Annotated in this window: 45 protein-coding genes (2 of these 45 running past the window's edge); 30 read left to right on the top strand and 15 right to left on the bottom strand. The window is 39.1% G+C overall.

Annotated elements, in window-relative coordinates; genetic code table 11:
• From fahA to IPI99_08125, 3 genes are all read left to right on the top strand, one after another.
• Window positions 1-342: the final stretch of a fumarylacetoacetase gene (fahA, locus tag IPI99_08135; protein ID MBK7340482.1), read on the top strand. The gene continues 915 nt to the left of window position 1, outside the view; only the last 342 of its 1,257 coding nucleotides appear in the window; its start codon lies beyond the left edge, outside the window; its stop codon occupies window positions 340-342.
• A gap of 111 nt (window positions 343-453) precedes the next feature.
• The gene (locus IPI99_08130; protein ID MBK7340481.1) at window positions 454-1,359 is read left to right on the top strand and encodes a nucleotidyltransferase; all 906 of its coding nucleotides are present in this window, start codon (window positions 454-456) and stop codon (window positions 1,357-1,359) included.
• Between the two features lie 10 nt (window positions 1,360-1,369).
• On the top strand, window positions 1,370-2,731 hold the full coding sequence (locus IPI99_08125) for a T9SS type A sorting domain-containing protein (protein ID MBK7340480.1): 1,362 nt from the start codon (window positions 1,370-1,372) through the stop codon (window positions 2,729-2,731).
• Window positions 2,732-2,814: 83 nt separating this feature from the next.
• On the opposite strand, the gene IPI99_08120 is transcribed toward IPI99_08125, so the two are convergent.
• Entirely contained in the window at window positions 2,815-3,396 is a 582-nt protein-coding gene (locus IPI99_08120) for a phosphatase PAP2 family protein (GenBank protein MBK7340479.1), read from the bottom strand.
• A 134-nt stretch (window positions 3,397-3,530) separates the two neighbouring features.
• Between IPI99_08120 and glmM the strand changes: the two genes are divergently transcribed.
• Both glmM and IPI99_08110 read left to right on the top strand, forming a co-directional pair.
• Window positions 3,531-4,904 carry a phosphoglucosamine mutase gene (glmM, locus tag IPI99_08115; protein ID MBK7340478.1) on the top strand — a complete coding sequence of 458 codons (1,374 nt, stop codon included), beginning with the start codon at window positions 3,531-3,533 and terminating at the stop codon, window positions 4,902-4,904.
• Window positions 4,901-6,046: a cysteine desulfurase gene (locus tag IPI99_08110; GenBank protein MBK7340477.1), complete on the top strand. Its 1,146-nt coding sequence runs from the start codon at window positions 4,901-4,903 to the stop codon at window positions 6,044-6,046. The genes glmM and IPI99_08110 overlap by 4 nt, the downstream gene beginning before the upstream one ends.
• A gap of 57 nt (window positions 6,047-6,103) precedes the next feature.
• On the opposite strand, the gene IPI99_08105 is transcribed toward IPI99_08110, so the two are convergent.
• Window positions 6,104-6,727, bottom strand: a complete 624-nt coding sequence (locus tag IPI99_08105; protein ID MBK7340476.1) for an aquaporin — start codon at window positions 6,725-6,727, stop codon at window positions 6,104-6,106.
• 62 nt (window positions 6,728-6,789) lie between these two features.
• Between IPI99_08105 and ribD the strand changes: the two genes are divergently transcribed.
• The 12 genes from ribD (at window position 6,790) to IPI99_08045 (ending at window position 22,506) form a co-directional block, all read left to right on the top strand.
• Window positions 6,790-7,788 (top strand): bifunctional diaminohydroxyphosphoribosylaminopyrimidine deaminase/5-amino-6-(5-phosphoribosylamino)uracil reductase RibD, encoded by a 999-nt coding sequence (gene ribD, locus IPI99_08100; protein MBK7340475.1) that lies wholly within the window; start codon window positions 6,790-6,792, stop codon window positions 7,786-7,788.
• Window positions 7,789-7,894: 106 nt separating this feature from the next.
• A complete protein-coding gene (locus IPI99_08095) occupies window positions 7,895-8,449 on the top strand; it encodes a DUF255 domain-containing protein (protein MBK7340474.1) in 555 nt (184 codons plus the stop codon).
• Between the two features lie 203 nt (window positions 8,450-8,652).
• On the top strand, window positions 8,653-9,714 hold the full coding sequence (locus IPI99_08090) for an efflux RND transporter periplasmic adaptor subunit (protein MBK7340473.1): 1,062 nt from the start codon (window positions 8,653-8,655) through the stop codon (window positions 9,712-9,714).
• Window positions 9,711-12,779 (top strand): efflux RND transporter permease subunit, encoded by a 3,069-nt coding sequence (locus IPI99_08085; protein ID MBK7340472.1) that lies wholly within the window; start codon window positions 9,711-9,713, stop codon window positions 12,777-12,779. Before IPI99_08090 ends, IPI99_08085 begins: the two co-directional genes overlap by 4 nt.
• Window positions 12,780-12,810: 31 nt before the next feature.
• Complete coding sequence (locus IPI99_08080) at window positions 12,811-14,070, top strand: TolC family protein (GenBank protein ID MBK7340471.1); 1,260 nt, start codon at window positions 12,811-12,813, stop codon at window positions 14,068-14,070.
• Between the two features lie 5 nt (window positions 14,071-14,075).
• Window positions 14,076-15,524: a hypothetical protein gene (locus tag IPI99_08075; protein MBK7340470.1), complete on the top strand. Its 1,449-nt coding sequence runs from the start codon at window positions 14,076-14,078 to the stop codon at window positions 15,522-15,524.
• 28 nt (window positions 15,525-15,552) lie between these two features.
• Complete coding sequence (locus IPI99_08070; GenBank protein MBK7340469.1) at window positions 15,553-16,011, top strand: DUF1569 domain-containing protein; 459 nt, start codon at window positions 15,553-15,555, stop codon at window positions 16,009-16,011.
• A 19-nt stretch (window positions 16,012-16,030) separates the two neighbouring features.
• Window positions 16,031-17,917, top strand: coding sequence for a M1 family metallopeptidase (locus tag IPI99_08065; GenBank protein ID MBK7340468.1), 1,887 nt, complete (start codon window positions 16,031-16,033; stop codon window positions 17,915-17,917).
• A gap of 99 nt (window positions 17,918-18,016) precedes the next feature.
• Window positions 18,017-20,083 carry a S46 family peptidase gene (locus tag IPI99_08060; protein ID MBK7340467.1) on the top strand — a complete coding sequence of 689 codons (2,067 nt, stop codon included), beginning with the start codon at window positions 18,017-18,019 and terminating at the stop codon, window positions 20,081-20,083.
• 39 nt (window positions 20,084-20,122) lie between these two features.
• Window positions 20,123-20,560, top strand: coding sequence for a hypothetical protein (locus tag IPI99_08055; protein ID MBK7340466.1), 438 nt, complete (start codon window positions 20,123-20,125; stop codon window positions 20,558-20,560).
• Window positions 20,561-20,902: 342 nt separating this feature from the next.
• Window positions 20,903-22,018 carry an alanine dehydrogenase gene (gene ald, locus IPI99_08050; protein ID MBK7340465.1) on the top strand — a complete coding sequence of 372 codons (1,116 nt, stop codon included), beginning with the start codon at window positions 20,903-20,905 and terminating at the stop codon, window positions 22,016-22,018.
• Window positions 22,019-22,254: 236 nt separating this feature from the next.
• A complete protein-coding gene (locus tag IPI99_08045) occupies window positions 22,255-22,506 on the top strand; it encodes a DNA-binding protein (GenBank protein MBK7340464.1) in 252 nt (83 codons plus the stop codon).
• 93 nt (window positions 22,507-22,599) lie between these two features.
• Here IPI99_08045 and IPI99_08040 read toward each other — a convergent pair whose 3' ends face one another.
• Entirely contained in the window at window positions 22,600-23,673 is a 1,074-nt protein-coding gene (locus tag IPI99_08040; GenBank protein MBK7340463.1) for a DUF3810 family protein, read from the bottom strand.
• A 155-nt stretch (window positions 23,674-23,828) separates the two neighbouring features.
• Between IPI99_08040 and trxA the strand changes: the two genes are divergently transcribed.
• From trxA to IPI99_08010, 6 genes are read left to right on the top strand one after another with little or no spacing between them, the layout of a single operon-like run.
• The gene (trxA, locus tag IPI99_08035) at window positions 23,829-24,146 is read left to right on the top strand and encodes a thioredoxin (protein ID MBK7340462.1); all 318 of its coding nucleotides are present in this window, start codon (window positions 23,829-23,831) and stop codon (window positions 24,144-24,146) included.
• A 54-nt stretch (window positions 24,147-24,200) separates the two neighbouring features.
• Window positions 24,201-25,130 carry a DUF58 domain-containing protein gene (locus IPI99_08030; protein MBK7340461.1) on the top strand — a complete coding sequence of 310 codons (930 nt, stop codon included), beginning with the start codon at window positions 24,201-24,203 and terminating at the stop codon, window positions 25,128-25,130.
• A 12-nt stretch (window positions 25,131-25,142) separates the two neighbouring features.
• Window positions 25,143-25,889: a polyphosphate kinase gene (locus tag IPI99_08025; GenBank protein ID MBK7340460.1), complete on the top strand. Its 747-nt coding sequence runs from the start codon at window positions 25,143-25,145 to the stop codon at window positions 25,887-25,889.
• Window positions 25,882-26,286, top strand: coding sequence for an RNA-binding S4 domain-containing protein (locus tag IPI99_08020; protein ID MBK7340459.1), 405 nt, complete (start codon window positions 25,882-25,884; stop codon window positions 26,284-26,286). The genes IPI99_08025 and IPI99_08020 overlap by 8 nt, the downstream gene beginning before the upstream one ends.
• A gap of 41 nt (window positions 26,287-26,327) precedes the next feature.
• Window positions 26,328-26,954 carry a sigma-70 family RNA polymerase sigma factor gene (locus IPI99_08015; GenBank protein MBK7340458.1) on the top strand — a complete coding sequence of 209 codons (627 nt, stop codon included), beginning with the start codon at window positions 26,328-26,330 and terminating at the stop codon, window positions 26,952-26,954.
• Between the two features lie 9 nt (window positions 26,955-26,963).
• On the top strand, window positions 26,964-27,194 hold the full coding sequence (locus IPI99_08010; GenBank protein MBK7340457.1) for a hypothetical protein: 231 nt from the start codon (window positions 26,964-26,966) through the stop codon (window positions 27,192-27,194).
• Between the two features lie 31 nt (window positions 27,195-27,225).
• Here IPI99_08010 and IPI99_08005 read toward each other — a convergent pair whose 3' ends face one another.
• The 3 genes from IPI99_08005 to IPI99_07995 form a co-directional block, all read right to left on the bottom strand.
• Window positions 27,226-28,713: a hypothetical protein gene (locus IPI99_08005; GenBank protein ID MBK7340456.1), complete on the bottom strand. Its 1,488-nt coding sequence runs from the start codon at window positions 28,711-28,713 to the stop codon at window positions 27,226-27,228.
• Between the two features lie 479 nt (window positions 28,714-29,192).
• Entirely contained in the window at window positions 29,193-30,758 is a 1,566-nt protein-coding gene (locus tag IPI99_08000; GenBank protein ID MBK7340455.1) for a hypothetical protein, read from the bottom strand.
• Entirely contained in the window at window positions 30,748-31,299 is a 552-nt protein-coding gene (locus tag IPI99_07995) for an RNA polymerase sigma factor (GenBank protein MBK7340454.1), read from the bottom strand. Before IPI99_07995 ends, IPI99_08000 begins: the two co-directional genes overlap by 11 nt.
• Window positions 31,300-31,558: 259 nt before the next feature.
• Here IPI99_07995 and IPI99_07990 point away from each other — a divergent pair, with 259 nt between their 5' ends.
• Together IPI99_07990 and feoB are read left to right on the top strand one after the other, a co-directional pair.
• Window positions 31,559-31,765, top strand: coding sequence for a ferrous iron transport protein A (locus IPI99_07990; GenBank protein ID MBK7340453.1), 207 nt, complete (start codon window positions 31,559-31,561; stop codon window positions 31,763-31,765).
• A 2-nt stretch (window positions 31,766-31,767) separates the two neighbouring features.
• Window positions 31,768-33,855 carry a ferrous iron transport protein B gene (gene feoB, locus IPI99_07985; GenBank protein MBK7340452.1) on the top strand — a complete coding sequence of 696 codons (2,088 nt, stop codon included), beginning with the start codon at window positions 31,768-31,770 and terminating at the stop codon, window positions 33,853-33,855.
• A 459-nt stretch (window positions 33,856-34,314) separates the two neighbouring features.
• Here the strand turns inward: feoB and IPI99_07980 are convergent, their stop codons facing one another.
• Window positions 34,315-35,661 carry a vanadium-dependent haloperoxidase gene (locus IPI99_07980; protein ID MBK7340451.1) on the bottom strand — a complete coding sequence of 449 codons (1,347 nt, stop codon included), beginning with the start codon at window positions 35,659-35,661 and terminating at the stop codon, window positions 34,315-34,317.
• 261 nt (window positions 35,662-35,922) lie between these two features.
• A complete protein-coding gene (locus tag IPI99_07975; protein MBK7340450.1) occupies window positions 35,923-36,366 on the bottom strand; it encodes a DUF1573 domain-containing protein in 444 nt (147 codons plus the stop codon).
• Between the two features lie 298 nt (window positions 36,367-36,664).
• Here IPI99_07975 and IPI99_07970 point away from each other — a divergent pair, with 298 nt between their 5' ends.
• Window positions 36,665-39,619: a PD40 domain-containing protein gene (locus IPI99_07970; GenBank protein MBK7340449.1), complete on the top strand. Its 2,955-nt coding sequence runs from the start codon at window positions 36,665-36,667 to the stop codon at window positions 39,617-39,619.
• Between the two features lie 76 nt (window positions 39,620-39,695).
• Here the strand turns inward: IPI99_07970 and IPI99_07965 are convergent, their stop codons facing one another.
• The 7 genes from IPI99_07965 to IPI99_07935 all read right to left on the bottom strand — a co-directional run bounded on the left by IPI99_07965 (window position 39,696) and on the right by IPI99_07935 (window position 52,503).
• Entirely contained in the window at window positions 39,696-42,182 is a 2,487-nt protein-coding gene (locus IPI99_07965) for a thioredoxin family protein (GenBank protein ID MBK7340448.1), read from the bottom strand.
• Window positions 42,183-42,275: 93 nt separating this feature from the next.
• On the bottom strand, window positions 42,276-42,884 hold the full coding sequence (locus tag IPI99_07960; protein MBK7340447.1) for a NifU family protein: 609 nt from the start codon (window positions 42,882-42,884) through the stop codon (window positions 42,276-42,278).
• A 491-nt stretch (window positions 42,885-43,375) separates the two neighbouring features.
• A protein-coding gene (prfB, locus tag IPI99_07955) for a peptide chain release factor 2 (protein MBK7340446.1) occupies window positions 43,376-44,486 on the bottom strand; the annotation gives its coding sequence in 2 pieces (ribosomal slippage) (window positions 43,376-44,437 and window positions 44,439-44,486; 1,110 coding nt in all).
• Between the two features lie 29 nt (window positions 44,487-44,515).
• On the bottom strand, window positions 44,516-45,421 hold the full coding sequence (locus IPI99_07950; protein MBK7340445.1) for an FKBP-type peptidyl-prolyl cis-trans isomerase: 906 nt from the start codon (window positions 45,419-45,421) through the stop codon (window positions 44,516-44,518).
• 36 nt (window positions 45,422-45,457) lie between these two features.
• Window positions 45,458-46,363 carry an FKBP-type peptidyl-prolyl cis-trans isomerase gene (locus IPI99_07945; GenBank protein MBK7340444.1) on the bottom strand — a complete coding sequence of 302 codons (906 nt, stop codon included), beginning with the start codon at window positions 46,361-46,363 and terminating at the stop codon, window positions 45,458-45,460.
• 194 nt (window positions 46,364-46,557) lie between these two features.
• Window positions 46,558-48,822, bottom strand: a complete 2,265-nt coding sequence (locus IPI99_07940) for a sodium-translocating pyrophosphatase (GenBank protein MBK7340443.1) — start codon at window positions 48,820-48,822, stop codon at window positions 46,558-46,560.
• 99 nt (window positions 48,823-48,921) lie between these two features.
• Window positions 48,922-52,503, bottom strand: a complete 3,582-nt coding sequence (locus IPI99_07935) for a gliding motility-associated C-terminal domain-containing protein (GenBank protein MBK7340442.1) — start codon at window positions 52,501-52,503, stop codon at window positions 48,922-48,924.
• A 2,601-nt stretch (window positions 52,504-55,104) separates the two neighbouring features.
• Here IPI99_07935 and IPI99_07930 point away from each other — a divergent pair.
• The 4 genes from IPI99_07930 to IPI99_07915 form a co-directional block, all read left to right on the top strand.
• The gene (locus IPI99_07930; protein MBK7340441.1) at window positions 55,105-55,743 is read left to right on the top strand and encodes a T9SS type A sorting domain-containing protein; all 639 of its coding nucleotides are present in this window, start codon (window positions 55,105-55,107) and stop codon (window positions 55,741-55,743) included.
• 64 nt (window positions 55,744-55,807) lie between these two features.
• A complete protein-coding gene (locus tag IPI99_07925) occupies window positions 55,808-56,788 on the top strand; it encodes a hypothetical protein (protein ID MBK7340440.1) in 981 nt (326 codons plus the stop codon).
• 43 nt (window positions 56,789-56,831) lie between these two features.
• Window positions 56,832-57,275 carry a T9SS type A sorting domain-containing protein gene (locus IPI99_07920; protein ID MBK7340439.1) on the top strand — a complete coding sequence of 148 codons (444 nt, stop codon included), beginning with the start codon at window positions 56,832-56,834 and terminating at the stop codon, window positions 57,273-57,275.
• A gap of 167 nt (window positions 57,276-57,442) precedes the next feature.
• Window positions 57,443-57,671, top strand: partial view of a T9SS type A sorting domain-containing protein gene (locus IPI99_07915; GenBank protein MBK7340438.1) — the beginning only. The gene runs 1,229 nt beyond the window's last position; the window shows 229 of its 1,458 coding nt (coding positions 1-229); it begins with the start codon at window positions 57,443-57,445; its stop codon lies off the right edge, out of view.

Raw genomic sequence — 57,671 nt, 5'->3', positions numbered from 1 at the left:
CTCGAGGTAAGGCTCAATGGCGACCTGATCTGCACTTCAAACACTCGTTACCTGTATTGGAGCATGGCCCAACAACTGGCTCACCACACCATCAATGGTTGCAACATTCGCGTCGCTGATCTCTGTGCCAGCGGTACAATATCGGGTCCTGACCCGGGATCATACGGCAGTATGTTGGAACTATGCTGGAAAGGCAGCAAACCACTCCGATTGAGTAATGGATCTCTACGCTCATTTCTGGAAGACGGGGACGAACTTGAGATGACTGCTTTTGCACAGGCAGATGCTTACCGAATAGGTTTTGGCTCAGCCAAAGGGATCATCAGTCCGGCACAGCGTTGAGCAACGCTTCTGAAGCCATGCAAGGTACAATTCAAGAAAGCTGATCAGAATTCTCTGAATGGTGATATTTCATTCCAGTCTAAATTTATACTTTTACAAAAAATCATCTTGATGCAGAAGAAGCAGCCCTCATTACTTATTCTTGCAGCCGGTATGGGAAGCCGTTATGGTGGCTTGAAGCAACTTGATGCTTTTGGGCCTAATGGGGAGACCATCATAGATTATAGCATCTATGACGCACTTTTGGCCGGATTCAAAAAGATCACTTTTGTGATCAGGAAGAGTTTCAAAGACGATTTTATCAATCAGATCGGAGCCCGTTGGCAGGCCAAAGCGGACTTGCATTACGTGTTTCAGGAGATGGACATGCTCCCGGAACCTTTCACAGTGCCTGAATCAAGGACCAAACCCTGGGGAACCGGTCATGCCGTCTGGGTAGCAAAAGATGCGATCCAAGAGGCATTCGGAGTGATCAATGCAGATGATTACTATGGCAGAGAAGCTCTCTGCGAATTGTATACTTTTCTGAATGAATCGAAACCTGAGAGTTATGCTGTGGTCGCTTATGCACTCAGGAACACACTCTCAGAAAACGGAGCAGTAAACCGAGGCATTTGCAAAGTAATCAATAATAAACTCATGAGAGTAGATGAGTGTAAGGGTATTGAGACAAGCCCCGACAACGGTATCTACTATCCTGAGCAAGGCCAAATCCATCAATTAGATCCACAGACGCCTGTGTCAATGAATATGTGGGGCTTCCAATCCAATTATTTCGATTTCGCTTATGATTTTTTTAATGAATTTTTGAAAAAGAGAATTCATGAGAAAAACGCAGAATTTTATATACCTGAACTCATACAAGAGTTGATAGACAGCCAAAAGATCTCTGTAGATGTCATCGAATCTCCTTCAACCTGGTTTGGCGTAACATACAAAGAGGACAAAGAACACGTCCAACAATCATTTAACAAAATGATCCTTAATGGATATTATCCATCAATTATACACAATTAAACCTAATTTTATGAAACTCAAAATTCTATGTATTTGCATCCTTTTGACCAATTTATTGAGTGCACAATCCAAAATTCATTGTGGGAATGAGATCATGTACGACAGGTATCATTCAAAATATTCCCCAATCGAGAATGTCTACAAATCCCTCACTTCCGAATTTAAAAATTCGGCATTGCCGAGAGGAGGAGGAGTGTTAAAAATTCCAGTTGTGTTCCACGTATTGTGGCATCTGCAGAAACCTGAAGAGAATTTGTCAGATAAAATTTTAGAAAGACAAATTGAAATATTGAACGATGCTTTCCGTGCAAGAAATAGCGACATCGGTCAGTTGAGATCCATATTTCAAATGACTCCGGAAGATGCTGAAATTGAATTCTACATTGCAACAAAAAATACTGCGGGCCAAGCGCAAAAAGGTATCATTCACAAGCAAGTCACCAGAAAATTTGTAATGGATCTGTTTGGTTCCGGTATCAACATTGACATGAAATCCTCTCTCACAGGAGGAGATAATCCATGGGATGTGACAAAGTATTTGAACATCTGGACTGTTGACATGCCGATTGAATTTTTTGGAATGCAATCCATCGGAATCATCGGATTCGGAACTCCTCCCATGAATTTACCTAATTGGCCTCAAAATTCTCTCGATGGAATTGGAGCAGATGGTATCGTGATGCAATATCAATTCATCAGCGACAATAATCCTGCTGCCGAAAATTTGCCATCTGAATTTGATCCTTTCAAGCAAGGTAAATCTCTGGTACATGAATGTGGTCACTATCTTGGATTAAGACATATTTGGGCAGACAAAGGAGATGAGATAACCGGAGCTCCCGCTTGCGAAAACTCCAATGGTGTATTAGAAGATGACGGAATAGATGATACTCCATATTGTGGTTCCAGTTCAATTGATGACGGATGCGATCCTGAGAAAAATTCATGCGAATTTGAATTTCCCGTAGATTTTCCGGATATGTGGGAAAATTATATGGACTATTCTAATGATGCCTGTCAAGTTCTTTTTACTCCTAAACAAGTTGATTTTATGAGAATGGTCATCATGAATCACCGGAGCGAATTGGTCACCTGGGACGTTGTAGCTACTGAAGATAGCAATCCGGAAAAAATTTCTATTGATCATAACAGAATGGACAGAACCATCCGATTTCAATTTCCTCAACTACTACAATATGAAAGCTTAAAATATTCTCTCCGCGATGCTTGTGGCAATTTAGTTTTCGATGATCAACGACAAATTTCCACAACAGAAGGGATGATTCAACTCCCTCAGATTTTATCCGGGATTTATTTTTTCTCTTTGAGTGACAGCAAACATCAAATCACAAAAAAAATAATAGTCCAATGATCCATTGAAATGGATTTGTATTTCTTGCACAAATCAGGATGTAAATTTTAGGAATTCAATGACGGATATTAATCCAAATGAAATCATGCTATAGGATTGACATGCTTATCCTTTTTTTTGATCCAGATTTGTGCAAGAAAATAAGTGGCAAGTCCTACCATAAATCCGAGGAGCCAACCAACAACCACATCTATCGGATAATGTACCCCTACATAGACTTGAGCAAATCCCACGATCAAAGCCCAGACGTACAACATCCACTTCAGTCGTTTTTGTTTTGAAGCAAAACTGAGTCCAATAAAATTGGCTATCGCCATATGATTTGTAGCATGTGAAGAGGGAAAGCTATATCCTCCACTGCAATTGATCAGTGTAAAATATTCATCCTTGATACTTAGATCTCTGCAAGGACGGACTCTTTTGACTTTATTTTTTAAAACATTAGAACTCAGTTGGTCTGAAAGCGTTACGGTCAAAATAATCATCAGTATCCATCGCCAGGAATCCTTTCCGCTGATCTGAACCAAATAAACAACTAATCCGAGATATAAGGGCAACCAAAACAATTTATCTCGACACAATGGCAGAATACTGTCCAGAAAAGTAGTACGTCCTTCTGTCACTATCCACTCAAAAATTTGCTTATCCAATTGTATCCATTCCATGCATTCTTTATTTATCGGCCCGCCTCTCTTCTGAGATCAGATTAGCCTATGCAAATCTAATGATCTGAGCATCATCAGCCAAGTTCTGATTTTTTTATCATCCCGGAGACTTATTTTTGCACGAAAACGTAGAGATGAGTTTGATTGCTTCAGTTTCAGGTATACGAGGGACTATAGGTGGTGAACCGGGCTATAATCTGACACCTTTAGATGTCGTAAGGTTTTCTGCTGCCTATGCGTCCAGTGTTTTGAGCAAACATCCACAAGCCAAAATAATCGTCGGACGCGATGGTAGAATATCAGGTTCAATAGTTTCCGCATTGGTAGTCAGTACACTTCAAAGTATGGGTATTCATGTCATCGATGCAGGTTGGAGCACTACACCTTCAATAGAAATGGCTGTACCACATTATCATGCTCAAGGTGGAATTATCTTGACAGCAAGCCACAATCCAAAAGAATGGAATGCGCTGAAATTGCTGAATGAAAAAGGCGAATTTATTTCAGCTGAAGAAGGAAACCACATTATACAGGCAGTCCATAAAGCTCAATTTGACTTTGCTCAAATAGATAAATTAGGATCTCTATCAGAAGTTTCTGATACAATAGATATACATATAGATCAAATACTGAAATTGGATTTTATTCCGCTTCAAAAAATTAAAACAAAAAAATACAAAGTTGTGGTGGATTGTATCAATTCTACCGGTGCCATAGCTATCCCAAAACTACTTGAAAAACTCAATTGCGAATTCAGTTTGATCAATGCCGAAATCACAGGTGATTTTGCCCACAATCCGGAACCATTGCCTCAGCATTTGTCCGCACTCATGGAAAGAACAGCACAATCGGGAGATCTCGGCATTGCAATAGATCCTGATGTAGACAGGCTTGCCCTGGTAGATGAAAATGGAAATTATTTTGGAGAAGAATATACCTTGGTTGCTGCTGCCGATTTTATTTTGTCAAAACATAAAGGACACACAGTATCCAATCTATCTTCCAGTTTGGCTTTAAAACACCTCACAGAAAATAAATATGGTTGCACTTATTCTGCATCCCCGGTCGGAGAAGTTCATGTCGTGACTGAAATGAAAAAACACAATGCTGTCATAGGTGGTGAGGGCAATGGAGGCATCATACTTCCAGATTTGCATTATGGCAGAGACAGTCTTGTTGGAATAGTATTGATATTGTCGCTCATGGCAGAAAGAGAAATGACACTTTCTGAACTGAAGAAAACTTATCCGGTATTTGAAATGTGTAAAGACAAAATGGAAATTCCCTCACAAGTTGCATTTGCCGATATTATTTCAAATCTTACGCCACATTATCAAAATGCTGATTTTATCACCAACGATGGATTGAAATTAGTTTTTCCGGATTCCTGGATACATATTCGAAAATCAAACACAGAACCAATCATCAGAATTTACAGCGAAGCAAAAACTTTACATGAGGCAGAATCATTGATTTCCTCACTTAAAAAACAGCTCAAAAATCTATGACAGATCGCAAACGAATTTATTTGGATCATGCAGCAACAACTCCGCTAGATGATCGAATAGCTGCAGATCTACAAAATATTGCCTTTAAATTTTTTGGCAATCCATCCTCCATACATACTGAGGGTGTGTCTGCCAGAGATTTACTGGAGTCAAGTCGTCGTATGATCAGCAATTTATTTCATTGCACTACAAGTCAGATCATTTTTACATCGTGTGGTACAGAAAGCAATAATACCATCTTTCAATCAGCAATTCATGATCTCGGAATCGAACATATTCTGACCACCGATATAGAACATCCTTCTGTCATACAAACCGCGCTTTACTATTCCAATCAGCAAAAAATAAAACTACATATTCTTCCCGTGGATGAATTTGGATTGGTGAGCATGGATATCCTGGAAGAAAAACTAAAAGCCATAAAAGGGAAATGTCTCGTCTCTCTGATGCATGTTCACAACGAAATCGGCTCAACACATCCTCTGAATACCATTTCAGAAATCTGTAAAAATCATCAGGCTTTTTTTCATTCAGATACAGTGCAAGGTATCGGTATATATGATTACCATTTGGATTCACTGGGAGTAGACTTTATAAGCGCCTCAGCACACAAATTCAATGCCCTGAAAGGAGTTGGATTTTTGTTTGCCAGAACTCCGGCAGCCATACATTGTATGATGCATGGAGGAGGCCAGGAAAGGGATAAACGATCGGGAACAGAAAATCTACTCGGGATCTCTGCCATGACACAAGCATTGGAATACAAGTACCAATCCCGCGTAGACGACTTTCAATATATAGATGAACTGCATCAATATATGAGGAAAAAATTAGTGGATCTGGATCTCGGAATTGAAATCAATACGCCTCAAAAAAATTACTGCCCAAAAATTCTCAATTTCCAGATACCTGAATATCGCGGCAGTGATATGCTGTTGATCAATCTAGATATTGCAGGCATTGCGGCATCAGGAGGGAGTGCTTGTTCTTCAGGAGCTGAAAAACCTTCCGGTGTCATTTCCAAATTAAAACCCCTGACAAAAGGACGATCGGTCCGTTTTTCTTTTTCTACAAAAAACACAAAAGAAGAATTGGATTATTGCCTGTATACCTTGGACAAGCTAATTAAAAAGAAATATTAAATAAGAAACTTTTTTATTTGAGTAAGAGATTTAATTTTTAATCGAATTAAATTTCTCTCAACTCTTGCCGTGTATATAAACAAAATATAATGCGGCTAGTACTGCGCCTAGAAGCTCACCTACCAGATATAACCACAAATCTTTGAATCCAATCACTCCGCTAGCCACGCATGATAAAGCTATTGCAGGATTCAATGCGACTACAGCTATGCTCCCCATTGCAATAATAATCGCCGCCTGAGTCAATCCTACGGCTATGCCATAAAAAGAATTTCCGGCAGTATCTTTTGAACCAACAACATTAAACAACACATATACGATAGCGAAACTCCCAAGCATTTCTCCCATCATCATCTGTGGCACTTTCATTCCAACGTCAACCGATTTTGCAACACCAAGAAAAAAAGTAGAAACCATCAGTCCTGCAAGTAAAGCACCTACCAATTGCACTAAAATATATCCCGGTACTTCTGCTACAGATATCTTACCACGGATCAACGCAGCCAGTGTCACGGCAGGATTGTAATGCGCTCCAGAAACATGTCCTCCCGCATAAATCATTCCCATGAGGGCAAGTCCTATGACTATTCCGCTAACTTGTCCGAGATTACTGTTGTAACACAGACATGCTACAAAACAAATAAAAAAACTACCTATTAATTCAGCTATCAGTTTTTTCATGCAAATTCCAAGTTTTAGTGAACAATGTTCTCTATTTTAATCTTACACAAAATAAAAAAAAATTGGCTACATCTTCGCATAAAACATATATAAATTTTTGCATAAGTCTTGCGAAGTATGGCAGAGGTCGTGTTTCTCCAAATCCGGAGGTTGGCTGTGCTATCGTAGCCGACGATCGTATCATAGGCCATTCTTACCACAAACACTTCGGAGGACCCCATGCTGAAATCAATGCTTTGCTTTCAGTCAAAGAAAAAGACAAGACCTTACTTCCAAAATCAACTATTTATATCAGCCTTGAACCCTGCAATCACTGGGGCAAAACTGGTCCTTGTACCCAAGCAATACTGGACTCTGGAATCCCCCATGTTGTGTTTGGGTGCTATGATCCCAATCCGCTTATGTCCGGAAAGTCAGTTGAATTTTTGCAAAGTCAAGGCATTAAAGTCACCGGCCCTGTAAATGAAACGGAGTGTTTACAATCATGCAAACCCTTCGTCGTCAACCAACAAGTTAAAAGACCTTATGTCATTTTGAAATGGGCAGAATCAATGGACGGTTTTGTTAGTGCTAAAGGTCAAAGGACAAAAATCAGTAACATATTTTCTGACATCCTTGTGCACAGATGGCGCTCGGAAGTTGATGCAATAGCCGTTGGAAGGAATACTTTTTTTACTGATCTACCGGAACTGACGACCAGATTGGTCCCAGGAAAAAACCCAAAGCCTATCGTTTTTTCAAATCACCCTGAAGACAGAAACATGCTCAATGACGCTGGAAAATCGAATTTTAGTCTGAGCATTGATTTTTCACAAGGAAAAATCGTGAACATCCTTCAATTGCTCCAAAATATATACGCTGAAGGTCTTGGAATTTTACTTGTAGAAGGCGGGCCTAAAACAATACAGACTTTTATCAACTCCCAATTGTGGGATGAAGCCAGAGTCATTCGATCGCCTCTTTTGCTCCATACCGGAGTCGCGGCCCCGACTCTAAAGGGCAAACTATCCAATAAGATCAAGCTTTCCGGCGATGAAATCAATATTATCAGACCGATATAGTTAAATTTCTTTTAAACCTGTTTGCTTTCTCCTGTCCCGACTTGAAAACATGGATCGATCATCGTTATTTTGCTCTGTAAAACGATTTTTTCATAAAGTGTTTTCCATGACCGTTCAATCTATTCAAAAAAGATTTTCCCGCATATTCCCCCTTGTTCTCGTTTTGGCTTTGACCTCAAAGGCAGAGGCCCAAAGAGAATCTATCAAGTGGATCTCCTGGGAATCTGCTCAGGATTTGGTCAAGAAAGAACCTAAAAAATTGATCGTTGACCTATACACAGATTGGTGTGGTTGGTGTAAAAGGATGGATGCTTCCACTTTTCAAGACCCAAGAATAGTGAGATATGTCAATCAAAATTTTTATGCAATAAAATTTAATGCCGAGCAAACTCAGGATATCATTTTCAAAAATAAATCGTACAAATTTATTCCTAGAGGTACCAGAGGCTATCATGAACTTGCTGTTGAGATAGCCAATGGCCAACTCTCCTATCCTACAGTGGTTTTTATTGATGAAGACCTCAATACCCTGCAACCTATTCCGGGATACTGGGATGCGGATGATTTTGAAATGATCTCTAACTATTTCGGCGGCAATTTTTATAAAACTACTCCTTGGAGTACATTCCAGGAAAAATTCAAATCAAGCAATAAAAAATAGGAATTTTGCATTTTCTTAAATCCAGTTCCAATATTTTTTCCATCAGAATCATTTTTCCTCATCGTACGCTCTATTGCTGATCCCACTTTCAACAGTGGAAAAATGTGTTTCTGATCAACCAAAAACCATTTCATCCCTTTATATTATCCAGATTAAACACGAAAGCCATGTTGCTACCTCGAAATCCCAATTTTACACTGTTCATGACGAGGGGCATAGCACTATGCCTGATTTCCATAGGACTTTTGGCTTCCTGTAAGAATAAAAAAATTGAAGCTCCGATTTCTAAACAATCTAATCCGGTACCGGTGGACATTGTGGTAGCTTCGATCTCTCCATTGCCTACTGCTTCTGAATTCAATGGAACTGTATTGTCACAAGAAAGTGCTGACCTCCACAGTGAGGTGAGTGGCCGAATCATCTATTTAAATTTTCCCGATGGAGCAGCTGTATCGAAAGGCACTCTCTTACTTCGGATAAATAACTCTGAACTGTTGGCGCAGAGGAAACAAGCACAGGTTCAGAAAGAACTATCCGCAAAGACAGTAGAGCGTTTGGGCAAATTACTGGAAATCAAAGGCGTCAATCAGGCAGATTATGATCAGGCGTGGAGTCAGCTCAAAAGTCTTGAATCCAGTCTGGAAGTTTTGGAAGCGCAGATCGCCAAGACAGAGATCAGAGCACCATTTGACGGTGTGTTGGGCCTGCGACAGGTCAGCAATGGAGCTTACATTACTCCGTCTCAGACCATTGGCACGATTCATTCAAAAAACAAAGTAAAAATTGACTTTGTCGTTCCTGAACACATTCTGCCCAAAATCAAAAAAGGGAGTCAGGTACAAGTCTACACCTCCGAAAATGAAAAATCTTTGACAGCAAAAGTAATCGCCATTGATGGACAGATCAACCTCAATACGAGGAATGCAACCGTCAGGGCCGAGCTCAGCCAATTTGGGCTCACTGCAGGAAGCTTTGTCAAAATTGTTCTTCAAGAAAAAAAGCAAGGAATTCTAGTGCCTACTCAAGCAGTGATTCCTGATGCCGTCGCCAGTCAGGTGGTATTGGTTAAAAATGGCAAAGGGATGATGTCAAATATAGAAACGGGTTACAGGACAGCAGATTTTGTAGAAGTTACAAAAGGGATAAACCGGGGTGACAGCATTGTAGTAACGGGTGTTTTGTTTGTTAGGCCAAAATCGCAGCTTACTGTGAGACAAGTAAAAAGTCTGGATGATTTTATGAATTTGAACACCAACAAGGAATGAATTTATCAGAACTCGCACTTAAAAGGCCCGTATTAGCCACGGTGATGAATATCTTGTTGGTCCTGTTTGGAGTGATAGGATTCATGAGACTTGGAGTTAGAGAATATCCGGCAATCGATCCTCCGACTGTTAATGTCAGGACGAATTATGCCGGAGCCAATGCTGAAATAATCAAAAGTCAGATCACTGAACCACTTGAAAAGACAATAAATGGTATCCCGGGGATACGGGCACTCACCTCTACAAGTTCGGTAGGCAACAGCAATATCACCGTAGAATTTGACCTCAGTACAGATCTAGAATCCGCAGCAAACGACGTGCGTGAAAAAGTAAGTCAGGCCATTCGATTTTTACCACAGGATATTGACGCACCACCTGTGGTGGCTAAGTCAGATGCCAACAGCGACTTTATCATCATCATGGCTATCCAAAGCCCAAACAAAAGTTTGGTTGAGCTAAGCGACTATGCTGAGAACGTGCTCCAAAATAAATTTCAAACTATCCCTGAAGTTAGTGCCATCAACATCATAGGGCAGCTCAGACCTTCAATGCGATTGTGGGTCAATCCTGACAAGATGAACGCTTACCAGATTGCATTCAACGATATAACTTCAGTATTACAAAAGGAAAATATTGAGATTCCTTCAGGAAAAATTTATGGAAATCAGACTGAATTGACTATCCGTACTGTAGGCAGGTTACAATCAGAACAGGATTTCAGGGATATGGTGATAAGATCAAATGAAGCCGGAATAGTAAGACTAGGTGATGTAGCACGCGTTGAAATTGCACCCGAAAATCTGGAACGCACCTGGAAGCTCAATGGCGTTACTGCAGTTGGTCTGGCTGTAGTACCTCAACCGGGAGCAAACTATGTAAAAATATCAGAAGAATTCGACAAGCGGCTGCAAGAGATTACAAACGATCAAAAAACCAGTGACCTCATTTTTACTAAACTCATTGACAACACTACCAATATCAAAAAATCACTCAATGAGGTGAAGGAGACTCTGGTTATTTCATTGAGTTTGGTGATATTGGTTATCCTGTTTTTTTTCAGAAATTGGAAAATAGCAATTCGGCCACTTATCGATATTCCGATATCATTGATAGCCACTTTTTCGATCATGTATTTTGCAGGCTTCTCTATCAATATCCTCACCTTGCTGGGTATCGTGTTGGCCACCGGTTTGGTAGTGGACGACGGTATCGTTGTAACCGAAAATATATTTAAAAAACTGGAACAAGGAATGCCTATCAAAAAAGCTGCATTGGAAGGTAGTCGCGAAATCATTTTTGCTATCATTTCAACCTCACTTACGCTTTCTGTGGTTTTTTTGCCGCTCCTTTTTTTAGAAGGATTTGTTGGAAGTCTATTTCGCGAATTTGCAGTTGTGGTTGCTTCGGCAGTATTAATTTCAGCATTTGTATCACTCACTATCACACCGGTCTTGAATGTGTTATTGACTAGAGACAACAGAGGACATGGAAAATTCTATGAGAGAACAGAACCCTTTTTTAGAAAAATGGAGAGTGCTTATAAAAATAGCTTGCAGACTTTTGTAAAATGGAAATTTATATCTATTGCTATTATCCTGGCATGTATTGGATTGATTTTTTGGATCGGTACAAGTATTCAAAGTGAACTAGCTCCTATGGAAGATCGTAGCACGATGCGTCTACAGATGTCAGGACCGGAAGGTGCAAGCTTTGAATACATGAGAAGAGTAGGCAATGAGGTCGAAAATTTCTTGATTGATTCCGTTCCTCACCGTACATTTTCATTTTTATCAATTCCTGGATTTAATAGTACCGGGGTCAACAGCGGTATGGGTCGCATTGGGCTCACGGCTCCACAGGAAAGAGATATGACTCAAAGTGATATTGCAAAAATGGTCTCCAAAAAGTTATCCAGATATAATGCTGCGAGGATTTTTGCAATAGAGGAGCAAACTATTTCTGTTGGTCTGGCAAGCAGAGGTGCATTGCCCATCCAATTTGTACTCCAGAACTTGGATTTTGAAAAATTAAAAAATATTATCCCGGAATTTGTAGAAAGGGCAAGAGCGGACAAAATTTTTCAGAATGTAGATGTGAATTTGAAATTCAATAAACCGGAAACAGAAATTACATTTGACAGGCTCAAAGCGCGCAATCTTGGGCTGACTGTCCAAGATATTTCCGATGTTATCCAAAGTGCGTTCAGTGGCAGAAGACTAGCGTATTATATTTCAAAAGGTAATCAGTATCAGGTCATCAGTCAAGTCGACCTGTCTGATCGACAAAAACCGGAAGATATTCTCAAGTTATACGTGCGCAATCAAAGAGGAGAAAATATACCTCTCTCCGCAGTCATACAAATGCGCAATTCTGCCAGTCCTCCTACATTATTTCAGTTTAACAGATACAATGCTGCTACGATATCTGCAAGTTTAGCTGACGGCAAAACTATAGGTGATGGAGTTAAAGCTATGCGAGAGATTGCGAGCCAGTTGTTAGACGACAGTTTTCAAACATCCCTCAGCGGTCCCTCAAGGGATTTTGAAGAAAGCTCTTCGAATACCCTTGTAGCATTCGTCCTAGCCTTAATGTTGATATACTTAATTCTTGCTGCACAATTTGAAAGTTTCAGAGATCCATTTATCATTATGATCACGGTGCCACTGGCATTGGCCGGTGCATTGCTCAGTTTAAAATTATTTGGACAAACGCTCAATATTTTTTCACAAATAGGTATGATTACCCTGATAGGATTGGTTACCAAAAATGGAATTCTGATTGTGGAATTTGCAAATCAAAAGCGCGAACAAGGAATTCAAAAATTGGAAGCAACCATTACCGCAGCGACCTCCAGGCTGCGACCTATACTCATGACCAGTTTGGCGACATCGCTTGGTGCTTTACCGATTGCCCTAAGCTTGGGAGCAGCTGCTACTAGCCGGGTTCCATTAGGTGTGGTTATCGTAGGTGGAATTTTATTTTCATTGCTTCTGACATTATACGTTATCCCGTCGATGTATCTCCTCATGTCATCACCAAAACACAAGCACACAGATGACTTTTAAATCTATGCTTCTCCCGGCTGTTTCCCTCATAATGAGTTCCTGCTTCATGTATGCTCAAAACCTGAGTTTGAATGATGCAGTAAATAAAGCGATTGAAAATAATTTTCAGGTAAAAATTCTTTCAAACCAAGTAGAGATTGCAGAACTCAGCAATACTTATGGAAATGCAGGTGGTTTACCTTTAATTACTGGAAATGTTAATCAAAATTTTACACTGAATAATATTCAGCAAGAATTGAGCAGTGGAGTGACCATCAATCAAAAAAATGCGACAGGAAATAGTTTTAATTCAAACCTGAATGCAGGTATTTTGGTATTTAATGGATTCAAAGTGCGAGCGAGTAAAGCTAAATTTGAAGAATTGGTCAAGCAAAATAAACTTATTTTGGAAGACGAAATCTTAGAATTAAGGGCAAATGTGAATGCTGCATATTACAAAGTCCTGGAGGCGGAAGAACTTCAAAATCAGTACACTAAAAATTTAAATTTAGCCACCAGAAAAAAAGATTTAATACAAGCAAGAATAAATGCAGGATATGCCAACGAGGCAGATTTACTTCAGGTACAAATTGAATGGAACAACCTGAAAACCATTATTGATCTACAGAATACAAATATTGCCACCGCAAAAAAAGAACTATTGATGGTCATGGCGGAACATCCCTCAAAAGTTTATAATCTTACTGATACTTTAGCTCATCAAAGGTTACCAGCTTATTCAGATCTTGAAGCCAAGCTAAATTCCACAAGTCTTTTGAATATTGCTGAGTCCTCTATCCTCATCCAACGCAAAATACAAAAAGAAATTGAGGCTTCAAAATATCCTGCAATAAGATTAAATGGAAGTTACAATTTCAATAGAATTCAAAATTCGGCAGGATTTAATCTGGTGAACCAAAATTATGGACCTGCTATCGGACTCAGTATGAATATACCGATTTACAACGGAGGAGTTTGGAAAAATCAAAGTAAAATTGCTGCTTTGCAATCCGAAAATCTGGAGTTTCAAAAAAATCTATTGTACATCCAGTTACTTTCACAGCTTGCAACTGAAATGGAAAGACATGATAATTTACTCAAGCAGTGTGATGAACAAAATTTAACGCTGGAAAAAGCATCCAGACTGATTGAAATCATGTTGACGAAGTTTCAGTTAAACCAATCAACAATTCTCGACCTCAATCTTGCACAACAAACGTATGAGAATGCAATGCTCCAATCGATTCAACTCAACTATGCTGCTAAAATGTCAGAAATTAAAATCCGAAGATTAGCAGATTTACCATTGTAAAATATATGCATTCAAATCAACGTTTTCATACCAGAATTCATTTCTATTTAATCTGCTCACTTTTTTTCCTTTCTGAAACGAATGCCAGAATATGGTATGTCGGTCCAACCCGGCCAGAAAAAAACTGGTGGACCATTCAAGCTCAAGTCAATTCAGGTGATACAATATCCATTGATTCAGCCTTGTATGAGGATGTGCCACAAGTCGTATGGAGACAAAATAGATTATTGATCAAATCAACATCAGGTTTTCCTGTTTTAAGGGCTGGAAACAAAATTGCAACAGATCAGAGCAATGGCAAAGGAATTTTTGTGATTGCAGGCAATCATTGCATCATCCAATCATTACATTTCCAAAATTGTAAAGTAGTTGACCATAATGGAGCAGGAATCAGATTAGAAGGTAAAAATATAATGATACGACAATGCATTTTTTCTGACAATGAAATGGGCTTTCTGTGTGGCGCCATTGATTCTTGTTCAGTCCATATGGAGCAATGTTATTTTAAACAAAATGGGAGCGAAATGAATCCAGGCTACCAGCACAATATTTACGTGGGACATATCGATACTTTCAGTTTAAAATATTCAACTACCATTGATGCAAATGCAGAGGGTCATGAATTAAAATCAAGGGCAAAATTCAATTTTGTAGCTTACAATTATATAGGAAATATTGCATCCAATGACAGCAGAAATATTGACTTACCAAATGGAGGCATATCAATTTTTATCGGAAACATTATAGAACAGGGAAATTTTTCTGCCAACAACAATCTGTTCGGTTACGGATTAGAAGGACTCAATAACAAGGCACCCCATCAAGTGTATTTGGTAAACAACACATTGATCAATAAAAAAAATAAGGGCAACTTTATTCAAGTAGCAAATGGTACTGAAAAATTATTCGCAAAAAATAATTTTTTCGGTGGCACAATTACAGGTGGTTTGATCAATGGTAGCATTTCAATGTTGGATACAGCAGCCAACAGAATATTTGCAAATTTGAATGATGCTCAGTTTCGCGATGTGGCTAATGGAGATTACAATCTTACTCAAAACTCTCCTCTCATAGATCAGGGTATAATCATTTTGGATTCAATTGGCTCATACTATTTACGACCAGATCATTCCTTCATTCCAGACACCAATTATACTAGTAGAAGAATGGACACAAAACCTGATATTGGTGCTTACGAAATGTCCTTCCCTTCAAAAATTCTAGACCATCCCTACTTTCAAAAAAAATCAGGAATCTTGCTCGTGGGTAATGAATGGAGTTTTACTCCGGATAAAAGTGGTGAGCTATTGCTGATCTCAGATTTCCAGGGGCATGCTATTCTTAAAAAAATCTTTAAGGATAAAAATTCTGAAATCATCCACTTGGCAGACTTTCCAACTGGACTATACTATTATGTCTCTTCAGCTCAAACAGGTATTATCTTCAAAAACTAATTACATTTGCGGAACAATTTAAAACAACATGCCAATTCCAAATATTTTTTCTTCTGAAGTTACTGAACAATTTATCTCAAGAATTCAAAAAATTCAAGACACTACAAACCCTCAATGGGGAAAAATGAATGCTGCCCAAATGATCGCTCATTGCTGTGTCACTTATGAACTGGTATATGAAAATATTCACCCCAAGCCTGGTTTGTTGATGCAGCTCCTGCTAAAAACAATCGTTAAAAAAACGGTTACAGGAACAGCACCTTACAAAAAAAACCTCAAAACATCACCAGCTTTTCTGAAAACCGGTGAATACAATCTGGCAGCAGAAAAAACAAGATTGATCAATTATCTCCGCCGCATACAAGAGCTTGGAGAATCTTATTTTGATGGCAAAGAATCACATTCTTTTGGCAAACTCAATTCTAATGAGTGGAACAATATGTTTGCTAAACATCTTGACCATCATCTCACACAATTTGGCGTTTAATTTTCAGAAACTCACATCCATGTTTATAAACAGATTTGGCCTCATTTTGAAAATTACTTTCTATTTATTGATCGTAACTTTCCTTTTTTTTGAATGCAAACCCGGCAAAGATTATTCACCACAAGCTTTAGGTCAAAGACCGGATCCTCATAGCTTTAGCAGACCTGATATAACTGCGGCAAAGCACCTTAATCTGAATCTGAAATTGAATTTTGAGAAAAAAATAATTGAAGGCAGAGTTGATTTTACTTTAAGCTTACCACATGGAAACGAGTTTATTTTAGATAATCTCGGTCTACAGATTGATTCAGTATTTGTCAGTGCAGGAGGTCAAAAGAACACTGCAAAATTTGCCAACGGAATTACTGACAGCATCCTTGGACAACCAATGATTATACCTGTTGACAAACAAACAGATTTAGTGACAGTATATTACAAAACTTCACCCGAAGCATTGGCGCTACAGTGGATGGATCCGGAGTTGACTGCCAGTAAAAAACTACCCTTTTTCTTCACTCAGAGCCAATCTATTTTCGCACGCAGCTGGGTCCCTTGCCAAGACGGTCCAGGCATCCGTTTTACTTATGATGCCACTGTAGAAGTACCTGTGGGAATGATGGCTGCCATGAGTGCAAGGAATCCAACTGAGAAACAAAGTTCTGGGATTTACCAATTCAAAATGGATATCCCCATCCCGGCTTATCTCATGGCTCTTGCTGCCGGAGATTTTGCATTCAAACCGATAGGACCAAGGACAGGAGTATATGCGGAACCCGGAGTTTTGGAAAGAGCTCACTATGAATTTGCTGATCTTGAAAAAATGCTGATTACTGCAGAAGAACTATATGGCCACTACCCTTGGGGAAGGTATGATGTGATCGTCCTTCCATCAAGTTTTCCGTTTGGAGGCATGGAAAATCCTATGTTGACTTTTGCTACTCCAACCATTCTGGTAGGAGATCGCTCCCTCACAAGTCTTTTGGCTCATGAGCTTGCGCATTCCTGGTCAGGCAATCTTGTAACCAATTCTACCTGGAATGACTTCTGGCTCAACGAAGGATTTACCACATATTTTGAAAGTCGTATCATGGAACAACTTTACGGCAAAGAATATGCAGATATGTTGAGTTTACTGGGTTATCAAGACCTTCAAAAAACTCTGGTAGATTATGGCACTGACAACCCATTGACCAAACTTAAAGGAAATTATTCCAATCCTGAAGATGGACTTTCCGATATCGCTTACGAAAAAGGCAAAATCTTTTTGAGATATCTCGAAGAGAAATATGGAAGACCGGCGTTTGATACTTTCCTGAAGACTTATTTTCACCAGTTTGAGTTTTCATCTATGACAACCGAAAAATTTAGAGATTTTCTATCCGTTCATCTTTTAAATAATGACAGCAGTGCTATCCATGACGTCGATAGTTGGTTGTACGGAACCGGTATGCCAGCATTTATGCCTTCTTACCAGGTCAATCGGTTCAAAGCGGTAGACATCTTTGCAGACAAATGGAAGTCTGGTCAAAATCCATCCAAAGCGATGACAACAAATTGGTCCACCCACGAATGGTTGCATTTTATCCGACAGTTGCCGGTCACGATGATGTCCGACAGCATCAAACTCATTGACGAGAGCTATTCATTCTCAAAAACTGCAAATGCCGAAATTCGCTTTGCATGGATTCAATTTGGTCTTGAATCCGGATACAGAAAAAATATTATCCCATCTGCAACTGAATTTTTGCTCCACACAGGAAGACGCAAATTCGTACTTCCTATTTATGAGAATATGATCAAAGTAGGATTCAGAAAAGAAGCCGAGGAGCTTTATGCTCAAGCAAAATCAAGCTATCATCCCATAACCAGAAGATCCATCGAAGAAGCTTTTGAAGAAGCGAAGTAACGAAAATCGAAATCCGGCAGCAGGCAAAGCCCTGAATTATCGCATTTGCAAGGGTTTTTGCCATATATTTGCCGCGCAAAACAATACAAATATTATTTCATGCAAAAACAACTTTTAGTCATTATCGTCGGGCTATGTACTTTAGTCCAAGTTCAGGCACAACAAGACCTGTCCAAACCGCAAAGATTTGATTACGGCAAGATGTGGACTTTTGAAAATCCACCAAAAGAATGGTTCAAAGAAGCTTACGGATTTACTCCACCTGATGATTGGTACTCAGATGTACGCAAGTCAGCATTAAGGTTTGCTTCATGGTGTAGTGCCTCATTTGTATCTCCTAACGGATTGATCATGACGAATCACCACTGCTCCCGAGATGTCGCTCCGGCTTTACAAAAAGAGGGCGAAGATTTTGAGAAGAACGGTTTTTATGCTGCCACTCTCGCGGACGAGAGAAAATCAGAAGGACTGTTCGTTGAACAATTGATCATGGTAGACGATATATCCGACAAAGTGCTAAGCCAAATGGACAAAGCAAAAGATGACAATGAAAGGGCTGTTTACAGAGATAGTGCATTGGCCCAGATCTCCCGGGAATATTCAATGAAAGACGGTTGGAAAGGGCTCCGATTGCAAACAGTTACTTACTACAGTGGTGGAAAATTCAGTATGTATGGATACAAAAAATACAACGACATCCGCCTCGTTTTCATCCCTGAAACAGATCTTGGATTCTTCGGTGGAGCACCTGACAACTTCACCTATCCGCGCTATGATCTAGACTGCACTTTTTGGAGAGCTTATGATGAAAATGGAAATCCTTTAAACACATCAGACCATTATTTTAAATTTAACATTGAAGGCGCGAAAGAAGGCGAACCCGTATTTGTAGTGGGAAATCCGGGCAATACAGAGCGTTATCGTACTTATAAACAACTGGAATATGATAGAGACATTCGTTTCCCTGCTCAAATTGCCATGTTGACCAGCAGACACAATATGATGCTTAAAGAATATGAAAAAAATCCAAACGTCGATCTTCTCAACGACATCTTTGGACTTTCCAATAGTATGAAAGCATTTACAGGCATATTGGGTGGGTTAAAAACTCCTGCTTTGATGACCAGAAAAAAGGCTACTGAAGACGAAATTCGCTCTAAAACCAAACTAAAAGGTGAAGACCCTTGGAATGAGCTCGGCAAAATAGTAGATGGCCTTCGAAAATATGGCTCTACCGTTACTTTAGCTTCACCTAGTGATATCAAAGGCGCTGGAGCAAAGTTGATCCATGTTTTGGGTCAATACGAAGCTGCAATGGAAAAACCCAACAATGGACCGAATATTGAAAAACTTAGAAAAGACATTACAAACCTTTCTGCCAAATTGAACGAACCAAAAGAAAAAGAACTTTTTGCCTTGTATTTGCAAGAGCTTAAAGATTTCGAGCATCCGGAATTCAAGTATGTCGATAAAGTGTTAGATGGAAAATCGCCAATGGCCAGAGTGGAAAAAATATTGGACAAGACAGATTTTACCAGCACCAAGGAGTTGAGCAAAATTTTGGAAAAGCCGGCAGACAAATTCAAGAAATACAATGACCCTTTACTTGATGTCTCCAGGCAAATAGTACCAAAATTTAATGAAGCCGTCAATGCATTCCAGTCTACCCTTGCCCGCAGACGTGCTTTGGAAGCAAAGATTGCTAACCATGTTTTCAAAGTAAAAGGCAATAATTTACCACCAGATGCGACTTTTACATTGAGATTGGCAGATGGTCTTGTAAAAGCGTATGATTATAACGGAACTACCGCTCCATACAAAACTTCGTATTACGGACTTTACGACAGAAATACTTCTTTCGACGGAAAATACCCTTTCGCTCTTCCTGCAAGATGGCAAAATCCTCCTGTAGAATTGCTCAAAGCACCGATGAACTTTGTTTCGACAAACGACATCATTGGCGGCAATTCTGGAAGTGCTATCATCAATAAAAATAAAGAAGCCGTCGGTTTGATTTTTGATGGCAATATCGAATCTCTCCCAGGCAACTTCATTTTTGATGAATCGAGCAATCGCTCTGTTTCTGTACACGCAGGTGGTATTTATGCGGCATTGAAGTACATCTATCGCGCTGAGAGACTGGCCGGTGAACTTTCCGGGAAGTAAGCAAATTATTAATATTACATATATCAATCTTAATAGATAATGAAACAAATACAATTCGCCATTTCCTTGCTGAGTCTTGTTGTATTCATAGGTTCAAGCTGTTCGCCAAAAGCAAAAACGATCCACGGGTTGAAAGGAATGATTGCTTCTGGTGATTGTGCAGGCCCCTGTGGTAAAAAAATGCCTTGCGAAGGTGAGGAAAGGACAATTGAAATGACATTGGGTGACAACAATGTTTTGATCAGTTCTTCAGCCATTTTTGTCAGAGATCCGGACAATTACGATTATACGCTGCGCATCGATTTTACAGAAGCAGTGCCCAGTGCCGTTTATTCTGATGCCAGAAACGAAAAATACAAACGTTTGGTTGCTACAGGAATTGTTGAAGGTTTTGATCAGTACGTTCATGAAACCTGCACCAGATCTTATCTTTTCAAGGTCAATGATCCTTCAAAATTTAAGCTTCTGGAGCATTAAAAACTGAAAAGTATTCCCTAAGTATAAGGCCTTGTATCATCTACAAGGCCTTTTTTATTTTATTTTGAATTCTATAACTTAAATTCAACTTAATTAATTGACTGTCTTACAGTTAGATATCACAAGATGCAATATCTGAATTTTATTATAGAGCAGATTGTTAAATGCTTATCAGAACCTAAAAAGACCGCTCGGTTTTTGGCATGGTTCTTGAATAATAGTGGTTGAGTTTTGAGTTTTGGTTATTAAATGAAGATTTGCCCGTATAAAGTATACGGGCTATCTTTTTTTAGGGACATACGCATTGAGTTTAGTTTGTACTTTTGCCCTAAAATAGAATCCATGATTATCGGTGTCCCAAAAGAAATCAAAAGTAGCGAAAATCGAGTTGCCCTCACACCTGCAGGCGCGCTGGAACTCACCAAAAGAAATCACCAAGTGTTTGTACAGAGCACAGCCGGTATAGGTAGTGGTTTTTCTGATGACGCATACCGCTCAGCCGGAGCTACTATTCTCTCCACCATAGAAGAAATATATGCCAAGGCGGAGATGATCATAAAAGTAAAAGAACCAATTGCTTCAGAATATCCCCTGATTAAAGCGAATCAACTCCTCTTCACATATTTTCACTTTGCCTCTTATGAGCCATTGACCAATGCTATGATCAACAGTAAAGCAATTTGTCTTGCTTACGAGACTGTTGAGCTGGCAGATAGAAGCTTGCCTTTGCTCATTCCGATGTCTGAAGTCGCAGGGCGTATGGCAGTGCAGGAAGGAGCAAAATTTCTAGAAAAACCTCAAAAAGGAAAAGGAATTCTTTTGGGTGGTGTTCCGGGAGTACCTCCAGCCAAAGTTTTGGTTTTAGGTGGCGGAATCGTCGGTACCCAATCTGCAAAAATGGCTGCAGGACTAGGGGCGCAAGTTACGCTCCTGGATGTCAGCCTTCCACGACTTCGCTATCTCGCTGATGTCATGCCTCCAAACGTGACCACTATGTTTTCAAACGAACTTACCATTAGGAATCTGGTCCAGACACACGATCTGATCATAGGAGCTGTCCTTATCCCCGGTGCAAAGGCTCCAAGTTTGGTGACCAGAGACATGCTCTCGACTATGCAGCCGGGTACAGTACTAGTGGATGTGGCAATTGATCAGGGAGGATGCATTGAGACAAGCAAACCGACCACACACGACGATCCAATTTACCTCGTCGACGGAGTTGTACATTATTGTGTGGCAAATATGCCCGGAGCCGTACCTTATACATCAACTGTAGCTCTTACCAATGCTACACTTCCTTATGCGATTCAGCTTGCGGACAAAGGATGGCGCCAAGCTTGTTCGGACAATAAAGCACTTCAACTTGGGCTCAACATCGTTCGCGGTGATGTTGTTTACGGTGGCGTGGCGAAAGCTTTCAATCTTCCTTACAAGCCGGTTGAAGATATTTTGTCTTAATGGTGCTTGTAATCGTGTATGATATTAGGATTTGAAACCGAGTTGATCAAAATTTTACTACATCTTGAAGACAGGGATTGAACTTGGAAGACTATATTATTATAATCTTTGGAATCAAGCAAAAAAATGGGAAGCTGTCTGGCTTTAAATTTTCATCCGAAAAAAAATAATTTTTTCTTGCACAGCATTTGATATCGTCCTATATTGATGGGTCATTTTATTACTAACCTATTTAAATGCAAAAGATTATGTATATTTCATTTGACGAGTTGAGAGAAATTAAACACAAATTGCCGCACGGCGGCATTAAGCGAATAGCAGATGAATTAAATTTAGATGAAGAGACTGTAAGAAACTACTTTGGAGCACATCACTTGGCCAATTCCGGCAACCATATACAACCCGGTCCTAACGGGGGAATCGTTCAAATAGACAATGAAGCGATTATAAACCTTGCAAAAAAAATCATCAATGAAAGCGCCAATTAAAAATTGAAATATTTTTCTCTCCAAAGAGAGTCTAAAATATTACCTTACCTAAAATTAATTTAAATAGCTTCCTCTTGGAAGCTATTTTTTTACCTATAAAGGCTCCTTTCGCTTGTCCATATTTATTTTCCAATAGACCATCTGGTGGTAGCTCCGGGACGCTCCCTGGACTTGATTGGTCTTCAGATAAAAATCATAAAACCATGCCCTGAATGTGCTAAATATCTCCGGAAAAGCATCTAGTTTATGTTTAACTCGCTCTTGATCTCTTCGAATTTCCTCCGGCAGACAATCGATTATTTCTCTATAAATATCATCATCATTTTTGGATAGTCCACTCACAAAATACCTCCACAGCGTATATTCCGCATTGTACTCCCATAAGTTATTATCACTGTTCTGCAAGGCTAAGTAGGCTATTAAATTGCATTCTCCCTCGTCTGTCCATCCGAAAACATGTCCGTATTCATGTGCTACAGTAAATGCTTGTTGGACAATATCTATACCCGGATCATAATATCCTTGTCCTGCAAACGGCCAATAAACTCCTGATGCAGCCCAAACCAATAATGTCCCTGCTGGATGAACAGATTTTACAATTCCCACATCGACTCCCTTCAATCCCAACTTGAGCATACATTGATGAACTCTACCACCAAGCTGGATGATTTCATTTTCGGTCAAATGAAGATTGACCAGTTCGTCGTTAGAATTAGCCAATCGCTTGCGGATACTGATCAATCGATCTGTAGTGGCATACAATTCATTTAAGTATTCGTCCCTGCTTACCGGCTTATTCAACTCGAGACGATCCCGCATTGGTTTTTGCAAATAAAGAAAACCCCACGAAAGATAAAACCAGGAGAAATGCAATACTGCTAATGCAGTTATCTCGGCAGCGAATCCTATCCAACCTGTGCCAAGTTTCCACACTCTTCTGAGTCTAAAAAACAGCCATAATATGAGTGTCACGATCCAAACATAGATCATGCCCACTCGATTACCCAAACTGACAATCCACCAAAACTGCCTAAAAGCGGGATAAACAAAATGTGGGTAGAACAGATCAGAAAAACCGGGGCCGAACAGCAACGCTGAAGACAAGCCCATGAGGAAGAGGCCAAAGAATACTACACTGAAATATACGAGTTTTCTTGTTGAGATCACGTCAAAATTTGAATTCAATCCTGCAAAGTAACCATCTCAAAGGTGAAAGTCTCAACAATTTTGTTGATTAAGATATAAGCTTACTTCAGAGCTGGGTTTTTGCTTGAACTAAAAATAGCGATTCGGCGTTACTTAGATTCAAAAAGATTTGAAAAATGGCATTTGAATTTACTGATCAAAATTTTGAGACAGAAGCCCTTCAAGAAGGTAATATCGCAGTAGTAGATTTTTGGGCAGAATGGTGCGGACCATGCAGACTCGTTTCTCCTGTGATCGACGAGCTGTCCAAAGAGTACTCCGGCAATGTAAAAATAGGTAAACTAAATGTGGACCATAATCCACAAGTTACTACCCAGTACGGCGTTCGTGGTATCCCTACAATATTATTTTTGAAAGATGGAAAAGTAGTAGAGAAACACGTAGGTACAGCCACCAAAGCAACTTTGAAAGCGAAGATTGAAGCTTTAATTTAAGACTTTCCATCTTGTGTAGATTTTTTGTCAGCAAGACAGAAATCACTCCAATGAATGAGTTTTTTTGATTCATATCCGGTACAAGCATTCAACCATCTGGAACTATTGGCCGAACAGGTCGTGGAAGGATTTATCATTGGATTGCACAAATCACCATTTCATGGGTTTAGTGTAGAGTTTGCAGAACACAGATTGTACAATCAGGGAGAATCTACTAAAGACATTGATTGGAAAGTATTTGCCAGGAGTGAAAAATTATTTTCTAAGAAATATGAAGAAGAAACCAATCTGAGATGTCAGATAGTAGTAGATATGTCTTCTTCCATGTTTTTTCCTGAAGAACAACTTTCGGGTGGTTTAATATTAAATAAGTTTAAATTTTCAGCCCTCGGAGCTGCCTGTATCATGAATGTGCTGAAGCGACAACGCGATGCTTTCGGTCTGACTCTTTTTGATGACCAGATACGTGTCCATACTCCTGTCAAATCCAATACCACTCATTACAAGTTACTGCTCTCTCACCTTGACAGAGTGATGCAAATATCCGAATCAAATCGCGGCACAAATGCAATTCAAACTCTGCATGAAGTTGCAGAACAGATCCATCGCAGATCATTGATTATTATTTTCAGTGACCTTTTTGAAGATACTTCCAAATTGGATGATCTTTTTTCAGCTGTTAATCACCTCAAACACAATAAACACGAGGTCATATTATTCCATGTGATGGATCACAAATTTGAACTCGAGTTTGAATTTGAAAATCGGCCTTATTTGTTTGTAGATATAGAGACAGGTGAGAAAGTAAGACTCCAGGCTCATCAAATCAGAGAAGCGTACAAAAAACAAATGAGTGAATTCCGACAAAATATTCATGCCCGAAGCATCCAACATCGCATCGAATATATAGAAGCGGATATCAATTTGGGATATGATTACATTTTACAAAGTTTCTTTTTGAAAAGAAAAAAAATGCTACAATAAAATATCATTCAAATGGCAAAGATTAACCTCTCCAAAATTTCTTCGAAAGCCCAAAAAAAAATAGACAAATCAGAGTACAAGGAAAAACTGAAAGAACTCACTAAGGAAATAGGTGAGCTCTCCGAAAAACTATATGCTGAAAAGAGAAACAATATTTTAATCGTCCTTCAAGGTATGGACGCCAGTGGAAAAGATGGTGTAGCTAAAACGGTATTCAAATATTGTCCTCCACTTGTGGTAGATGCACATCCATTTAAAAAACCTAGCGAAGAGGAATTTGCCCACGATTTTCTTTGGAGAGTCCATAAAGTCGTTCCGGCCAAAGGACAGATAAAATTATTCATCAGATCACATTATGAAGATATATTAATCCAAAAAGTACATAAATGGATTGATGACAAAAAGGCAAAAAACAGATTGGAGTCCATCAACCAATTTGAGCATTTGCTCGTACAGGATAACAACACTACTATACTCAAATTTTATCTCCATCTTTCACACGAAAAACAATTGGAAAAACTCGAAGAACGTAAAACGCATCCGGAAAAACAATGGAAGTATAATGCCGCCGATTTCGAGGAGAGTAAATTGTGGGATCAATATATGAAAGCCTATGAAGCAGCCTTCAACGGAAGTAAATATCCTTGGCATATTATTCCATCCGACCAGAGATGGTATCGCAATTATTGCGTGGCCCTCATTGTCCGCGATGCATTAAAAAGCCTAAAACCCAAATATCCTACGCTCAAGAATGTCTGAAAAGATACGTGTGGACAAGTGGCTGTGGGCCGTCAGGATTTACAAGTCCAGAACTGCCTCTACAGACGCTTGCAAAGCAGGAAAGATCAGCATTGGAAATTCAGAAATAAAACCATCTTACTTGGTTCAGTCAGGCCAAGTACTCGAGGTGCGCAAAAACGGATTCAGCTTTCTATTCAAAGTCATCAAACCCATCAGCAAAAGAGTCTCTGCTCCTGAGGCTATACTTGCTTATGAAAATCAGACATCCGAAGATGAATTACAAAAATTCAATAGTTTTTATATCGGTAAAAATAAAGCCGAAATCCGTGACAAAGGAACCGGCAGACCTACTAAGAAAGAACGCCGAGATTTGGAAGAGTACAAACTAGACTTTTTCGATTGGGATGATATCTGAAGCCGAAAAGCGATATATTGCTAGAAATATCATTTCTTTGCATTAAAATCTCAAAATCTTTGAAAAAGGCTCCACCAGCAGACCACCTCCGCTTTGAACAAGAGTTCCTGCCCCATGCAGAAGCACTCAATACTTTTGCCTTTCATTTGACTTATAATGAAGATGATGCTGCTGATTTAGTGCAAGAAACATACATGAAGGCTTTCCGCTTTATCGATAAATTCGAGGAGGGAACTAATGCGAAGGCTTGGTTGTTTAAAATATTGAAGAACGCATACATCAACAACTACCGCAAAAAAAATAAGCGGCCGATGCAAGTTGATTATGAAGAGTCTTCTGCCTATCAGGACGGTGATGATCAGACGCATATCTCAAGCTATGTAGATCTGAGAGAGGAGATTTTCGACAATATGATGGGAGATGAGGTGGAAGCTGCTCTCAATTCCATGCCGGTGGATTTCAAAACAGTGATCCTCTTGTGTGATATTGAAGGATTCAGTTACGAAGAGATTGCAAAAATTATTGACATCCCTGTTGGTACGGTTCGGTCAAGATTGTTTAGAGCCAGAAATATGCTCAAAGAAAAATTGGAGGATTATGCCAAGTCTTTAGGTTATAAAGATTACAGGGGTGACAAAAATCAAAAAAATATGAACGACGACAATTAAAAAATACATATGGACAATTTTACTTCCAATGAACTCAGTCAGAAAATTAACATGTATTTAGATCGAAGTCTAAATGAAGATGATCAAAAAGATCTAATACAAAGAATTGCCCAAAATCCTGAGGGCATGGCTCAGTTTAATCGCGAAAAAAACATCCGCGAAAAATTGAAGGAAAGAGTCCAAAGACACCCTGTTTCTCCGGGACTTATCGCCAGAATTAAAAATTCTCTGGGAAAGTAAAATTTTACCTTACTGATTTTTAGTATATAACTTAATTTCTGACTTGCTCAAATAATCTAAGGCTGTCAGTAATTCCCCATCTGTTTATCAATCTTGCTTGAGAAAGAGATTCTGTGGCATTTTGAATTTGGTTCCAGCTCAAAATGGTGCACTCCTGGCTGAGTTGGACAACCGGAGATCGAGTTTCTCTCAATTTGCTAAGCATCATCCTTTGACACTTATTCTGTTGAGTAATCTTTGCATCGCTAATCGTAAAAAATAAAACAATACCCAACACATACATTCGAATCAGATTAGTATATCTGGAATGATGAATAAATAATGCATGATAAGCCAACATGCTAAGCAAGTAGATAGAAGCAAGGGTGATAGGAAGAAAAGTATCATATCGTATGATATGAGGTCTATAAGGACGAAATCCACCTAGTGGAAGTAACAGTAAATAAAAGATAGAAAATGCCAGTATGAATTTGACGGTAAGTCTTAATTTCAATCTTTGATCTTCTCCAACATTTGGGTGTACAAATAAATAAAACACTATGATTGAAAAAATCAAAACAGGCCAGGCGATTTTCTCAGTCAAAAGGTAGAACAATCCCTGAGGCAACTGCTTATATAAATCCCATAAATGATGTGGATTTGCTGCATTAATCGAATTATGTGTTCCCAATAACAATGAGTATGCCGACAATAAAACGATCGGTAACAACCAGTAATTCCTGTAAAAGATTTGAGTTATACTTTGCCACTTTTGAGACAAACTATTTTTTCCAACTAGCTTAACGGATTCAATGTCAAAGCACAATATAAGTAAACTTAAAATCAGCGCCACTCCGGAATTTAGAGGTCCACTGAATGCAGAAATAAGTGCTACAACAAATAAATATAAAATCACGTATCTGTCGGGCCTAAATACGTTTCTGTTTTGCCAAGATAAGAATGCCGGAATAAAGTACAGGATCACAAAAATGATTGGCATCCCATAAAAGAATAAATAGCTAACAGACGGATCTATAATACCCATCCTGGACTGAAATCCATTGGTTTGAAACAAAGGTGTGATGATCATTGCCGCAATCAGCAAGAAACTCTTGCTGGATTTGAATTGACTACAAACAGCTATACTCAACAATATAATCAGACATATCTGAGCGAATGTCTTGATAAGCGCACAAGAAATGTAAACACTATCTATAGGTTCAAACCATAATTGCAGCTTAGCTGGTACCAGATTAAAATAATGATAAAAAGTCCAGTGGCTGAAAAAGCGATTTGGATTGGCATAAGTAGTATCACTTAAGATTGTAGAAATGCCCAATGGATTTGCCCATAACATATCCAACTCACTTGAAGGCAGAATACCACCGGGCATATCGCCATCTAATATGCTGGCCTTATGCTGAAAAAAGGTAAAGACAATTTTTCCTGCAAAGAATATCAAACAAAATAAAATCCATAATTTATTCTGGGCATTAGATCCTTGTAAAATCCAAAAATTCTTGCTTTTAGGAATATTCATATGAAGGAAATGTACTTTTATGAAATAAAAATCAAACAGATTGGACTTCATGGAAAATCTGTCTATTCTTAACTGACAATTATCTGTCTCTATTGCCTAAGTATCAAAAACAAATAAACTATTGTTTTCATCATCAGAACGAGTAGAAATATTGGGAAAGATGTCTATGGCCGTGTTCATTTTTGGACAAAAAAAAAGAGATCGGCTCATACCCCCCAGCGAACCGACCTCAGAAATTGTTCGTACAGAATTTCTTGAGTACGTTGTCCGTTTTACTGGACAGATAAACATATGCAGAAACCTTGCCAAGTTTGTAGAAAATGAATTTTTTTATAATGTTTGATATATCTTTTTAAACTGCACTCTTCATACGACTGGGCGACAAGCATTTATACAACACATGAATTTATATTAAAAAAATAAAAATACTTAATGGGAAAAACACGATTAAAAAACATTTCAATTTAAAATCCAAAACTTTATTTGCTATGCAGATTATAGTTTAGACCCACCATCAAGTTTACCATTTGGTATCGATCCTGATGTGGTCCAAAAGATTGTGGATTCACCATGTGCTTGTACTGTGCTTGAAAGTTTAGATTCAGTCTTTGGTTGATTTTGTATTCCACACCAAGATTAAAACCAATTGTCACAAAAGCATTATTAGAAATATCTTCTCCGGCAGCTATACCTTGATTAAAAGCCTTTTCACTTACCTTTGCTTGATCTGGAATATTGCTTAAAGGTAGAATTCCGGATTTTCGCAGAATCGTGTCTTTCTCCTCAAATGAATTGTTGACTGCAATATTTAGATCCATCCCTGCCCCTCCAAATACAGCTAAAACTTCTGAAAGCTTCCAATATCGGTCTATGGCAATTGGAATATTGACCAAATGAAATTCTGACTTGAGGTAGCTCAATTTGTGTACATAATCATCACTGGTGTATAGCAGATGGATATCAGGATAAGATTTGAAATGGCAATACCCAACACCCGTTCTCAGGTGGAAGTTTCCATTGACAAAAGCGAGTCCGAATTCTGAGTAAGGCGCCGTTTCTACCCTAGGAGATTGAAATTCCTCTGCGTGCAATGCAACCGAGCTTGTCCTGATAAAACGAACACCTTGACTTACAGAAAACTGTACCGGAGCAACAATTCTATGTTTTTCTTGTCTGTCAGCAATTCTCAACTCGGGAGGGGTGGATTGTTCTACATTCGGCATTTCTTTTCTCTGAGAGGCAAGTTCTCTTTGGATTATGCTTGGCAATACCTGAATCAATTCTATTTTTTTGGGGTGATCTTCCATACTGAGATCCTTTTCATCTCCAATATTTGGTGTCGTGGTTTGATTGCGATCTACCAGATCAAAAGAAGATCTTCTTTCTATTATTTGCTCAGAAGTACTAGTAGAAGATTCTTCTTTTTGATTTGGAATAACCACCGCATGAATTCGACTCAATACATGGTAGTGACTCAAGGCGTTATTAACCTTCTCATATTGTGTGACAGGGACCTGATTAGGTGATATATCTTGTGTACTGTTCTCATTTAGTTTATTTGAATTTGTATGATCAATATTATTGGTGGATTGATAGGCTAATTGTTGAATTATCGATTGGCCTTGAGTAATGATCTCTGTTTGACCTGTGAATAATGTTTTTACAAATTTGTAATCGTCGGCTGTTTTTTGAATTTTTTTGAAGGTATTGTGCTGACTAAAATCGTTTTTATGGAGTACAGCGGGAACCAATATTCGATTTGCAGTCCAAATTAACATCAGCAGTAAGACGGATTCAATTGTGCGAGCATAGATGATCTGCATTTTGCGTCTATGAGCAAGACGTCTTTTGTTCTCAAAATACTCCCAGGTAGCAAACTTCGAACCAGTATGTATACCTCTTAGCTTGTGACGTATACTGTTATCAAACTTCTTGTCTTCTTTCAAACTCTCTTCCAGCCGAGTCCAGGTAGGATCCTTACTTTCAACAGTTTGAAATTCGGCAAGTTTCTTACGCAAAAATTGGTCAAATTCTTTATCTCTCATAGTGCATCAACATTTCTTTTAGTTTCTGACGAGCTTTAACAAGATTTGACCTGGAGGTTCCTTCAGAGATATGTAGAGTATCGGCAATTTCCTTATGTGAATATCCTTCCATCACATAGAGATTGAAAATTGACCGATAAATTGGGCTTAACATCTGAATAGCTTTCATAACGTCCTCTGCATTCAACTCTCCGATGACGTTTTGTCCATCCACCCACACCGTACGAGCTTCATCGAGATCAGTGGTTGACCTTCTGCTTTCTCGGCGATAAAAATCTATCGCCGTATTCACCATAATTCTTCTAATCCAGGCAGAAAGCATGGTTCCAATCTCGTACTTAGGTATATGTTGAAAAACTTTTAGAAAACCGTCATGCAAAATATCCAATGCGTCCTCATGGCTGGAAGAATATCGCATACAAAGACACAACATCTGTTCGTGATACTCTTCGTAAACTAGTTTTTGAGCCCAGTTTTCATTTCTGATACATGCCTGTACCACTTCTTGTTCATTGGATCGTATTGAAATGGAAATATCCATAAAATATTTCTGCTTTTCTATCACTTATAACGCCAAATAAAGCCAAAACGCTGCCTTCAAATTCCAGCATCTGTCACAATAAAAAACAGCACTTTGCAAAAAAGACAGATTTGCCAAATAAAAAATGCCTTTTTGTCCTAAATGTCTGTTTTCTCAAAATTTAGAATCTCAAGAATCGATTCCTGTTGAAATAAATTTTTATTCAGTAAATGAAGGCAACTCCAACCTTGTTTGGATCTATTGGTTATTTTAACTGTTTATGAGCATTGAGTTGAATCGACCATATATCATCCTTACTATTCGGGATCACGAATTAGCAGCAAGGATGGTGGCTTTGGGCATCTGTCCGGGCACTGAATTTCGTATGGTAAGAAGCCACAAGTATATGTCGACCTACATTATCGAAGTTCAGGGAAGACAATTTGCCTTGCGCAGAGAGGAGCTGGATCAAATCATGTTTCAATGAAAATGAGCGAGAGAAAATTTGCACTTGTCGGAAATCCAAATTCCGGAAAATCGACATTATTCAATGCTCTCACCGGTCTTGATCAAAAAGTTGGAAATTTCCCAGGTGTCACTGTGGATCTCTATGAGGGGCACCTCAAGCTGGATGGTACTCACCAGTGTACTTTAGTAGATCTACCCGGCGCCTACAGCCTCCATGCCAACACAAAGGACGAATTTATACTTACAAAACAGCTGGTACATCCCAGTAGCAATCTGAGCATTCATGGGATTATCTATGTACTTGATGCGCGTTATTTGAATAAGCAATTGTTACTCTTGTCTCAGGTATTGGATTTAGGTTTTCAGGTTGTAGTCGCCTTGAGTTTCACAGAGCGTCTTGAGGAAGAAGATAGGTTACACATCACTGAATTCATATCTGAAAACACCTCATGTAAAGTCATCCCTATACATTCCAAATCAGGAAAAGGAATTCTTGAACTACAAGATGCATTGCTTCATTTACCTTCGAACAAAATTTTCCGAAAACCGATTTATCAGATCCCGGTAAGCTACTTAAAAGAGCTAGAATCCAATACGAGCTTGATGGATAAAACTCTTTACCATCGCTTATTGCTCAAACATTATCAGGTAGATCCTGCCGGTAACAATTTTGGGCTAAATCCCTTCTCACATCCGGAATCTATCCATCAGCAGATCCAGGAGACAATGAGCAGGTACACAATTTTGGATAATTGGGTTGCTATATTGAACAAAAAACACCATCCACATACTCCTTCACAAAGCGTTCTAACGCGAAAGCTGGACGCAGTGGCAACCCATCCTTTTTGGGGCTATGTCTTATTTCTTGCGGTTATTCTAGTAGTTTTCCATTCGATATTTTCGCTTGCAACTATACCCATGGACTGGATCGAAGAAGGATTCCTAAAAATCAATCAATTTCTTAGACACCAACTCCCGCAACATTGGAGTGTGGATTTATTGACAGACGGTGTACTCGCTGGTCTCAGTGGTATACTGGTATTTGTTCCTCAAATTGCCATTTTGTTTTTCCTGATCACAATACTGGAGGAAGCAGGTTATATGGCCAGGGTAGTTTTCTTATTTGATAGATTTCTTGGGATATTTGGCTTGAATGGCAGATCCATTATAGGCTTGATCTCTGGAGGTGCATGTGCTGTGCCGGCAATCATGAGTTCAAGAACAATTGGAAGCTGGCGAGATCGTTTACTCACCATGTTTGTAATACCACTTATACCATGTTCTGCGAGAATCCCTGTGTATGCAGCACTGGTAGGATTTCTCATTCCAACATCTGCAAAAGGCTGGTGGGTCAATCCGCAAGGATTGGTATTTGTTGGGCTTTATGCTCTTGGGATAGTTGCCGCTTTACTCACTGCTTTACTCTTGAAGCAGTTTGTCAAAACTGAAGAAAAATCTTTCCTTTTAATCCAACTTCCGGATTACCAATTGCCGTATTTTAAACAAGTCCTTTCCAATACCTGGCACAAAGTATATAGTTTTATTTCAGAAGCCGGAAAAATTATCATCATCATGTCGATGATCATTTGGTTTTTATGTACTTATTCTTTCCCTGGGAGATTAGACAAGGTTGAAACAAATCTAAATGCTGAAATGCAGGATAAAAATTTGACCGATATCGAGAAAGCAAATATTATCAGCGCTGCAAAACTTGAAAATTCATTTGCGGGAATCATAGGTAAACATATAGAACCAGCGATAAAGCCGCTAGGATTCGATTGGAAAATTGGAATTGCTCTTCTCACATCATTTGCAGCCAGAGAAGTGTTTGTCGGTACTATGGCTACGATTTATCAACTTGGCTCAGAAGTAGAAGATCTAAAACTGCGTGAAAGAATGCAGGTTGAGAAGCGAGCAGATGGAAGTAAATTCTTCAATATGAAGACTGCTCTATCACTTATTTTGTTTTATGCTTTTGCCATGCAATGCATGAGCACTTTGGCAGTCATGAAACGGGAAACGGGAAATTGGAAGTGGCCACTCCTACAATTCATCTACATGAGTGCCCTGGCTTATTTGAGCAGCTTGTTGGTATATCAGCTTTTATAATTTTTATTACTACGAAGTGATCTTTTGATCAATGCCAAATTAATTTTCTGATGAAAATATAATTTCACTTCAGAATCATCAGCTGGAAGATTGTCAGAATATTTAGAAATTTCAAATTGGGATCATTTCATTTAACCTTGATTTTAACTTAAAGATCGTAATGAGAATTAATTGACGATGATATAAAAGCTTTGAATGACTAAATATTGACAGCTCCAATTGATCCAATGAGTTGAGTTGACCAAAAAGGAACCCAGCACAGGATAACTTGGTTTGTTTACAAATAAATCTATTATTACTGATCAGGCATAATGTAAAGTTTCGAGTTTGCAGTTCCGCAGACCCGTAAGAGTATTTAAGTTTTATGAATTGTATATCAATAAAAAATCCCTGTTGTGCTGCAACAGGGATTTAATTTTTTATCAAAATTTACTATGAAATAACTCCGGTGGATAGAGTTTAATAATTGCTCACTAATCGGCCTACTTGAGAGCCTTGCTTCAAGCCTGCTTCCAAACTAAACCTGTAATTGATCCCGCCGTATAGATTTGACAAGGCAATTTCTTCAGCCATTTGGTTAAAGTTTTTGTAGGTACGAGGATTACCATCGATATCTTTGCGATAAAAATGAGTCGCATCAGTAAATGAATAATTATAACCAAAAATTGAACCCAAAACTTCTGCGGTAGCACTTGCAATGGATGCCTGAGCTGAACAAAATTCTGGTGTAGCAGGTGTGTTTAACAAGGAGATAAATCTCGCGTCTATATAATTGCGGATATAATTTTCCGGTCTTACTGTATTGTATGTAAAGATTGTTTTCCAGCTGGTGACGATAGCATCATGCATGGCCATGGTGACTTTCATCAAAATAGCAGAAGCTTCAGGAAGACTTTTATTTTCTTGGTTTATTAAATTCAATGTGAGAAGGAGCATATGACCAGGAGTTGTGATTCCATTTTTTTGGTCATCGTTCCAATACTTAACTACTCTTTCTTCTTCATAATTGAGATTGAATGTGCGATTTCTCACTTCCAAAGCATACGCATACATTTCAGAATTTCTTTCTTCAGAAAACTGTGGTGGAGTTGCGTCCACTATTTCCACGTTGCTTAGATTGCTAAAAGTACGGACTGAACCCCAATAAGGCAAGAGGGGTTTTTTTCCAGCAGTATTGATTGGTGACCAAACTCCTGCTCCCTCAGGAATTTTAAAATTATTGGGATAATTGTTGACGAAAGCTTCGTCCTGACCATCTGTTTTAGAATAAGCATAAACTGCTTCTGCCATCTTCACTCCAAAATCACGTGATCTTTCTTTTGTTTCCGTGGAAGCCTGAGCGTCATAACTAGCTGCGGAATTCAAATAAAGGTCTTCAATCATTTTATTGTTAGCAGAAGGAATACTCCTGTACAATGACTTGATAAGATGATAGCACATTTCATTGCTTGCCAGATTCCAGTCGATCTGACCGCTACTGATCAGTGAAGGCATTTTAAGGTGATCAATCCCCTCAAGATTATTTGTGAAAGATGAGTAAGCAGGATTTCCATAGCTTGAAGTAAGATAAAGACCCATGCTCAAATAGGCAAAAGATCTGGCTGCAACTGGTGCAACAAATCCAGGGGCATCTTTCACAATTGTCACTGCAAGTCTAGACCACTCTTGGGCAATCTTGCTGTCTACTTGATCTGAAAGATTTGTTGGTGTAGTGGGGGTTTCTTCTTTGGAACAAGATCCTGCAAGCATTAGGAAGGTGAAGCCCAATACCGCACTTTTCAAAGAAAATACATCAAATCGCCTCATGACAGTTTAGTTTTTATAGTTTTCAATATTTTATACTAAGCTGCTTGCCACTTGGGCAAGGTGATTGAGGCCTTGGATAGACATTATCCAAAGAACAAAGGGAAGAATACGCCACGAAGATAAATACTACCTAGTCATTCTCCAATTTTTGTTCGCACTTTTTTTAAAAAATCAGGGTTTCCATGTAAAAAATTCATATATATAAATATTTAACGCTGTGCCAAAGTCCGCAAGTACTGTTTCTTAGAGTCCATGGGATATTCAATCCTTTTTTACTACATCAATATAGAACTTGGTGGAACTGACTATAGGATCGGTATTGGCTATGATATCGACATCTACGATCTGAGGTCCTTCCTTGCCTGAACTATTGTATCGGATATGAATCGGGCTTCTCTTACCCACCCTTACCGGCAATCTGGTATAATCCAGTTTCGTACATTCGCAGGCAGTGACCAATTCGATGACTAAATCCCCTGGACCCTGATTTGTAAAATAGACGGTCGTCTCGTAAGCCTGCCCTTCAATTACTTTACCAAAATGGTAAGCGCTTGAATCAAAAACGATGCTTGCGTGCTTTCCAAGGGTATCCGGAGGAATAGTAGATTGGTCCTTCAACGTCACATCATTTGGAATACTAGCTTGCTTAGCGCTCCTACACCCGGCAAGACCAAAAAAAAGAAATCCAACTATGACAACAGCCATTTTATATCTAAAAGTCATATTCAATCTGTTTTTGCAAATATAAAATGAGTTTTGTTGTTATAGTATTGAGGCTTGCTTTGATCGCAATTATACTGCAGTTGTCATGCAAAAAAGACATCATCCAGCTAAAATTTATCTAAGCATAAACACACACAGTTTCAATATATATATTTGTACCATGTTAAAAGCCTGTTCATTATTAAAGTTCCTGCTATTATTTCTTTTTTGCGTACAAATTGCTCAGGCACAGTACTTTGGGCGCAACAAACCACGATATAGCAACTTTGATTTTAAGATATTGAAGACAGATCACTTTGATATTTATTATTATGATCTGGACAGTTCAAGGATCGCACAGATAGGAGAATGGTTTGAAGTGTGGTATGACCGTCATTCCAGAACATTCGGAGATATTTTTGTTCGGAATAATCCGGTTATATTGTATAACAACCATTCAGATTTTCAACAAACATTTGCCATTCAGGGCAATATCGATGTAGGAACCGGAGGAGTTACTGAAGGTCTAAGAAATCGAGTGGTATTACCGTTGGCGTTAACCAACGAGCAAACTTTCCATGTCATCGGACATGAACTGGTACACGCCTTCCAGTATGAAACCATACTCAAAGGAGATTCGACCTCAATTGAATCATTCCAGTTTTTCCCTCTATGGATGATAGAAGGTATGGCAGAATATCTGTCAATTGGTAGCAAAGATGCACATACTTCTATGTGGATGCGCGATGCATATATGAATCATAACATCCCTGAATTGGATAAAATGGATCGACCTCAATATTTTCCTTATCGATTTGGTCAGGCGTTTTGGGCTTATTTTGGTGGAAGCTATGGTGACTCGTTGATAAAGCCTTTTTTTCTTGAGGTTGCTAAACGGGGTTTGACATTCGCTACAGAAGATGTGCTTCATATCTCAGCAGATTCTCTCTCAAAAAAATGGCAGCAAACTCTCAGCGAACATTACAAGAGGCAAGTGGCAACAAGTGCAAAAGATGTGCCTGGTCGTAAAATTGTCGATGACAAAAATTCCGGTGAAATCAATATCTCTCCCACTTTGAGCCCGAACGGAAAGTACATTGCTTTTCTTTCTGAAAAAGATCTGTTTACCACGGATCTTTATCTTGCTGATGCCAACTCGGGAAAAATCTTGCGCAAATTATACAGTGCAACAAAGGAAGGACACATAGATCAGCTCAACAGTATAGAATCCGCAGGATCTTGGAGCCCGGATAGCAAGGAGATCGCTTTTTCAGCATTTAAAGGTGGACATTCTGTGCTTTTGATTAAAAAAGCTGAAAACGGAAAAACCAGCAAAGAAATCAGCATAGCTAAATTGCCATTTTTTGCTCATCCTGCATGGTCACCTGATGGAAAGTCAATTATACTGTCCGGAATGGTCAATGGCCAGACAGATCTTTTTCAATACATTTTTAAAACAAAGGAGCTTCATCGACTCACAGATGATCCATATTCCGAGATTCAGGCTGACTGGTCAAAAGATGGTTCAAAGATTGTATTTGCAACTGATGAATTAAGTATGAATGATGCGAAATTGGGCAATCAATGGCTACATAATATTGCAATAATGGATATGAAAACTTCCTCCAAAAGACTGGTTCAAATTTTTAGAGAGTCAAATAATCTTAACCCTCAATTCATCAATGACAATGACCTTGTTTTCTTGAGCGACAATGACGGCTACCGCAACATGTATCGATACAATATGGAAACTGAAAAAGTGGATAAACTTACCCAGGTGGCAACCGGAATTACAAATATAACTCCTTATGGACCTGCGATCTCCATTTCCAGCAATCGGGATAAGATCATTTATAGTTATTATTCTGACAATTCCTACCAGATTTACCAGGTGTTGGAAGACAAAATTAAACCACTTGAAATCAAGCCAAATGAGCAAAAAAAAGGTGCAGATGAACTTCCAGTATTCAATGATGCAGCTCCCGGATTAGTCAATGCATTAGTACATTCTCCAAGAACAACTGACAGCAGTACTCAAGCCCAAATCACGCCCTACAAAAGTAAATTTCGACTTTCTTACATTGGGGCTGCTAGTGGCATTGGATATGGCAATCAAATCGGACAGAGTTCAGCAATAGGAGCTGCTGGAGGAATTGATTTATTGTTTAATGACATTCTTGGTAATCATCAGCTTTATACAGGCCTTGCCATGAATGGTGATTTTATTGATGTAGCCGGTGCTGTCACCTACATAAATTACAGCAATAGATTACCATGGGGTCTCACTACTTCTCATACACCCAGCAGGTTTGTCAATTACACACAGGCCTATGAATTCAAACGATATGTCGACGAGGATGGTAACGAGTTTACCGCATTAGCGGATACAACTGATCTCTTACGCATTTTTGAAGATCAGCTTGGAGTATTTGTTCAATATCCTTTGTCTATCACCAAGAGGTTGGAAGCTGGTGCCGGTCTCTCATATCGATTCTTCCGCTATGACCAAATAGTAGAATACTATGGAGATTACAATCGCTTTAATTACTATGGAGAATCCCGGACTAAATTACCTACCGGAGACCAGATTCAATTGGGTCCTTACACTATATCGAAAGGGTTTCTCTACAATCTGAGTACCGCTTTTGTCGGAGATAACAGCTACTTCGGAATGTGCTCTCCATTAGCCGGTTACAGATACAGGTTTGGATTAGATCAGTACTTTGGCCAGTATCAATTTTCATCTTTGACGCTGGATGCCAGAAAGTATTTTTGGATCAAACCCATTTCCCTTGCTTTGCGAGCGCTGCACTTTGCAAGATTTGGTCAGGATGCGCTTAATTTCTATCCTACTCTTTTGGGACAGTACGGATTGATGCATGGTTTTGGTTACTCTCAGTTAGATAAGCTGCGAACGCGATATGGCATTGAATACGAGCAAATCAGCGGAGCCAATATAGCCCTTGGGTCTGTAGAAATCAGGCTCCCACTGTTGGGACCTAAAAAACTATCTTTGCTGACGTTCCCTTATTTACCAACCGAACTCAATTTGTTTGTTGACGGGGGCATTGCCTGGGACAAATATTCAGATTTTAGTGAAGAGATTGATTTTTTCAAACCCTTACCTGTATTTAGTACAGGAGTAGGATTGCGATTTAACCTATTTGGAGCATTGATCATAGAACCCTATGCAGCTTGGCCTTTGATAGAAAACACTCAGGTTACATACGGCTTGAACTTATTGCCGGGATGGTAATCTAAAATTGAGAATAAATGAATGAAATGAGAAGAGAGAGCAGGTATTGTGGTAGCCAATGTGAATCCTGGCCAAATCAAATTTTCTTGTGAGCTTTCAAGCCACACTCTAGGAACTCGCTATATGAATCCACCCCATCACGATACCCTCTCGGGCGAGCCAAAATTTCCTCTTCCGGACTGATCAATACGTAAAGTGGTTGGCTATTTTGTTCGAAATTCAAAATTTGATGGTCGGCCCATTTATTTCCAATGGTACGAAGTACAGTATTCCTTGGAATTGAAAGCAGCTTTTCAGATAACTCTTTTGGGTCGTCACAATATAACGAAACCAGAACAAATTGATTCGCAATGAGATTTCTGACCTTATCAGCAACCCAGATCCTGTCTTCTGTCCGCCTGCAATTCTGACAGAAAATACCTGTGTAGTCCAAAAGTATGGGCTTATTCGTCTCTTTAGCATAGCTCAGTCCTTCTGTATAATCCTTGAAGCAGTCAAGATTATTAGCACATTTTGTAAATGAGATAAACCTGCTTTTTAGTTCAGGGTTGAGCTCAGCTTCAGGCAAAAATAAATTGTAAGTTGAAGGCGGTGCAATACCGCTCATCACATTGAGTGATCTATAGGAATTGACTTCTTTGTTGTAGATAAAACCCGATCCAAGGTATAAAGTCATAGCCAGAGCTGCTACGGCAAATAGCAATCTCAAGGCAGACAATTTCTTTACCGGACTGTCATGTGGAAATCTGATCAATCCAAACAGATAAAGTGTCATCAATGCAAAAAGTATCACCCATAAAGCCATAAATATTTCATAAGGAAGCACATTCCATTTTCTAGACATGTCTGCATTCGACAAAAATTTAAGTGCCAAAGCAAGCTCTAGAAAGCCAAGAACTACCTTGACATTTGTCATCCAGCTGCCTGATTTTGGCAAAGAATTGAGCCAAGCGGGGAAAGCAGCAAAAAAACCAAACGGTATGGCTAAAGCGAGAGAAAATCCAAGCATGACCAAAAAAGGTCCGGTAGTAGACTTTGCTGATTCTACCAGTGCTGATCCAACAATAGGACCGGTACATGAAAAAGAGACTAATGCAAGAGTGAATGCCATAAAAAAAATGCCTATGATTCCTCCGGTATCAGAAAGTCTATCGGATTTGCTTGTCCAGGAACTAGGAAGTGTGATTTCGAAATACCCAAAGAATGAGAACGCAAACACCACAAAAATGATGAAGAAAATCAGATTTGCCACCCAGTTGGTAGAAAGTTCATTGAGAGCTGTTGCACCAAAAACTGCGGTAATCAACAGCCCGATTGTCACATAAATAAAAATGATGCTCAGACTGTAAATAATCGCATTTCGGATTCCACTTTTACGAGAATCTTTTGTAAAAAAAGAGACTGTAAGCGGAATCATAGGAAACACACATGGGGTCAACAATGCCAATAATCCACCCAGAAAGCCAAATATAAACGTCCAAAGGTGATTGTCAGACTTTGTGAGTTCTTCTCCACAATCTCCTAGTGGCTGCAACAAGCCCTTTCTCAGATGTTCATTCGTTTGATCAATGCTACCACCCTTAAAATCGGATGGTGGAACATTCATGCCCACTCCTGTTCCCATACCTTCGAATTCTAGTTTTGAAGAAGATGGGTGAAAGGTAAATGCAAGTGTTTTTGGTGGGAGGCATTTTGTAGCATCGCATGTCTGATAAGTAATACTGCCTTTGACAGGAACTTGTGGGTCAGTGACTTCGATCTCTTGGGTCATTGTCACTGATTCTTTGAATTTTATCAGGTTCATTTCGAAAATATCATCGAATCCTTCAATTCTATGGTCCGATTTTTCCTGAAGTTCTCCTTTTGTTTTAAAATGACTTCCCTGCTCAAAGTCAACGGTTGTAGGTATAGGTCCATCAGGTCCTATTTTATTGGCATAAACAGACCAGCCTTCATCCATTTTAAGGTTGAATACCAGTTTATAGTTTTGATTTTGGCCTGCTTCAGTTTTCATAGTAACTTTTACAGGATCAAGCAATTTAGCCGTAGAAACTACTTGAGCATCCGTAGGAAGACCTCCTTGATTTTGTGACTTACCTAGGTTAAAACTGAAAGCCTGGGGTGAAGGTGGGATACATTTTTCGCTGTTGCAGCTCATGAAATAAACTTCTGCTTCTATGGGTACAGCAGTATCCTTCACTTTAATTTTCTGAACAAAATCAACTTGGTGGTAATATTTTGCTACCACTAAATTGTCGAAAAGTGGTTCGGGACCTTTTTTTAGTTCTCCTTTTTCAAAGGCTTTTCCGATCAATTGAAAATGAGGTGCAGCTTTGATGGTAATTTCAGTGGGAGATGCTGCATTTGGGTCAGAAGACTGTGAATAAATTGCCCAACCATCGTCCATCTTGGCAGAAAAGACAAGTTCGTATTCTCCCGAACCCAACTCCTTTACTGATTGTGTCCAATGTACCGGGGTAAGAATCTGGGCTTGCAACCAATTCAAGGAACTCAGCATCAAAAACAACACGAAGAACCTGTGGTTTGAATATTGAAAGGTCATATACAAGGAAATAATTTTTCGAAAAACAAAAATATAGTCAATTTGCCTTAAAAAATACCAGACAAGTTATAATTAACCCAATTTTAACTGCCATCAACAGGCTTCAGCAACAACTTCGGTTACTTCCGGCACCATACGTTTGAGCAAACCTTCGATACCAGATTTCAATGTTACAGTACTGGATGGACAACCACTGCAGGAGCCTTGCATCATGACAGTCACAACCCCCTGATGGTATGATTTGAATTCAATATTGCCGCCATCCATTTCAACTGCAGGTTTGACGTAATTATTGATCATTTCTTTTATTCTCCTCACGATTTCAGTATCCTTTTCGTCGTACTTGCCCTGATCCTGAATTTTTTCCTCTGCTTGTATGTGATCAGCATACAGTTCACTGACTATAGCTTTTTCTTCTTCTATATAACTCTTGATAAAATCTTTAGCCGGCAACATAATTTCATGCCAAGACTCAGTCGATTTTTTTGTGATCGTCACAAAGTTATTGCTGATATAAACGGCCTGCACATAAGCTTTTTCAAATAAAGCAGCAGCAAGCGGGGACCATTTCTCTGCCTGTTCTTTTGTTTTGAACTCTGCAATCCCTCTGTACAGCATCTTGTTGGAAACAAACTTCAGAGATTCAGGATTGGGTGTTTGTTCTGTATAAAGTAAGACAGGTTGTTTGGTAGTTACTTCCATGATAGATCTGATTTGTCAATAGAACATCTTTATCTTAAAAAAGATCATTCCGAAAGGCATGAACTAATAGATTAAAGCCAAGTCTGAGGTCTTTAGTTAGCTCGTCAACTTCATGATAAGCAAAAGGAAATTAAAATAGATCCCTCTGACCCAAATAGAAGGGGCAGCAGCAAAATAGAGTTGAAATGCTGTATAAAATGGAGGTCGGTTCTACATCTGCCATGCATAGCGCTGGTATTAGTCATTTCAGTCTTAGCGTTTGCCAGAATAGGAGGGCTTCTTATTAAGAAAATGATTAGCTCAAGCGCTTGGAATTTACATATTGAGTCATATCCGGTAGACATAGTTTATGATCAAGCATGATGGAGCCATTCAATGAAAAAAAGGAGTCTTTGGAAACACAGTTATCAAATAAATAATTCCTCTGAAAGTGACCGGCTCACTTCGTTGAGTAATTCAGGTAGCAAAGACTTCAGGGACTCTGAAAAGTTTTAGTCTTCATCCGGATCGGATTGCACTGCACCAACAGTTTTGTGCATCAAATATGCTTTGAGAAATTCGTCTATATAACCATCTAGCACAACGTCAGTCTGGGAGGACTGATACCCGGTACGGTGATCTTTTACCCGACGGTCGTCCAGAACGTATGATCTGATCTGGGAACCCCATTCGTTCTTCATTTTAGTGGCTTCGACTTTGTCGCGTTCCTCAAGTTGTCGCTGCAACTCTCGTTCGTAAAGTTTTGACTTGAGCACTTGCATTGCCTTGTCTCTGTTTTGGTGCTGTGATCGCTCTTGCTGGCATTCCACCACAATTCCACTTGGCAAGTGTCTGACCCTAACTGCTGATTCTGTTTTATTGACATGCTGTCCCCCCGCTCCACTGGAACGAAAGGTATCCCATTCCAAATCTGCAGGGTTGATTTGGACTTCAATTCTGTCATCCACAAGGGGATGAACAAATATTGATGAAAAGGAAGTCATCCGCTTTCCTTGTGCATTGAAGGGAGACACCCTGACGAGACGATGTACTCCATTTTCGCCTTTTAGCATTCCATATGCGAAATCTCCATTGATTTCTAATTCTGCCGTTTTTACTCCGGCGACGTCTCCATCCTGCTGGTTAATTATTGATACTTTAAATCCATTGCGTTCTCCCCACATTTTATACATCCGCAGTAAGATGGAAGACCAATCGCAAGCTTCCGTTCCTCCTGCACCACTATTGATCTCCACAAAGCAACTGAGCTCATCTTCGGGCTTGTTTAATGTAGATTTGAATTCGATCTCTTCCATTTCTTTCAGAGCAAGCTGGTACTTTTCTTCCAGTTCCTCTTCAGTCGCTTCTCCCAGATCTACGAATTCCAATATGACATCTATATCATCCACGGCAGACTGCGCCTTGTTGAAGGAACTGAGCCAATTTTTGGCGAATTTGATCTCTTTCATGATCAATTCTGCCCGTGGACCATTGGACCAAAAGTCTGGATCCAATGTGTGTTGTTCTTTATCTTCTAATTCGAGTTTCTTCCTATCGACGTCAAAGAAACCTCCTTAGCTCACTGAGCCTTTGCTTGAGATCTTTTAATTGATCCAATGTCATGGTGTGATTTTTAATTTACTGAATAAAGTTTATTTAACATCCACTACCTCCATGAAAAACATCAGTTCTTCATTAGGTGGAATAATCGGTGGATTTCCTTTCTCTCCGTAAGCCAGATGCGGCGGAACAAAAAGACAAGCTTTTGTGCCTTTTGGAAAAAGTGTCAAAGCTTCTTCCCATCCTGGGATCACTGTTTTAGCCCCCAGAGTTACTTCGATTGGCTTGCCAAATGAATAAGAATCATCAAATCTCGATCCTTTCAAAAAAGCGCCATAGTAACTTACAGTTGCAACATTTCCAGATTTCCCCGGAGCACCGCTACCATTTTCAAGAATAACATACTTGAGCCCCGATGAAGTGGATTTCAGTTTATTTCCCAATTTCTTCTGGTTATAGTCTTCCAGTATGGGTTGCATTTGCAGCCAAACGTCTGATGCAGCCTGTCGGTTTGCAGGATTTAGAAATTTTTCATTCTCCTCAGAAGGAGCCATCTGGTTCTTTTTGATTTCCTCTGCAAGGACTTCTTCCTGAGTTTTAATGGCTTTTACGACGACAGTATATTTGAATCTATCTCCTGAGGCAGCATTGTAAACTCTCTGCTCCAAAGGCAGTAATTCTTTATAAATACTTGCACTATCTCCTACTTTCATCTGATGAATCAGTTCCATGACAGGATTTACTGCAGATGCTGACTTCACCAGTGGAACGACTTGAATGATGCTTAACTCATCCGGGCTTGCAGGCCTGCTAATCAGCGAATCGCCAATATAGTTGTACATCTGAACCGAAACAAAATCCTTATCCTTAATTGCCTGACCTTTACCTTGTGTATGGATAATAAAATCGAGTCCATTTAAACTTTTTTTAGTGGACTCACTTTTGCAGGCCCACAAAAAAACGGACAAAGCCAACAGTATGTAGTGATACGTTTTCATGTATCGATAGATTTTTGTACCAGGATTACCCCAGAATTAATTAGCAGCAGGGTATGCCTCAATATAAAACATCAACTCCGAATTTGCAGGGATTGGCCCATTCTCTTTTTCACCATAAGCAAGTGTAGCAGGAATGAAAAAGCTCACTTTGGAACCTTCTTTCATCAGAGAAACACCCTCTTCCCATCCTGGGATAACTCGTCCCTGACCCAAAGGAAAACTAAATACCTCTCCTCTAGACCAAGAATCGTCGAACTTTGTACCTTCTTTTACTAAAAGACCATAATAGTTGACGTGTGCATTCTTTCCTGCCTGAAGTTGTGCACCAGTGCCTTCTTCATGAACATAGTACTGCAATCCACTAGGAGTACTCATGATTTTGGATTTTAAAGCACCGGATTTGTAGTCTGAGAGTGTTTTCTTCGCCAATGCTTCAATTGTTGGCAGTTGAGCTTTTAACTCTTCCATTTTCTGGTCCTTGATTTTTTTCTCAGCTTCCATTTCAGCATTGTAATCAGCTTCTGACTTAATATCAACCAATGCGATTTCAAAATCCAGATTTTGCACTGTTTCCGGAAGACCTAATTGCTTTTTAAATTCAGGTAAGAGTTCCTGAGTGGCAACCGCTTTATCTCCTTTGGACATAAATGTCAACACTTCCTCAATAGGTTGAGAATTTTTAGGATCTTTCTTTTCTAATTTCGGCATTTTTGCTTTAATCACAGGAGCATTTGACTCAGAATCATAAAGCAATGAATCTTTAATTTTTACTTTGTAAGTGAAGTAGGCATACTGACCTTCTTTAATGGTTTCTCCGGGTTGATCCTCAGTGATTTTATACTGGTGACCGTTGATGGTTTTTTTCATGCCGCCACCCATGTTGCTGCAAGAGGAAAGAATGCTTGCTATGATTAGAGCACTCATTAGAAATTTGATATTCATGATTTTTTTTGATTTAAAGGCTGCAAATATAGGCTAAAAGCAATTACAAATAATGCACTACTGCTGTCATTACAATGTCATTGACAGTTTGAGAGCAATATAGACTTTTCAGTAGAAACTATTCTATACCAAATCCGATACCCTACTGCTTTTTTAAGCTAATCCGGAAAGAAAAAACTATCTGCAATGACTCATTATTTCAGTGGAGCTAGCTCTTTGCCCTCTTGAATAGCTGTAGCCTTTATTTCCTGTTTGGGAGAATCAATGCTTGAATGATGTCCTGAGCCATATATTTTTCCAAGGATCGGAGCGATAGTCAATCCAACCAGACAGGTTAGTTTTATGAGTATATTCATTGAAGGGCCGGAGGTATCTTTGAAAGGATCTCCTACGGTATCACCTATCACTGCCGCTTTATGTGGCTCACTGCCTTTGAAGAATTTCTGACCATTGATCTCTACTCCTGCCTCAAATGATTTCTTGGCATTGTCCCATGCACCACCTGCATTATTTTGGAAAATAGCCCATAAAACACCACTTACGCAGACTCCTGCCATATATGAGCCTAATGCTTCCGGTCCCATAACGAAACCAATGATAACCGGCACGATTATAGTGATCGATCCCGGCAACATCATCTCTCTGAGGGCAGCACGAGTCGATATTTCCACACACTTTCCGTATTCAGGTTTTCCCGTACCTTCCATAATACCAGGAATCTCTCTGAACTGTCTTCTCACTTCGTTGACCATATCCATAGCTGCTTTTCCGACGGATCTCATAGCAAATGCAGAAAACACAACGGGTATCATACCCCCTACAAACAGTGCAGCCAGTACATCTGCTTTAAATATATTGATACCTTCTATACCCGTAAAAGTGACATAGGCTGCAAACAAACCAAGAGCTGTCAGTGCCGCTGAGGCAATGGCAAATCCTTTGCCGATGGCTGCAGTAGTATTTCCTACTGAATCGAGAATGTCTGTCTTGGTGCGAACTTCTTTGGGAAGCTCACTCATTTCGGCAATTCCACCTGCATTGTCAGCTATCGGACCAAATGCGTCTATAGCCAATTGCATGGCTGTTGTAGCCATCATTGCGGAGGCTGCTATTGCCACTCCGTAAAATCCGGCCAAGGTATATGCACCCCAGATCGCTGCAGCAAACAACAGCACCGGACCCGCAGTGCTCAACATACCATTGCTCAATCCACCTATAATATTGGTGGCCGCACCGGTTCCTGATTTTTGAACAATATCATTTACAGGACCTTTTCCCAATCCTGTGTAATGTTCAGTTAAAAAAGAGATAGCACCTCCGACAAATAGTCCAATGACGACTGCAAAGAATACGTCATTTGGAGTTACGGATAGCAAACCCTTGCCGAAGAAATTCATCTTCATCTCCATTGGAAGCATCCAGTGTATACAAAAATAAGCAGCAATGGCTGTCAATATGATTGAACTCCAGTTGCCTAAATTTAATGCTGATTGTACCTTTTGCTCACGAGCATTATCGTCATTGACATTGACAAGGAAAGTGCCTAAAATAGAGAATACTATTCCCAATCCTGCCAGCAAAATCGGTAATAAAATAGGTCCCAATCCGCCGAAATTATCTGTGACAGCTCCCCCCATATCTCTGATCACATAGTTCCCAAGCACCATAGCAGCCAGTACGGTTGCAACATAAGAACCGAAAAGGTCTGCACCCATTCCCGCAACATCTCCCACATTGTTTCCAACATTGTCAGCAATCGTAGCAGGGTTTCTAGGATCATCCTCAGGAATTCCCGCTTCCACTTTTCCTACCAAATCAGCACCTACGTCAGCTGCTTTAGTGTAAATACCGCCTCCGACACGAGCAAACAGAGCAATTGACTCTGCTCCTAAAGAAAATCCCGCCAGAACTTCAAGAATAACACTCATAGCCTCAACAGGAATACGGTTGATACCTTTGATCGTAGCTTCGGACCAGGCACCATTCATATAATATTGAAAGAATAATGCAAACAAAGTACTCAATCCCAAAACAGCAAGACCTGCAACACCCAATCCCATCACAGTGCCACCTCTAAACGACACTCTAAGAGCCTGCTTCAGACTTGTTCGCGCTGCATTAGTAGTCCTTACATTTGCTTTGGTAGCAATTTTCATCCCCACATAACCCGCCGACACCGAGAACAATGCTCCAAGCACAAAGGCAACAACAATCAACCAGTGGGTAGAATCTACCTGAGTGCTGAGCAGCCCTAATGCTACTCCGGCTATCACCACAAATATGGCCAAAACGCGATACTCTGCCTTGAGAAATGACATAGCACCTTCAGCGATGCTGTCAGAAATTTCAATCATTTTTGAATCACCTGCTGGTTGCTTAGCAACCCAAGAATAGAGATAGGCCATATAGACGAGACCTATTAAACCAAATACAGGTAGTATATACACCAAATTTTCCATAAGTGAATTTCATTTTGAGGCGCAAAGATGCAAATAAGTTTTCAAATTGTGCCAGACCACCTGAAAGTGGCTACTCACACAATTGCTTTCAGATGTATACTATTTTAGCAAGGTCACGTTGCCTCGACGCACAATTTTGAGGCCACCAAAGCAATACGCTTCAACGCAATAACCGAACACATCAGGACCCAGTGGTTCACCTTTATATGTTCCATCCCAGCCAAATTGAGGATCTTGAGTTTCAAAGACTTTCTGACCCCAGCGATTGTACACGACGAGTAAAATTTTCTCGAAATTTTGCCCTCGGACATAAAACTTGTCATTGTGTGTATCTCCATTGGGTGAAAACGCATTGGGAACAAATAGCGACAGTGTATCACATTCCGGTCGAACAACCATTATCGCAACATTCAGTGTATGAAAACAATTATTACTATCTCTGACCTGAGCTTGATAAAGTGTATTGAATTTTGGTGATGCGACAACTTTGTTGCACTCGATACAACTCAGCTCATAACTTGGGCTCCATTTTTCTACTATACCTCCCATCACTTCCAATATTACCTCAGTACCGAAAAGGATTGTAGTATCATTTGTTATCGTGAGTCCATCTGGTTTGTCATAGCTTATCACACAGAATGTATCTGTACCTGTACATGAAACAGCATCTTCAAAATCCAGATAATATGTTTTTGAAGTATCAACCACTACATTTTGGGAATAAGAACCTTGTTTCAAATCAGGATCCTGTCTCCATCTATATTTGGTATGTGAACCTGCGTTGAACATGACGGATTCTCCCGGACAGATTTTATAAATTTCTTTCCTGGAAAATGGATGTTTTACATTCAAAATTTGATAAATGTGTTTCAGTGCGCAGCTCCCACCGATAAATTCAGTTAAGGTTAATTCAACCAATGTATCTCCATTAATTCTCGGTCCAGTCCAATTGATTAAAGAACAGGTATCACAATTGATTCCGGGTCCACTCCATTGATAACTCGTAGAGGCAGAAGGAGAAACTCCGAGTGTCAAAGTAGCTCCTTCACAAATAGTATCTTTTTCAAATACTTCCTGCCCACCTAAGGAAATTGCCAATGTATCTGAATTGCAAATGCAATTTTGTCTCGTACTGATGATATAGTTGCACTTTGTTAAATTACTTTCCGGGACACAGATCACAAATTCATATTTTCCATCTTGCGGGAATGACTGGACAGCAGGAGTAAGCAATTGAACAAAACGATCATTTTGGTTTAATTTTCTATTTCCATCAATATCTTCAAACAACTGCAATGTGAATTTTTCATTTGCCAGTAACAATCCATTTTTTACATCGACATATAATTTAATTCCTTTCTGCCCTACCGGACAAAGACCAGAAAAATCTATTGAATCGATTTGAACTTCGGCCAATTTCTTAGATAAACTGATGTTGGTCTCACCTGAAATCAATAGTACCTCACATTCTTTGTTATCTCTAACACAGAGTGTTTTCTGCCTCGAAAAACTTCTCATTCCAATCTGACTTTCCCCGCAAGGCAATGAGCTTAGGTGATTGACCAAAAAACTCCCTGTAGCTTTTTTGACTGAATTTGGAATAAATGGAATAATCAATAAATTCTCTCCCATTCCCGGAATGTACCTCACACCGGACACATTTAATCCCTGAAGGGAAATTAAACTGCCTTGTACAAAATCAATATACTCCGGCAAAGTGATCAACAAAGAATCACCGGAATTAAAATCTGCTGTGGATTCCACAGAGAATTCTATCTTAGTTTCTTCCTGACAACCAAGTTGGATTGATGAACTTTTAATGGTATGATTATTTGCATTTTGTACACCTTGAATTCTGATTTGGCTACCTGATTTTGTAATTGTATTATTCTGTTGTTGACAAGGATCTTTACCTGAAAAAATAAATTGCAGATAACCATTAACAAGAGCATCACAATCCGTTTCTGCATACATGAGCAATCGAATAGAATTTTTTGGAAATTGATCCAATCCAAGCAATCCGTTTGCTTTAATCTCAGGTATGATATCCGAAAGTTGCCAACGATATAAATTTGTTCTGACTTGTGTAGGTAAAGGCAATGTTCTGTATGATGAACCAATAGGATAGGAATATTGCAGCGTGTTCGGAATCAGATGAATCCCGTCAGGAATGACAAGCTCAAGCGCGAGATCAAATGCCACACCCTGATCCCCATTATAAAGTTCCAACATCACTTCAGGAAGTGTATCGCACAAGCTCGAAACCGCATTCATTTGCATGACGTCCATTTCCAACTCCGGCATAAGTGGTCGAATAGGTATTTTGATTTCTTGAAAATTGCAACTGTCAGAAAACATCAACTGTTCTGGATGGCAACTCCAAAAAATACTGAGTAATATCGTATCTTCCTTACAGGTTGCATTTCCTGTAACAAGTTGAACCAAGTAAGCTGAATCTAATTGAAATCCTTGTAGAACAAAACAATTCTTATTCGTTTCAGTAATTTGAATCCCTTCATTGCTCACTATAGAAAATGAATCGACAGTACCTTGCACTGAGTGAACACAAATTAAATATGCTCCGGGTAAATCTGAGGATGGAATTCTGATTGGAATTTTGGTTTCTGCAAGATTGGTCTGAATACTCTTTTCATCAGCTGAGAGCGTATTTGCATTGTTGAGTTTTTTTAAAGGTATGTTTTTACTGAAAGTAAATTTTTGAAGTGGGACAAAATACTGAGTCCCCAAATAGAATGGGTAGTCATCTGTGCTAGAACCATACAGGAGCATTGAAGCTGAATTTTGTGTTCCATTCTTTAGTTTTACACAGTCCTCAACTCTCCCTATAGGTGTTATCTGAATCATATAATTTTCTTCTGCGATTTGCTTCTGAAAGTTGTTTAGCCTACCAATTGCAAAATTATTGACATAACTGACAGGTAATGAAAATGAGTAAATTAAACTATCTTTCAGAGCTTGATTTAAATAAAAATACTCCAAACGAAAACTATCTACGTTGACCCCATCCGGCAATTGCATGGCAATAGAATCCAGATGGTGAAATTGTCGAAATTCTTTCCTAAAAAAATTATTTAGATAAGGCGCCGCGGTTATGCGGTAACTTGGAAAATCTGCCTGGGAACCACATGTGATCAAATCGAATCCTGATTCTAAAAATGTCAATCCATTCATCGCGATTTTGAACTTTCTTGAAGATTTGCCACAAGATATTGGAGTAAATAAACTATCGCTCTCGTATACCAATACATAATTCGTAATTTCTGTACTGACGACTCTCGGCCCCGGTAAACTTATCAATCGCCCCTCAAAATCTACCTGTATGCTGTCTCCTGATTCAAAATAAAAGTCCGGCGGTAATTGCAAACCAAATTTTTGTAGCGTATCGGGATCCAGTCTCACGATATAGCCCATGCCATAACCGGACTTAGTGACTACCGGTTTGTAGCAGTTGGGTAATGGCGATGGTGAACCAGAAAATGGTGTAACAGGATTAATTCTTCCATTAAAAGTACCAAATTTTCGTGAATGAATTTGTAGGTCTGCCACGGCCGGTTTAAAAGTCATGTCGGTAATGATCAACACTTCTACATTGCTCACTTGCACATTTTTATTATCAGAAAAAATCACGGCAGAAATTCTGTTCATCAGGGTATCACCCATCAACAACAAAGTCTCATCAACTTCATTCCGCAAAGCAGTTCGTCCTCCATTGATTCTCATATCTAAGGAATCGATTTTGCCATATGACGATCTATATGATTCACTTTCCAATATTGCATAAGTCAATACAGTATCTTTGGATAAGGTGTCAGGATCGCAGACAATTGTAAAATCTTCATTCAGTATCGCTCCTCTGCCGCAATGCAAAGAGGTATCCTTGCAAGTAAGTCTTACCGAGACACAGGTCTTGATTTCTATTTGCACATCCTCATACTTAGGAAAAGGGCATGAGGAAATTACTCGATTACTATTGATCGAATTCAAATCGGAAATACATGTATTTGTACAATCGACTTTCAAACGAAGCGGTATATCAAATTTTTGAGGCAATTGTGGAGGGTATAATAAACTGATCCGGGTATTGTAACTTTGGTCAATGTTGATTGCAAGTGGTTTTATTCCAGCGACTTCAAAGTCCTTGGTTTCGACGACTAAAGGACAAGGTAGAGTAAACTCAACTTCATAATTTTCTGTCGTCACTTTTTTATCGGTTTCGACATGCAAATTGAAATTATAATTATCCTTTCCATTCATGACTTTATTTGAAGATACGTCCGAAGACCAAATTGCTTCCAACCGCACAGGTTGATTGTATGGAAAAACTACCGGTACATCCATTTTACCTGCCAGACTTCGATTGACACATTTTGATTCATATTGATAAGAATAGTAATAATTCAGTTTAGCAGCCGTGTCATTTGGTATCGTCGTTTGGCATGTCAAAAATCTGAACTGAATATCAATCTCTTCTTGAGGAGACAAATCATTAAAACACAATTCTGCCAAACGGAAATAATCCATACCACACAGTTGATTTGGTTCCTTATATTCTATTTTTGCCAGTGCTGAAGGTGGGTCAACTGTGATAGAATTTTCCAAAATAGCATATTGGCTCAATACATTAGCCAGATAAGCCTGCAGGTTTAGACAAAAATTTTCTGCTGTGCCTTTTCCTCTATTTTTAATTTTCAGATGTTGGACTTCTCCTTTCGGATCACAGATACATTCCGGAGCTTTAGGGGCAAATTCAAAGGTGAGGTCAGCGCGGTTTGTAGTATTGATAAATTCCACAGTAGCGCTTTGGAATGCTTGTTGGCAATATTCAGAATTACAACCCCAATCAGCAGTTAAGGTGGAGTTCACGAACGATGGAATACAGTCAATAGACTGAATCAGCTCTTGTACAATAACAAATTCGTCCCTCTCCAGGAGGCTATCCTTATCTCCAATTTGAGCAAAGTCACTTCCATCATAAATGACGACGAGGTCTGTATCATTTTGAACCACCGTTCGACCATTGAGGGAGCGAATATGAGCGGGTTTGTGTTGATCTCGATAGACCACAGATGAGACAGCCCCAAGTCTCGAATTGATCAATTTAACATCGCGCCTCAATTCGATGCCTGTTTCTGTACGCAGACTGCTGGGGTTTTCAATTACAAGATAGGCTGTATTGACTTGGTATGGTGGCATCGTTATAATTGAATCTTTCGCTTCTGCACTAGAAACCACGATTCGATTTGAAAATGTCTTAGCATTGTTTACAGCATCAAAGAGGCTACATTCTGTATTTGCACTCAATTGGATCACCAGCTTGCTTCCGGCTGCTAATGAGGCGATCTCAAATACAGGTGCGTTTACTAGAGAGATATTCTGCTCACTGGCGCCCGATACACTAGCTAGATTATAGGAAAATCCTGCAGGTAGTTCGAATCTGACCAAGGTGCTAGAAAGGTCAAATGAATTGTTGTTTTTCAACTCTAATTGAAACTTAGCCGGGCCACAAATACTGACCTCACCGATGACAGAATGTGTGATCTGAATACCTTGGCCGATCAAATTTGGACATAGAAATAGTGTGAAAATAAGAGTGTATAGCAGCTTAGGTTGCATATGTTCAAGGATTGGTTGTTCAAAGTTACAAATTAAATCGATAAAATAAATCATACTTTAATTTGAATAGGCATTCGAATAATTTATAGAAATAACATTTCAATTTTTCAAGAAGTAATAAATTAAGGAATTATGTATTATGAAATAAAATATATTTGTATTTGCTTGCACCTCTGATTTGAATCAGTCATTATTGCATATTGAATTACACATAAAACATCGCGCCTATGATTATAAAATAATAAAAACATTAAAACCCAAGATCGACAATATGATTTTTTTACATTTTAAATTTTATAACAATGAGTTATTCACACACACACACACACACACACACACACATACACACACACACACACACACACACACACACACACACACACACACTCCAGTACCGGTCAAAATGGTAGGCTCTGCGATCAGATTTATGGTGCACTCCAACAGCCTTATGATTTTTGTTTCTACGGAAATTATGCTATTAAGGCAATCATAATTTTCCTTGATGGATCGAAATGTGAGATCAATCTCACCACCAATATCACATGCATCAACTCTTTACCTTGTAATCCGAACCCGGGTTCTCAAATAGATCACCCAAAATTTAGATATGCTTGGTTAGATGTAGGAGGCTGTACAGGAGATTTGTTCATGTTTTGGCCCATTACTACTAACTGCAATCTGTTCACATACAAACTTTGTTATCAATCATGCAATGGTTATCAATGCACCACCCTACCCAATAATAAAACTTGTTTTGTTCCTATTTATAGAGATTCTTGGTGGACAATTAAAGTCACTGCCAATCATTGTTGCCTTCCAAGTAATTATGTAAGATACAAATCTATGAAGGCAGAAAGAAAAGCAGGTATGTGTACATCCTGGTGCGCTGCAGTACCGAATTGTTCACCTACTGCAGATCTGTTCCCGGTTGATGAGTTATCAATTATGAATCCTAATTGTGCTAATCTATCTTGTTTTGCATTCAAAGGTGATGAGGTATATGAGTCCAGAGCAAATGAGCCTTCCAAAAATGAAAATACGACTCCAAAATTTAACGCCTACTCTGACGTAAATACTCTGTATATTCAATCTAACCGATCGATGGGAATATACGAAATTGAAATTTTTGACTTGCAAGGAAAAATTTTATCCAAACAAAAAGCAGATAATTGCAATAATGGATTTTTATGCAGATTTGCCATCAATAAGATACCACAAGGCTTGTATGGCCTAAAAATCAAAAGCGACATTGGTACAAGTTCTATTAAATTTGTACACATTCATTAAACAAACGATAAAGGGGTAGTCGTTTTTTTACTGCCCCTTTATCCAATTTAAACTTGTCTATATTATGAAAAGTATTATTCATTTCTATTTACTTATATTTTTGTGCAGCTATGCTAAAGCGCAATGCACCTACTTTGCAAATTCCAATTGTAACGTGGACGAAGATTATATTGACATCACCCTACCGGACGTGCTGCACCCGGGATATACTGTATCCATCGGTTTTCAGGAATTTAATGGACATCTGGATACCCTCAATGGAGTCAAGATCATGAGGCGTGACGAGTGCGGATCCATCCTGGATTCTCAGTATGTAGACAGAATAGATGACTACGAGATCATTTCTAGAAATGTCCCGGCATCCGGATCTAGAGACGCTACGAGTTCTTTAGCAACTTTTAGACCGGGTACCGGATCATTTTTTTATGCCTACAACGCATACATTGATACTTCCGGGCAGCGTTTTTTTAGAATATTCGAAACAGACCAGAAGGCCCATATTTTGAATGAAACTACATTCCTTGATCCAAATTCTTTGAATATTAGTAATATCACCCTATTGGATGAAAGCAATGTCGTATTTGCATTAGAATATATCAATTTTAATTATAACATTTTAAAATGGGACATGACGACCGACAGCATCCACCAGTTTTATACCACCAACAATATACGCCTCAGGGAGATCAAAGCCTCATCAGACAAAAAACTATACATCATCACTGACAACAATCAACACAAAAATGTAAAACTCAGCAAAATAGATCTGGATGGCAATGTCATCTGGTCATATAATGACACCTGCGAGAATGCAATCTTCCGAGATTTGTTAGAGACAAATGATAGAATATTGTTGGTGGGCAGCACCTGCAAGAGTCAGACTCAAACCCTGCCCTGCATCTTTGAGTTGGACAAAAATGGCCGGCTGATCTCCAAAAAAAACTTTCACCAATCCTGTCTTGGGTCTCCCAAGCGACTTCTCCAAAATCATACGCAGCAAGGATGGCAATATCATTTGTACAAGTGTAAAAACTACAGATGTTAGAAATAATATTCATACCATCTTCATTTCCAAATTCAGACCCGACTTGAGTCTGATCTGGGAAACAAAATATCCAATGAATACTGACAGATTCCAAATCAAACACCTCTCAGAAGCCGGCGATGGAGGATTTTTGATCAGTTTAGATTTATATATTCCATCCTCTGTCGCAGGCGTTGTCAATGTTAATGCCTGCCTGCTCAAAGTCAATAAAGATGGTATATTCACTCAATCTGAAAATCCCATTAACGGTGAATTGAAAACGAAATTATTATCATATAATTTTGATCACAATCAGTTGAGACTTCAAGCTGAAGTACAGCGGGGTACTATTTTAGGCATTTTCGACATGTCAGGCAGATGGATTAAAAATGAAATATCCATTGATCAGACTATTGACATCTCAGATCTACCCGCCGGAATGTATTTGATCCGACAAATCAATTCAAAGCAAAAATCCGGCAGTGCTGAAAAGTTTGTGAAATATTGAGTGCGTGAGTCAAGCCTGGTCATTGCTTAGTCCAAGATAGATTACTTTGTGCAATTATTGTATGCTGCACTGCAATGAGGGCAAAATGATAAGTTTGAAAAAATAAATTTTTCTTGCTTTAAAAAATAGAAATTCAATACCTTTACCATAAGCAACATCACCCCTCTATGAAAAGCTTGTATGTTCTTATTTTATTTCTCACTTTAGCTTATAGACTGACAGCGCAATGCAATTATATATTTTATGCAAAAAAAAGCGAAGATCCGTACGTTGAAGATGTAAATGACTCATGGTATGACACTAGCAATGGTGCCGAAATTTTCATCTGTTGGACTCGCGACAGTTTTGGAATATTAAGGTCTGAATTAGGTTATAAAAGCGCTTGTGGCACAACAC

The organism is Saprospiraceae bacterium (genome assembly GCA_016710235.1).
In the GTDB taxonomy this organism is placed as follows: Bacteria; Bacteroidota; Bacteroidia; order Chitinophagales; family Saprospiraceae; genus Vicinibacter.
The sequence above is the reverse complement of the archived record's forward strand: the minus strand, read 5'-3'. Positions and strand labels throughout refer to the sequence as shown.

Bases quoted from the DNA above. Each gene is read 5' to 3' on its own strand.
- IPI99_08130 (MBK7340481.1), top strand. From the start codon at position 454: ATGCAGAAGAAGCAGCCCTCATTACTTATTCTTGCAGCCGGTATGGGA.
- IPI99_08125 (MBK7340480.1), top strand. From the start codon at position 1,370: ATGAAACTCAAAATTCTATGTATTTGCATCCTTTTGACCAATTTATTG.
- IPI99_08120 (MBK7340479.1), bottom strand. From the start codon at position 3,396: ATGGAATGGATACAATTGGATAAGCAAATTTTTGAGTGGATAGTGACA.
- glmM (MBK7340478.1), top strand. From the start codon at position 3,531: ATGAGTTTGATTGCTTCAGTTTCAGGTATACGAGGGACTATAGGTGGT.
- IPI99_08110 (MBK7340477.1), top strand. From the start codon at position 4,901: ATGACAGATCGCAAACGAATTTATTTGGATCATGCAGCAACAACTCCG.
- IPI99_08105 (MBK7340476.1), bottom strand. From the start codon at position 6,727: ATGAAAAAACTGATAGCTGAATTAATAGGTAGTTTTTTTATTTGTTTT.
- IPI99_08095 (MBK7340474.1), top strand. From the start codon at position 7,895: ATGACCGTTCAATCTATTCAAAAAAGATTTTCCCGCATATTCCCCCTT.
- IPI99_08090 (MBK7340473.1), top strand. From the start codon at position 8,653: ATGACGAGGGGCATAGCACTATGCCTGATTTCCATAGGACTTTTGGCT.
- IPI99_08085 (MBK7340472.1), top strand. From the start codon at position 9,711: ATGAATTTATCAGAACTCGCACTTAAAAGGCCCGTATTAGCCACGGTG.
- IPI99_08080 (MBK7340471.1), top strand. From the start codon at position 12,811: ATGAGTTCCTGCTTCATGTATGCTCAAAACCTGAGTTTGAATGATGCA.
- IPI99_08075 (MBK7340470.1), top strand. From the start codon at position 14,076: ATGCATTCAAATCAACGTTTTCATACCAGAATTCATTTCTATTTAATC.
- IPI99_08070 (MBK7340469.1), top strand. From the start codon at position 15,553: ATGCCAATTCCAAATATTTTTTCTTCTGAAGTTACTGAACAATTTATC.
- IPI99_08065 (MBK7340468.1), top strand. From the start codon at position 16,031: ATGTTTATAAACAGATTTGGCCTCATTTTGAAAATTACTTTCTATTTA.
- IPI99_08060 (MBK7340467.1), top strand. From the start codon at position 18,017: ATGCAAAAACAACTTTTAGTCATTATCGTCGGGCTATGTACTTTAGTC.
- IPI99_08055 (MBK7340466.1), top strand. From the start codon at position 20,123: ATGAAACAAATACAATTCGCCATTTCCTTGCTGAGTCTTGTTGTATTC.
- ald (MBK7340465.1), top strand. From the start codon at position 20,903: ATGATTATCGGTGTCCCAAAAGAAATCAAAAGTAGCGAAAATCGAGTT.
- IPI99_08045 (MBK7340464.1), top strand. From the start codon at position 22,255: ATGCAAAAGATTATGTATATTTCATTTGACGAGTTGAGAGAAATTAAA.
- trxA (MBK7340462.1), top strand. From the start codon at position 23,829: ATGGCATTTGAATTTACTGATCAAAATTTTGAGACAGAAGCCCTTCAA.
- IPI99_08030 (MBK7340461.1), top strand. From the start codon at position 24,201: ATGAGTTTTTTTGATTCATATCCGGTACAAGCATTCAACCATCTGGAA.
- IPI99_08025 (MBK7340460.1), top strand. From the start codon at position 25,143: ATGGCAAAGATTAACCTCTCCAAAATTTCTTCGAAAGCCCAAAAAAAA.
- IPI99_08020 (MBK7340459.1), top strand. From the start codon at position 25,882: ATGTCTGAAAAGATACGTGTGGACAAGTGGCTGTGGGCCGTCAGGATT.
- IPI99_08010 (MBK7340457.1), top strand. From the start codon at position 26,964: ATGGACAATTTTACTTCCAATGAACTCAGTCAGAAAATTAACATGTAT.
- IPI99_08005 (MBK7340456.1), bottom strand. From the start codon at position 28,713: ATGAATATTCCTAAAAGCAAGAATTTTTGGATTTTACAAGGATCTAAT.
- IPI99_08000 (MBK7340455.1), bottom strand. From the start codon at position 30,758: ATGAGAGATAAAGAATTTGACCAATTTTTGCGTAAGAAACTTGCCGAA.
- IPI99_07995 (MBK7340454.1), bottom strand. From the start codon at position 31,299: ATGGATATTTCCATTTCAATACGATCCAATGAACAAGAAGTGGTACAG.
- IPI99_07990 (MBK7340453.1), top strand. From the start codon at position 31,559: ATGAGCATTGAGTTGAATCGACCATATATCATCCTTACTATTCGGGAT.
- feoB (MBK7340452.1), top strand. From the start codon at position 31,768: ATGAGCGAGAGAAAATTTGCACTTGTCGGAAATCCAAATTCCGGAAAA.
- IPI99_07980 (MBK7340451.1), bottom strand. From the start codon at position 35,661: ATGAGGCGATTTGATGTATTTTCTTTGAAAAGTGCGGTATTGGGCTTC.
- IPI99_07975 (MBK7340450.1), bottom strand. From the start codon at position 36,366: ATGGCTGTTGTCATAGTTGGATTTCTTTTTTTTGGTCTTGCCGGGTGT.
- IPI99_07965 (MBK7340448.1), bottom strand. From the start codon at position 42,182: ATGACCTTTCAATATTCAAACCACAGGTTCTTCGTGTTGTTTTTGATG.
- IPI99_07960 (MBK7340447.1), bottom strand. From the start codon at position 42,884: ATGGAAGTAACTACCAAACAACCTGTCTTACTTTATACAGAACAAACA.
- IPI99_07950 (MBK7340445.1), bottom strand. From the start codon at position 45,421: ATGAAAACGTATCACTACATACTGTTGGCTTTGTCCGTTTTTTTGTGG.
- IPI99_07945 (MBK7340444.1), bottom strand. From the start codon at position 46,363: ATGAATATCAAATTTCTAATGAGTGCTCTAATCATAGCAAGCATTCTT.
- IPI99_07940 (MBK7340443.1), bottom strand. From the start codon at position 48,822: ATGGAAAATTTGGTGTATATACTACCTGTATTTGGTTTAATAGGTCTC.
- IPI99_07935 (MBK7340442.1), bottom strand. From the start codon at position 52,503: ATGGGTGATACCCTGATGAACAGAATTTCTGCCGTGATTTTTTCTGAT.
- IPI99_07930 (MBK7340441.1), top strand. From the start codon at position 55,105: ATGTTTTGGCCCATTACTACTAACTGCAATCTGTTCACATACAAACTT.
- IPI99_07925 (MBK7340440.1), top strand. From the start codon at position 55,808: ATGAAAAGTATTATTCATTTCTATTTACTTATATTTTTGTGCAGCTAT.